Source organism: Actimicrobium antarcticum, assembly GCF_039536745.1.
In the GTDB taxonomy this organism is placed as follows: domain Bacteria; phylum Pseudomonadota; class Gammaproteobacteria; order Burkholderiales; family Burkholderiaceae_D; genus Actimicrobium; species Actimicrobium antarcticum.
The window spans coordinates 1-56,955 of sequence record NZ_BAAAZE010000007.1; the positions used below are offsets into that span (position 1 = coordinate 1).

At 57.7% G+C, this 56,955-nt stretch carries 56 protein-coding genes and 2 pseudogenes (1 of these 58 only partly in view); 32 read left to right on the forward strand and 26 right to left on the reverse strand.

All coding sequences use genetic code 11. The features are described 5' to 3' along the window. The 3 genes from ABD720_RS06250 to ABD720_RS06260 form a co-directional block, all read left to right on the forward strand. A partial coding sequence (locus tag ABD720_RS06250; protein ID WP_344762402.1) for an RHS repeat-associated core domain-containing protein occupies positions 1–2,849 on the forward strand: 2,849 nt, incomplete at its 5' end. Beyond that, entirely contained in the window at positions 2,850–3,371 is a 522-nt protein-coding gene (locus ABD720_RS06255; RefSeq protein WP_344762403.1) for a DUF2247 family protein, read from the forward strand. It begins immediately after the preceding gene. Positions 3,372–3,480: 109 nt separating this feature from the next. After that, positions 3,481–3,864 (forward strand): hypothetical protein, encoded by a 384-nt coding sequence (locus tag ABD720_RS06260; protein WP_344762404.1) that lies wholly within the window; start codon positions 3,481–3,483, stop codon positions 3,862–3,864. Positions 3,865–4,026: 162 nt separating this feature from the next. Here the strand turns inward: ABD720_RS06260 and ABD720_RS06265 are convergent. The 6 genes and pseudogenes from ABD720_RS06265 to ABD720_RS06295 form a co-directional block, all read right to left on the reverse strand. Continuing rightward, a pseudogene (locus ABD720_RS06265) lies at positions 4,027–4,994 on the reverse strand (IS5 family transposase). A 1,206-nt stretch (positions 4,995–6,200) separates the two neighbouring features. Beyond that, the gene (locus ABD720_RS06275) at positions 6,201–7,127 is read right to left on the reverse strand and encodes a CysB family HTH-type transcriptional regulator (RefSeq protein ID WP_344762406.1); all 927 of its coding nucleotides are present in this window, start codon (positions 7,125–7,127) and stop codon (positions 6,201–6,203) included. Continuing rightward, positions 7,124–8,191, reverse strand: a complete 1,068-nt coding sequence (locus ABD720_RS06280; protein WP_344762407.1) for a sulfate/molybdate ABC transporter ATP-binding protein — start codon at positions 8,189–8,191, stop codon at positions 7,124–7,126. Before ABD720_RS06280 ends, ABD720_RS06275 begins: the two co-directional genes overlap by 4 nt. A 2-nt stretch (positions 8,192–8,193) precedes the next feature. Next, the gene (gene cysW, locus ABD720_RS06285) at positions 8,194–9,093 is read right to left on the reverse strand and encodes a sulfate ABC transporter permease subunit CysW (RefSeq protein WP_344762408.1); all 900 of its coding nucleotides are present in this window, start codon (positions 9,091–9,093) and stop codon (positions 8,194–8,196) included. Position 9,094: 1 nt separating this feature from the next. Further along, positions 9,095–9,958 (reverse strand): sulfate ABC transporter permease subunit CysT, encoded by an 864-nt coding sequence (cysT, locus tag ABD720_RS06290; protein ID WP_344762409.1) that lies wholly within the window; start codon positions 9,956–9,958, stop codon positions 9,095–9,097. A 203-nt stretch (positions 9,959–10,161) separates the two neighbouring features. After that, on the reverse strand, positions 10,162–11,178 hold the full coding sequence (locus tag ABD720_RS06295) for a sulfate ABC transporter substrate-binding protein (protein ID WP_344762410.1): 1,017 nt from the start codon (positions 11,176–11,178) through the stop codon (positions 10,162–10,164). A 138-nt stretch (positions 11,179–11,316) separates the two neighbouring features. Between ABD720_RS06295 and ABD720_RS06300 the strand changes: the two genes are divergently transcribed. Then, entirely contained in the window at positions 11,317–12,081 is a 765-nt protein-coding gene (locus tag ABD720_RS06300; protein WP_344762411.1) for a sulfite exporter TauE/SafE family protein, read from the forward strand. A 424-nt stretch (positions 12,082–12,505) separates the two neighbouring features. Here the strand turns inward: ABD720_RS06300 and ABD720_RS06305 are convergent, their stop codons facing one another. Continuing rightward, positions 12,506–13,756, reverse strand: a complete 1,251-nt coding sequence (locus tag ABD720_RS06305) for an MFS transporter (RefSeq protein WP_344762413.1) — start codon at positions 13,754–13,756, stop codon at positions 12,506–12,508. A gap of 265 nt (positions 13,757–14,021) precedes the next feature. Between ABD720_RS06305 and ABD720_RS06310 the strand changes: the two genes are divergently transcribed. After that, positions 14,022–15,074, forward strand: a complete 1,053-nt coding sequence (locus ABD720_RS06310; RefSeq protein WP_344762415.1) for a sulfate ABC transporter substrate-binding protein — start codon at positions 14,022–14,024, stop codon at positions 15,072–15,074. Positions 15,075–15,098: 24 nt separating this feature from the next. Here ABD720_RS06310 and ABD720_RS06315 read toward each other — a convergent pair whose 3' ends face one another. Then, a complete protein-coding gene (locus ABD720_RS06315; RefSeq protein ID WP_344762417.1) occupies positions 15,099–15,503 on the reverse strand; it encodes a diacylglycerol kinase in 405 nt (134 codons plus the stop codon). A 252-nt stretch (positions 15,504–15,755) separates the two neighbouring features. Here ABD720_RS06315 and ABD720_RS06320 point away from each other — a divergent pair, with 252 nt between their 5' ends. Then, positions 15,756–16,544: an IclR family transcriptional regulator gene (locus tag ABD720_RS06320; protein ID WP_344762419.1), complete on the forward strand. Its 789-nt coding sequence runs from the start codon at positions 15,756–15,758 to the stop codon at positions 16,542–16,544. A gap of 67 nt (positions 16,545–16,611) precedes the next feature. Here ABD720_RS06320 and pbpG read toward each other — a convergent pair whose 3' ends face one another. The 5 genes from pbpG to ABD720_RS06345 all read right to left on the reverse strand — a co-directional run bounded on the left by pbpG (position 16,612) and on the right by ABD720_RS06345 (position 20,877). After that, positions 16,612–17,745 carry a D-alanyl-D-alanine endopeptidase gene (gene pbpG, locus ABD720_RS06325; protein WP_344762420.1) on the reverse strand — a complete coding sequence of 378 codons (1,134 nt, stop codon included), beginning with the start codon at positions 17,743–17,745 and terminating at the stop codon, positions 16,612–16,614. 193 nt (positions 17,746–17,938) lie between these two features. Next, positions 17,939–18,637: a nitroreductase gene (locus ABD720_RS06330; protein WP_344762421.1), complete on the reverse strand. Its 699-nt coding sequence runs from the start codon at positions 18,635–18,637 to the stop codon at positions 17,939–17,941. After that, a complete protein-coding gene (locus ABD720_RS06335; protein ID WP_344762422.1) occupies positions 18,634–19,092 on the reverse strand; it encodes an acyl-CoA thioesterase in 459 nt (152 codons plus the stop codon). The genes ABD720_RS06330 and ABD720_RS06335 overlap by 4 nt, the downstream gene beginning before the upstream one ends. After that, complete coding sequence (locus tag ABD720_RS06340) at positions 19,089–19,934, reverse strand: DMT family transporter (protein WP_425547935.1); 846 nt, start codon at positions 19,932–19,934, stop codon at positions 19,089–19,091. Before ABD720_RS06340 ends, ABD720_RS06335 begins: the two co-directional genes overlap by 4 nt. A gap of 67 nt (positions 19,935–20,001) precedes the next feature. Next, on the reverse strand, positions 20,002–20,877 hold the full coding sequence (locus ABD720_RS06345) for a histone deacetylase family protein (RefSeq protein WP_344762424.1): 876 nt from the start codon (positions 20,875–20,877) through the stop codon (positions 20,002–20,004). Positions 20,878–21,170: 293 nt separating this feature from the next. On the opposite strand from ABD720_RS06345, the gene phaP reads away from it, so the two are divergent. Then, positions 21,171–21,740, forward strand: coding sequence for a TIGR01841 family phasin (phaP, locus tag ABD720_RS06350; RefSeq protein WP_344762425.1), 570 nt, complete (start codon positions 21,171–21,173; stop codon positions 21,738–21,740). 227 nt (positions 21,741–21,967) lie between these two features. Here the strand turns inward: phaP and ABD720_RS06355 are convergent, their stop codons facing one another. Beyond that, positions 21,968–24,526 carry a DUF349 domain-containing protein gene (locus tag ABD720_RS06355; protein WP_344762426.1) on the reverse strand — a complete coding sequence of 853 codons (2,559 nt, stop codon included), beginning with the start codon at positions 24,524–24,526 and terminating at the stop codon, positions 21,968–21,970. A gap of 369 nt (positions 24,527–24,895) precedes the next feature. Here ABD720_RS06355 and ABD720_RS06360 point away from each other — a divergent pair, with 369 nt between their 5' ends. From ABD720_RS06360 to ABD720_RS06395, 8 genes are all read left to right on the forward strand, one after another. Further along, the gene (locus ABD720_RS06360) at positions 24,896–25,744 is read left to right on the forward strand and encodes an urease accessory protein UreD (protein WP_344762427.1); all 849 of its coding nucleotides are present in this window, start codon (positions 24,896–24,898) and stop codon (positions 25,742–25,744) included. Between the two features lie 20 nt (positions 25,745–25,764). Further along, positions 25,765–26,067 carry an urease subunit gamma gene (locus ABD720_RS06365; RefSeq protein WP_322124785.1) on the forward strand — a complete coding sequence of 101 codons (303 nt, stop codon included), beginning with the start codon at positions 25,765–25,767 and terminating at the stop codon, positions 26,065–26,067. A gap of 15 nt (positions 26,068–26,082) precedes the next feature. Next, complete coding sequence (locus ABD720_RS06370; RefSeq protein WP_344762428.1) at positions 26,083–26,391, forward strand: urease subunit beta; 309 nt, start codon at positions 26,083–26,085, stop codon at positions 26,389–26,391. A gap of 8 nt (positions 26,392–26,399) precedes the next feature. Continuing rightward, entirely contained in the window at positions 26,400–28,100 is a 1,701-nt protein-coding gene (gene ureC, locus ABD720_RS06375) for an urease subunit alpha (protein ID WP_344762699.1), read from the forward strand. Between the two features lie 13 nt (positions 28,101–28,113). Next, the gene (ureE, locus tag ABD720_RS06380) at positions 28,114–28,653 is read left to right on the forward strand and encodes an urease accessory protein UreE (protein WP_344762429.1); all 540 of its coding nucleotides are present in this window, start codon (positions 28,114–28,116) and stop codon (positions 28,651–28,653) included. Between the two features lies 1 nt (position 28,654). Beyond that, on the forward strand, positions 28,655–29,335 hold the full coding sequence (locus tag ABD720_RS06385) for an urease accessory protein UreF (protein WP_344762430.1): 681 nt from the start codon (positions 28,655–28,657) through the stop codon (positions 29,333–29,335). Positions 29,336–29,392: 57 nt separating this feature from the next. Next, on the forward strand, positions 29,393–30,013 hold the full coding sequence (ureG, locus tag ABD720_RS06390) for an urease accessory protein UreG (RefSeq protein WP_344762431.1): 621 nt from the start codon (positions 29,393–29,395) through the stop codon (positions 30,011–30,013). Between the two features lie 122 nt (positions 30,014–30,135). Beyond that, the gene (locus ABD720_RS06395; RefSeq protein ID WP_344762432.1) at positions 30,136–31,947 is read left to right on the forward strand and encodes an NEL-type E3 ubiquitin ligase domain-containing protein; all 1,812 of its coding nucleotides are present in this window, start codon (positions 30,136–30,138) and stop codon (positions 31,945–31,947) included. Between the two features lie 60 nt (positions 31,948–32,007). Here ABD720_RS06395 and ABD720_RS06400 read toward each other — a convergent pair whose 3' ends face one another. The 5 genes from ABD720_RS06400 to ABD720_RS06420 are packed head-to-tail and all read right to left on the reverse strand — an operon-like array spanning position 32,008 to position 36,419. After that, positions 32,008–32,820 carry a competence/damage-inducible protein A gene (locus tag ABD720_RS06400; protein WP_344762433.1) on the reverse strand — a complete coding sequence of 271 codons (813 nt, stop codon included), beginning with the start codon at positions 32,818–32,820 and terminating at the stop codon, positions 32,008–32,010. A 4-nt stretch (positions 32,821–32,824) separates the two neighbouring features. After that, positions 32,825–33,652 (reverse strand): EI24 domain-containing protein, encoded by an 828-nt coding sequence (locus tag ABD720_RS06405; RefSeq protein WP_344762434.1) that lies wholly within the window; start codon positions 33,650–33,652, stop codon positions 32,825–32,827. Beyond that, positions 33,652–34,635 (reverse strand): sterol desaturase family protein, encoded by a 984-nt coding sequence (locus ABD720_RS06410; RefSeq protein ID WP_344762435.1) that lies wholly within the window; start codon positions 34,633–34,635, stop codon positions 33,652–33,654. The genes ABD720_RS06405 and ABD720_RS06410 overlap by 1 nt, the downstream gene beginning before the upstream one ends. After that, entirely contained in the window at positions 34,632–35,399 is a 768-nt protein-coding gene (locus tag ABD720_RS06415; RefSeq protein WP_344762700.1) for a polysaccharide deacetylase family protein, read from the reverse strand. Before ABD720_RS06415 ends, ABD720_RS06410 begins: the two co-directional genes overlap by 4 nt. A gap of 54 nt (positions 35,400–35,453) precedes the next feature. Beyond that, entirely contained in the window at positions 35,454–36,419 is a 966-nt protein-coding gene (locus ABD720_RS06420; protein WP_344762436.1) for a YVTN family beta-propeller repeat protein, read from the reverse strand. 227 nt (positions 36,420–36,646) lie between these two features. On the opposite strand from ABD720_RS06420, the gene ABD720_RS06425 reads away from it, so the two are divergent. The 4 genes from ABD720_RS06425 to ABD720_RS06440 all read left to right on the forward strand — a co-directional run bounded on the left by ABD720_RS06425 (position 36,647) and on the right by ABD720_RS06440 (position 38,039). After that, a complete protein-coding gene (locus tag ABD720_RS06425) occupies positions 36,647–37,003 on the forward strand; it encodes an FKBP-type peptidyl-prolyl cis-trans isomerase (protein ID WP_344762438.1) in 357 nt (118 codons plus the stop codon). Between the two features lie 107 nt (positions 37,004–37,110). Further along, entirely contained in the window at positions 37,111–37,461 is a 351-nt protein-coding gene (locus tag ABD720_RS06430; RefSeq protein ID WP_344762701.1) for an FKBP-type peptidyl-prolyl cis-trans isomerase, read from the forward strand. 3 nt (positions 37,462–37,464) lie between these two features. Further along, positions 37,465–37,671, forward strand: a complete 207-nt coding sequence (locus tag ABD720_RS06435) for a hypothetical protein (RefSeq protein WP_344762439.1) — start codon at positions 37,465–37,467, stop codon at positions 37,669–37,671. A 113-nt stretch (positions 37,672–37,784) separates the two neighbouring features. Then, a complete protein-coding gene (locus tag ABD720_RS06440) occupies positions 37,785–38,039 on the forward strand; it encodes an acyl-CoA-binding protein (protein WP_344762440.1) in 255 nt (84 codons plus the stop codon). Between the two features lie 35 nt (positions 38,040–38,074). Here ABD720_RS06440 and ABD720_RS06445 read toward each other — a convergent pair whose 3' ends face one another. The 4 genes and pseudogenes from ABD720_RS06445 to ABD720_RS06460 form a co-directional block, all read right to left on the reverse strand. Continuing rightward, complete coding sequence (locus ABD720_RS06445) at positions 38,075–38,359, reverse strand: polyhydroxyalkanoic acid system family protein (protein ID WP_344762441.1); 285 nt, start codon at positions 38,357–38,359, stop codon at positions 38,075–38,077. Between the two features lie 4 nt (positions 38,360–38,363). Continuing rightward, positions 38,364–39,350: a 2-hydroxyacid dehydrogenase gene (locus ABD720_RS06450; RefSeq protein ID WP_344762442.1), complete on the reverse strand. Its 987-nt coding sequence runs from the start codon at positions 39,348–39,350 to the stop codon at positions 38,364–38,366. 201 nt (positions 39,351–39,551) lie between these two features. Continuing rightward, a pseudogene (locus ABD720_RS06455) lies at positions 39,552–40,064 on the reverse strand (FxDxF family PEP-CTERM protein); the annotation flags it as partial. 705 nt (positions 40,065–40,769) lie between these two features. After that, positions 40,770–41,336 (reverse strand): FxDxF family PEP-CTERM protein, encoded by a 567-nt coding sequence (locus ABD720_RS06460; protein ID WP_344762445.1) that lies wholly within the window; start codon positions 41,334–41,336, stop codon positions 40,770–40,772. Positions 41,337–41,740: 404 nt separating this feature from the next. On the opposite strand from ABD720_RS06460, the gene fdxA reads away from it, so the two are divergent. The 5 genes from fdxA to nth all read left to right on the forward strand — a co-directional run bounded on the left by fdxA (position 41,741) and on the right by nth (position 46,402). Further along, positions 41,741–42,064, forward strand: coding sequence for a ferredoxin FdxA (gene fdxA / locus ABD720_RS06465; RefSeq protein WP_344762702.1), 324 nt, complete (start codon positions 41,741–41,743; stop codon positions 42,062–42,064). Positions 42,065–42,223: 159 nt separating this feature from the next. Then, the gene (locus ABD720_RS06470) at positions 42,224–43,264 is read left to right on the forward strand and encodes an NAD(P)/FAD-dependent oxidoreductase (RefSeq protein ID WP_344762446.1); all 1,041 of its coding nucleotides are present in this window, start codon (positions 42,224–42,226) and stop codon (positions 43,262–43,264) included. Between the two features lie 456 nt (positions 43,265–43,720). Beyond that, positions 43,721–44,947, forward strand: coding sequence for a polyhydroxyalkanoate depolymerase (locus ABD720_RS06475; protein ID WP_344762447.1), 1,227 nt, complete (start codon positions 43,721–43,723; stop codon positions 44,945–44,947). Positions 44,948–45,065: 118 nt separating this feature from the next. Then, complete coding sequence (gene rsxB / locus ABD720_RS06480; protein WP_344762448.1) at positions 45,066–45,755, forward strand: electron transport complex subunit RsxB; 690 nt, start codon at positions 45,066–45,068, stop codon at positions 45,753–45,755. Then, a complete protein-coding gene (gene nth, locus ABD720_RS06485) occupies positions 45,752–46,402 on the forward strand; it encodes an endonuclease III (RefSeq protein WP_344762449.1) in 651 nt (216 codons plus the stop codon). Before rsxB ends, nth begins: the two co-directional genes overlap by 4 nt. A 50-nt stretch (positions 46,403–46,452) precedes the next feature. Here nth and ABD720_RS06490 read toward each other — a convergent pair whose 3' ends face one another. Continuing rightward, the gene (locus ABD720_RS06490; protein WP_344762450.1) at positions 46,453–47,034 is read right to left on the reverse strand and encodes a malonic semialdehyde reductase; all 582 of its coding nucleotides are present in this window, start codon (positions 47,032–47,034) and stop codon (positions 46,453–46,455) included. A 111-nt stretch (positions 47,035–47,145) separates the two neighbouring features. Here ABD720_RS06490 and ABD720_RS06495 point away from each other — a divergent pair, with 111 nt between their 5' ends. Beyond that, on the forward strand, positions 47,146–47,571 hold the full coding sequence (locus ABD720_RS06495; RefSeq protein ID WP_344762451.1) for a DUF1841 family protein: 426 nt from the start codon (positions 47,146–47,148) through the stop codon (positions 47,569–47,571). 82 nt (positions 47,572–47,653) lie between these two features. On the opposite strand, the gene ABD720_RS06500 is transcribed toward ABD720_RS06495, so the two are convergent. Next, entirely contained in the window at positions 47,654–48,007 is a 354-nt protein-coding gene (locus tag ABD720_RS06500; protein WP_344762452.1) for a c-type cytochrome, read from the reverse strand. A gap of 12 nt (positions 48,008–48,019) precedes the next feature. After that, positions 48,020–48,340 (reverse strand): c-type cytochrome, encoded by a 321-nt coding sequence (locus ABD720_RS06505; RefSeq protein WP_344762453.1) that lies wholly within the window; start codon positions 48,338–48,340, stop codon positions 48,020–48,022. Between the two features lie 261 nt (positions 48,341–48,601). Here ABD720_RS06505 and ABD720_RS06510 point away from each other — a divergent pair, with 261 nt between their 5' ends. From ABD720_RS06510 to ABD720_RS06540, 7 genes are all read left to right on the forward strand, one after another. Beyond that, entirely contained in the window at positions 48,602–49,456 is an 855-nt protein-coding gene (locus tag ABD720_RS06510; RefSeq protein WP_344762454.1) for an AAA family ATPase, read from the forward strand. A gap of 10 nt (positions 49,457–49,466) precedes the next feature. Then, positions 49,467–50,084, forward strand: a complete 618-nt coding sequence (locus tag ABD720_RS06515) for a GNAT family N-acetyltransferase (RefSeq protein WP_344762455.1) — start codon at positions 49,467–49,469, stop codon at positions 50,082–50,084. After that, complete coding sequence (locus ABD720_RS06520; protein ID WP_344762456.1) at positions 50,078–51,247, forward strand: vWA domain-containing protein; 1,170 nt, start codon at positions 50,078–50,080, stop codon at positions 51,245–51,247. Before ABD720_RS06515 ends, ABD720_RS06520 begins: the two co-directional genes overlap by 7 nt. A 261-nt stretch (positions 51,248–51,508) precedes the next feature. Continuing rightward, the gene (locus tag ABD720_RS06525) at positions 51,509–53,497 is read left to right on the forward strand and encodes a DNA topoisomerase IV subunit B (protein ID WP_344762457.1); all 1,989 of its coding nucleotides are present in this window, start codon (positions 51,509–51,511) and stop codon (positions 53,495–53,497) included. 13 nt (positions 53,498–53,510) lie between these two features. Continuing rightward, entirely contained in the window at positions 53,511–54,278 is a 768-nt protein-coding gene (locus ABD720_RS06530; protein ID WP_344762458.1) for a lytic transglycosylase domain-containing protein, read from the forward strand. Between the two features lie 15 nt (positions 54,279–54,293). Next, positions 54,294–56,603, forward strand: coding sequence for a DNA topoisomerase IV subunit A (gene parC, locus ABD720_RS06535; protein ID WP_344762459.1), 2,310 nt, complete (start codon positions 54,294–54,296; stop codon positions 56,601–56,603). Further along, positions 56,600–56,955 carry the 5' end (the start) of an MBL fold metallo-hydrolase gene (locus ABD720_RS06540; protein WP_344762460.1) on the forward strand. The gene runs 709 nt beyond the window's last position, so the window shows 356 of its 1,065 coding nt (coding positions 1–356); its start codon is at positions 56,600–56,602; the stop codon falls past the right edge of the window. The genes parC and ABD720_RS06540 overlap by 4 nt, the downstream gene beginning before the upstream one ends.

Sequence of the window (56,955 nt, forward strand, 5' to 3'; positions counted from 1 at the left end):
CCGGCCATTTCACCCGGGTCACCAGCGCCGGCATCAGTGAATTCTTCAGCTACAACGGACTCGGCCAGTTGTCGGGCGTCGTGCAATCGACGGGCCAGCGATTGACGCTGCGCTACGGTGCCGACGGCAGGATGCGTGAATTGTCGGATGTGCAGGGCAATCGGATTCGCCTGCAACGCGATACCGAAGGCACGCTGCTGGCGCGCACGTTGCTCAATCCCGATGGCAGCATCGCGCAGACCACGAATCTGTCGCTGCTCGATATCGAAGCAGACCGCAAGAGCGGCGCGCAACGGAGCGGCACCGTGCCCGATGTCCTGTTCGCTGCGGACAACACGGTCACCCGGTTTCAGTACGACCAGCAAAGCCGGCTAGCTCGGGTCACCGATGCGCGCAATCACCAGACGGGTCAGGTGTTCGATGACTTCGGGAGGCTGGTTCGAGTCGACAGCCCTGATGGCGGCGTGACCGTGTTGGCCTATGACGCCGCCGACCATCTGGTCAGCAAGACCACCGGCCAAGGCAGCGAACAAAGCAAAACCGTCAGCTTCCGCTATGACGTGGCCGGCCGCGTGACCGGACAACGTACCGAAGAAGGCGACACGCGCATCGTCTACGGTCAGCAGGGACGACCGGTACGGATCAGCTATCCCGCTGGCGAAGAACAGTTCAGCTACGACCACGCCGCCCGCCTGACCAGCCACGTGCGCCTGATCGACCAGCAGCGTGTCGAGACCCGGTATGCCTACGACGGACGCGGCCAGTTGCTGCGTAAAACTTTGCCCGATGGTCAAATTCTGCACTACCGGTACAACGGCGCCATCCATGCGAAAGCCGGTTTGCTGACTGCAATCACGCGCGAAGACTTGTTCGGTAATACCGTCTTGCTCGACGGGCTCAACGATGCCGATGACTTGTATGCCAACCAGCGGTATCAGCTGGCCAACGGCGCCAATTTCCAGCGCCAGCTCGACCAGACCGGGCACATCACCCGTATCGGCAGTGTCGGCAACTGGGAAGAAAATCATCAGCGCGACGCAATCGGCCAGCTCACCCAACGCAACGCGACGGAGTCGACTGGCAAGCAAAGTACCCGATACGGTTACGACGTAGCTGGACGCATGACGGGTGTTTCGCATCTCGGCAGTAATCGACCAAGCCAGCCGTTCGACCGCACCTACCAGTACGACCCGACCAGCAACCTGCTGGCCGACGTACGCGGCACCCTGTCCACCGGCTACACCATCGATCCGGCGAGTAACCGGATTACCGCTGCACAGGCCGATGGCCGTCGCATCCGGTACGACTACAACGCCGCCGGCAGCGTCACCCGGACTGGCGACACCGACTACGCATGGGATAGCCAGCAACGCCTGACGCGAGTCAGTCTGCACGGTCAGCCTGTCGCCGATTACGCCTACAACGCGTTCGGCGAGCGCATCAAAAAAGTCAGCTATGCCGGGAGCCAGAAGACCGTCACCTACTACTTTTACGATGGCAGCGAATTAGTCGCCGAAGCACAAACCAGCTCGAAAGATGGCGGCGGTAACCGCAGCAGCACCGACACTCAACCCGACAGCCCTATCTCCGTCACGCGCCAGTACGTCTGGCTCGACGACCAGAGCGGCAGTCGCCCCATCGCGATGCTGCAAGCGCGCGACAGCGGCATCACAGCCCTGGCCGGTCAGGCACTCGGCAGCATCCCGACCGACACCACCCGCGCCATCGGCCAGGCCACCCGCAACGACGTCTTCGCCATCATCGCCGACCACACCGGCGCGCCACGTGCGCTGGTGAACGACCGTAAGCAAGTCGTCTGGCGCGCAAGCGTCACCGGTTTCGGCGAACTGATCCCGGCCGCCAACGCCGTGATGCCACTCAACCTGCGCGGCTCGAACCAGTACTACGATGCCGAATCCGGCCTGCACTACAACCATCACCGGTATCTGGACGTGCGCAGCGGACGGTACCTGAGCGCGGACCCGAGCGGGCTGTCGGGTGGATTGAATCTGTATGCGTTTGCCGATAACAATCCGGTGGCCAATGTTGATCCGCTAGGGTTGCAGGCGAAACCGCTAGCGGACGTGTCAGGTTGGGACACACAACAGCGTGTCCAGTACGTGTTCCTGCGCGCCGGTGGCCAGATTCCCGGCGTGATCGGCGACATGCTGCGTGAGCTGGTCAAACCGGAATCGCTGGCAGCCACGGCAGCAGTGATTAGCCTCTGGGCCGGATTGCAACCCACGCTACTCGGTCCGCCTCTCGACATGGCAATCGCCATAACCGGTCTATACTTTTTCGGTGATTACGCACTGATAGCGGCGAAGGAATTTCTCAAGGCATTCGTATTAACATCCAACGCGAAATGTGAAGCGGACTTGCAAAAGGCGGGGGATGTACTGGCCAGCGGGATGGTGAATGCGCTGGAGGCGGGTACTGCGTTGGCGGGTACTGCGTTGGCGGGAAGCTCGTTGGCGTTGCGGACGGAGAAGGCGCAGGCGTTGTTACAGCGGGTTTTTAGTAGGACGGGACGTCAGGCGAAGGATACAGGCACAGCAGCAGAGAAAATTCTCAATGCCGAACGAATTGGCAGCGGGTTGAAAGCTGATATATCGCATCGAGCAGCAAGTTTTCTATCAAAAGAGCAACTGGGAGCAGGACAGACTTTTGCGCTACGGGGTGGAGATGGTGTTGAGCGCACCCTGCTACAAACGCCCGGTATGCTGAACGGCAAGAATGGAATCTACGAATATATTTATGATTCGGCTGGGAAAGTAACGCATCAACGCTTTATCGACGGCGGCACTATTACCGGCCTCCCTAATCAACGACTTCCGAAGGTGCCTTAAATGAGTTTGACACCTATTCCATTTTTTTTTATCAAGGAGCGCACCTCACTGTCATGGCGTGATGCTCTTTGGGGTTACGAGCGTCAAATGATTGGTTGGTCTGGCATAGTCGATTTAGCGAAAATTCGACTTTATTCTGAATCAGATGTGCGTGAAATTGAGCTGTCTTGTTTGGGGAAGTCAGAGACATATAAAGTTGGCGAATTGCTCCGAGAACTTGCGACGTCTGAACCGGAGAAGTTAGGAAATCTCTCGGTAAGAAAATGGCTCTTCTTGATGCTCGCGTGGGTATTCGAAAATAAAGCAAACACTGATGATCCATTGAGTGAGGTCGAAACGATTTACGCTGACTTTGATTATCCGAGTGAAATTGAAAATTTCGTAAGATATATGCCAGTTACAGATGATTATGATTCAAGTAAACATAGCATTGAAGAAAACGAAAATAGAATGTTTTCGAATTGGAAAAAATACCTCGATACTGCTCGATGTCGCATTCCGGACGATCATAAGGATACTTAGCAAACAATTACAGGTTTGATATAACAAAATCCATTAGCTTAAGCCGTAAAGTCCGCCATGTATTAACATCAGAAAATGCATTATTTCCAAGCATTAGTTCAACTTTTGAATGATAAAATTTCCTACGCAGGCGACGAGTATTTTTGAAATCATCTTCAAGCCAAATAATAAATTTATGAAACCTAAAACAAAAATGCGATTAAACGCGGCCGCGTGCCTAATCGGCAGCATCGGTGGAATCATCTACAACTGGCAATCGGTAATGATTAACGGAACTTACCGACCAATGGTAAGTTTTGTCTTGCCACTTTTTGCATGCACAAGTTTAGCGGCTTTTCTATATCCAACAACGAAAGCTGAATACTTTGTAAAACATGGCTCAGAACAAATACCCTGGAAGCACATTCCTCTAGTGCCAAAGGCACTCTTTGTATCGGGATGCATTCTTGGCGTACTACAGTGTGCTTTATTCAGCGGCGACTTACTGGATTAAATTTTCTTGTATTTTTCCACTAAGGAATCGCTGAATAAAGTCGAATCCAAGAATGAAAATGACTGATTCCCCCCTCCAGCAAATTTTATTCTCGAAAAAGTGGATGAAAAGCCGAAAAGATGGGCTAAAAAGCGAACAAACGATGCCCCTTTCGTCCTGTTTTCACGCAATAGACGGAGCTCGGGCCTGCCAGTTCAACAGCTTGTTTTTTGCGATGACAAGATTTCCCAGGCCGAACAACATGAAGACCTGTAGCGTGTTTTGCGATGACGCAAGAGATTTTTGACCACATGAAACGGATGCTCAACCGTTGCCCGGATGCTCGCCTTGGCATGTTCCAGTTCGTCGAGGATGGCGCGCAGCGGTCACTTTTCGTTGACCTTCTTGATCGTCCCCCGCTTGGCAGCAATCTGCCATTGCACCTTGGCGTCATTCATTTCTTCGCGCTTTGCCACGCCGGTGTAGCCCGCATCGGCAAACACCGTTTCTTCGTCGCCATGCAGCAGCGCTGCCGTTTCAACGATGTCGGCGACGTTGGCCGCCGTGGTGGTCAGGCTGTGCACCAGGCCGCTTTCGGCATCGACGCCGATATGCGCTTTCATGCCGAAGTACCACTGATTGCCTTTCTTCGTCTGGTGCATGTCGGCATCGCGCTTGTGCTCGGCATTCTTGGTCGACGGCGGCGCGTTGATGATCGTCGCATCGACGATGGTCCCAGAACCCATCAGCAAGCCCTTCTCGGTGAGCGTCGCGTTGATCGCGATAAACATGCGCTGGGTCAGTTCATTCGTCTCCAGCAAGCGCCGGAATTTCAGCAGGGTTATCGCGTCCGGCGCCGATTCGCGGGCCAGATCCACGCCGACAAACGCCCGCACGGCCTGGCTATCGTAGATGGCATCTTCCACCGCTTCGTCGGACAGGCTGTACCACTACTGGATAAAGTACACCCGCAGCATGCGCGGCAAACCAATCGATGGACGACAGCGCATGCCGGTCGGATAGACAGGGGCGATAACCGCCTCAAGTTCAGCACAGGGTACGACTTTCTCCATGTCTGCAAGAAACTGCTCGCGACGCGTGATGCGCTTCTTCGCAGCAAATTCAGCACTCGAAAAACTGGTTTGCTTCATGGCCACGGCGGTCTCGCTAAGAATGAATGTCAGCGGAATTTTACCGCCAAAAATCGGACGATTAAATCAGCGTTTCCTTAGTTGTGTATAAGCGCATTCTTTTAACGACTTTAAAATTTTAGATTCCAAGTGAGGAGATCATTAATAACATAAATTATTTCAATAATTATATAAAACCAAAAATTCCAACTGAATTTCAATTTAAGTACTCAAGCGATATAAATGGACAATTCGGCGATTTACAAAGAATTGAGTTCGATTCACCATTCAAAATTGGTGGAATAGATTTTTGGTCGACAGGATGGATTAATGTACATTTAGTCGATACTATTAAAGACGAAGAAATATTTAATATCCTTTTAGAACCAGATGAAATTCAAAAGATGAGAATAACACTCGACAAATTATTAAATAACTTACATGATCAATAATATAATTTTCTCTGAACAGGCCAATATTTATAGACAAAGAAAAACCAGTTATTTACGCTTACGAAATTGACCTTTAAATATTGGACTTGCAGCACGACTTGACACACCATTCTATCAAAAACAAATTGTTATAAAACAAGACATGCATCAACAAAACTTTACCGACACAATTTCATTGAGATTAAAGGAGATATTTATCAAACCACGAATGAAAATGCGATTGATCGGCACGCTGGTTCTTGTCGCCGCAGTCGGTGGAGACATCTATATTTGGCACTCCGTAATTTTTAATGGAATCTACTGGAAGAAGGCGAGTTTTCTCTTTCCCTTTTTTGCATGTTTTGGCATTTCAGTCTTACTATATCCAATTACCAAAGCTGAGTGTCTGACTAAACATGGATCGGAGCACTTGCCTTGGAAGCACATTCCGATTGGCCAAAAGACACTCTTGTTGTTGGGATTAGTGCTTGGTGTATTACAGTTGGCTTTTTTCAGGGGTCAATTAACATTTTAATTACACTTGAGGTCTATGGAAAATATAACGGCGCAAGTCTTGAAACGTTACTTATGCCACATCACCATTAGCAAACCGGTCGTTTCGATCTATGGAGTTGATTGACGAATGTTGTGCTTATCAGTGCGGACTACCTGATGCCAGACCGACATTGCCGTGTCCATCACTCTGATCCATCTCGACGTAACAAACCCGCCTCACCAAGCCCGCCAACAGAAAGCCAATGAAATCAGCTACAACTAGCGCTCATTGACCACCTACTCAAACCCCATGCCTCATCGCACTATCAATATCCCCACGCGTCAACTCCGGCGCAAACTGCAAAATAAAATCACAAGTATAAGACCGCAAATACGCCCCCCGCCGCACCGCCAGCCGCGTGACATTGGCCGCAAACAAATGCGTCGCCGCAATCGCCTGCAAGCCGTTATACCGGCTCGACTCGATCGCCATCGACGCCACAATCCCCACGCCCAACCCCAGCGCCACATACTGCTGAATCACATCCGAATCCATCGCAGTCAAGACAATATCGGTAGCAATCCCCGCCTCCCGAAACGCCGCATCAATATGCCCGCGCCCGGTAAATCCGACATCGTAGGTAATCAGCGGATAAGCAGCCAAATCCTGCAACGACAGGCTAGTCAACGCCAGCAACGGATGCCCTTGCGGCACCACAACCGCATGACTCCACGAATAGCACGGGAACGACACCAGTTCCTCGAACTGGCTCAGGCCCTCGGTAGCAATACCAACATCGGCCTTGCCCGACAACACCCACTCGGCAATGTGCTCCGGTGAACTCTGCTGCAAGGCGATGCGCACCTCCGGAAACGCAGCGCGAAATGCCTGTACCACTTTCGGCAGCACGTAGCGCGCCTGCGTGTGGGTGGTGGCGATGGTCAGCGTGCCGCTCTTTTTGCCGGCATATTCCTCGCTGGCCTGGCGCAGGTTTTCAGCTTCGATCAAAAGCCGGTCGATGATTTCCACGATGCCTTTGCCGGGATCGGTCAGGCCGGTCAGGCGCTTGCCGTTGCGCTCGAAAATTTCGACGCCAAGTTCATCTTCGAGTTCGCGAATCTGCCGGCTCACGCCCGGTTGCGATGTGAACAGCACATGCGCGACTTCGGTCAGGTTGAAGCCGCAACGCGTGGCTTCGCGGATCGAGCGCAATTGCTGGAAATTCATACCGATTCGTCGACAAAAACGCGCAGACGCTTGGGCCGTACCACCAGCGTTTCGCCTTCTTTCAGATTCAGTTGCGCGAAGCGTTCGTTCGGAATCACCGCTTCGATGATCTCGCGGTTGTCGTCGCGTTCCAGGTCCAGCTGCGCCAGCGGGCCAATCGCGTGCGCCCGGCGCAGTTTGACGATGATGCCTTCGGCGCCCGGCGTGTACCGATCGATCTCGATATCATGCGGCCGCACGAAACCGACACCAGTCGCATCCTGTGCCGAGGCATGGTCGGGCGCATCGAAGGTCACGCCGCCCGACTCCAGCACGCCTTCATGGACGCGGCCGTGGAACAAATTGACGTTGCCCAGGAATCCATACACGAACGGTGACGCAGGGTGGTTGTACACATCGCGTGGCGCACCGATCTGCTCGACCACGCCCTTGTTCATGACGACGATCTGGTCGGCCACTTCGAGCGCTTCTTCCTGGTCATGCGTGACAAAAATACTGGTCACATGCAAGTCGTCATGCAGGCGACGCAACCAACGCCGCAGTTCCTTGCGCACCTTCGCGTCGAGCGCGCCGAACGGTTCATCCAGCAGCAGCACGCGGGGCTCGACTGCCAGGGCGCGAGCCAGTGCAATACGCTGGCGCTGGCCACCCGAGAGTTGCGGCGGATAGCGGTCAGCCAGCCAGTCGAGCTGCACCAGTTCCAGCAACTGCTTCACCTTGTCGCGGATCTGCGCTTCGCTCGGTCGCAAGGCACGTGGTTTTACGCGCAAACCGAACGCGATGTTCTCGAACACGGTCATGTGCTTGAACAGTGCGTAATGCTGGAACACGAAACCGACCTGGCGCTCGCGCACATGGCGGTCCGACGCATCTTCGTTATCCAGCAGCACCTGGCCGCTGTCGGGACGTTCGAGTCCGGCGATGATGCGCAACAGCGTGGTCTTGCCACAGCCGGACGGCCCCAGGAGTGCAGTTAATTCTCCAGCCGGAAAATTGAGCGACACATCATCCAGGGCGATGAAATTGCCGAAGCGTTTGTGGATATTCTTGACTTCGATGCCCATGATCAGTGTCCTCCGTTAGGTTGTTCGCCGCTTTCCTGCAAGCGCCATTCGATGAATGACTTCAGCGCCAATGTCACCAGCGCCAGCAAGGCCAGCAGCGATGCGACGGCAAAGGCAGCCGCAAAGTTGTATTCGTTGTAGAGGATTTCGACTTGCAGCGGGATTGTGTTGGTCTCGCCCCGGATGTGGCCGGAGACCACCGAGACCGCGCCAAACTCGCCCATCGCACGGGCGTTACACAGGATCACGCCGTACAGCAAACCCCATTTGATATTCGGCAGCGTGACATGCCAGAAGGTCTTCCAGCCGGAGGCACCGAGCACCAGCGCGGCCTCTTCTTCTTCGCTGCCCTGCGATTGCATCAGCGGGATCAATTCGCGCGCCACGAATGGAAAAGTCACGAAGATCGTCGCCAGCACCATGCCCGGTACCGCGAACAGGATCTTGATGTCGTGCTCTTGCAGCCATGGGCCGAACCAGCCCTGCGCACCGAACAGCAGGACATAGATCAGGCCCGAAATCACCGGCGACACCGAGAACGGCAAGTCGATCAGCGTCAGCAAGATGTTCTTGCCACGGAAATCGAACTTGGCGATGGTCCATGCCGCCGCCACGCCGAACACCAGATTCAGCGGCACGGAAATCGCGGCGATGAGCAAGGTCAGGCGGATGGCCGCCAGGGCATCCGGCTCGATGACTGCCATCAGGTAGGTTTGCCAGCCTTTCTTGAGCGCCTCGACAAACACCGCCACCAGCGGCACGAACAAAAACAGCGTCAGGAAGGTCAGTGCAATACCGATCAGCAGCCAGCGTATCCATGTCGGTTCGAGGGTCGATGCAATTGTCGGTATCGGTTCGCCGCGCGGACGTGGCGCGCTGGCAGGAGGAGCAATCGCGGCCATCTCAGATCCTCTCTGCCTGACCGCGCTTGCGGGTCCAGGCTTGTAACAGGTTAATCGTCAGCAGCAGCGCAAAGGAGGCTGTCAGCATGACCACCGCAATCGCCGTCGCGCCGGCGTAGTCGTATTGTTCGAGCTTGGTAATAATCAGCAGCGGCGTGATTTCGGACACCATCGGCATGTTGCCGGCGATGAAAATGACTGAGCCGTATTCGCCAGTGGCGCGGGCAAACGCCAGTGCAAAGCCGGTCAGCAAGGCTGGCAAAATGGTCGGCATGATGATCCGTACGAAGGTTTGCCAGCGCGATGCGCCGAGGCTGGCGGCGGCTTCTTCCAGTTCACGTTCGGCGTCCTGCAATACCGGTTGCACGGTGCGCACCACGAACGGCAGGCCGATGAAAGTCAGTGCGACGATGATGCCCAGCGGCGTGAATGCAACCTTGATGCCGAGCGGTTCCAGATAGCGGCCGAGCCAGCCATTCGACGAATACAGCGCGGTGAGCGCGATACCGGCGACCGCAGTCGGCAACGCGAACGGCAGGTCGACCAGTGCGTCGATGATTTTTTTGCCGGCGAACTCGTAGCGCACCAGCACCCAGGCGACGATGCCGCCGAAGATCACATTGAGCACCGCACCGATAAACGCCGCGCCGAAGGTCAGTTTGTACGACGCCACCACCCGCTCGGAACTGACCGCGCTCCAGAACGCTTCCCAGGTCATGCCGAAGGTTTTGAGGAACACTGCAGAGAGCGGCAGCAAGACGATCAGGCTCAGGTAAAACACCGTGAACCCGAGAGACAAATTAAAACCGGGCATCACGCGAAACGCCGATGCCCGGCTGGAAGGGGGAGCTGCTGCAGTGGCCATGAATACCTCGTTATTACCGATTCAACTAACAAGGCGCGATGATTGCATTCGGACCGAATAACGAAAAGGATTTTTTATGCATGACGTTAGTTGGGTTCCGCATAAGCGATTGACCGTTTTACGATCGCTACGTACGTCACCTTGAACAGGTTTGCCACAGCGCTTCCGATCGTGCTGCCGGACAATATCCCGACAGCGCAGGCTTATTTGCCGGAAGGCAGATAGATCTGGTCGAACACACCGCCATCGGCGAAGTGGGTTTTTTGTGCTTTGGTCCAGCCATCGGCCACTTCATCGATCGTCAGCAATTGCATCTTCGGGAACTGGCCGGCGAATTTTCTGACGGCCTTCTCGCCGGTCGGGCGGTAATAATGTTTGGCCGCGATGTCCTGGCCGGCATCGGAATACAGGTACTGCAAATAAGCCTCGGCCACCTTGCGGGTGCCGCGCTTGTCGACCACCTTGTCGACGACGGCCACTGGCGGTTCGGCCAGGATGCTGATCGAGGGGGCGACGATGTCCACCTTGTCGGGACCGATTTCCCTGATAGCCAGCAGGGCTTCGTTTTCCCAGGCGATCAGCACATCGCCGATGCCGCGCTCGACAAACGTGGTGGTTGCACCGCGGGCGCCGGAATCCAGTACTGGCACGTTCTTGTAGAGCCTGGACAGGAATTCACGGGCAGTAGTGTCGTTGCCGCCCGGCTGTTTCAGTGCATAGCCCCAGGCCGCAAGATGGTTCCAGCGTGCGCCACCGGAGGTTTTCGGATTCGGCGTGATCACGGCGACGCCCGGTTTGATCAGGTCGTTCCAGTCCTTGATTCCTTTCGGATTGCCCTTACGAACCAAAAACACGATGGTCGAGGTGTAGGGCGCGCTGTTATGCGGCAGGCGTTTTTGCCAGTCGGGCGACAACAGGCCGCGTGCGGCAATCGCGTCGATGTCATAGGCCAGCGCCAGCGTGACGACGTCGGCACCGAGACCATCGATGACGGCGCGGGCCTGTTTGCCGGAGCCGCCATGCGACTGCCGGAAGGTGACCGTGTCACCACTTTTGGCTTTCCATTGTTTGGCGAAGTCCTGATTAAAATCCTGATATAGCTCGCGGGTTGGGTCGTACGAGACATTGAGCAGCGAGACCTCGGTGGCGCCGGCAAGATGGGCGGCGGAGGCGAGAATGGCGGCAACGATCAATGACTGGAGTAGTGTTTTGAATGACATCGGAGGTTCCTGGGTACGGATAGTTATCGAGGAACCCAGAGTAGTACCTGCCCTTCCAAACCCGAACGAATGCTTTCGCGGTTCGATATGCGCTTATCAGATATGCTCCGGCTTCCACTTTGTTTCTAAACCGTAATCATGCAGATCATCGACAACCCGCTTTTTTACGCCGCCGCAATTCCGGCTGTGCTGATCACCAGTATTTCCAAGGGCGGTTTTGCGGGCGGGCTGGGCATCGTTGCGGTGCCGTTGATGGCGCTGGTGATTTCGCCAACGCAGGCCGCCAGCATCATGTTGCCGATCCTGTGCGTGATGGACCTGACGGGCTTCGTGACCTGGCGCAAGCGCTGCGATCCGGCCTTGCTTAAACTGCTGTTGCCGGGCGCGCTGATCGGCATTCTGATTGGTGCGCTGATGTTCCGTCATCTCAATGATGCAATGGTGACGGCGATGGTCGGCGTGATGGCGCTGCTGTTCGCCCTGAATTACTGGCTCAAGGGCTTGATTCGTTCGCCGGTACATTTGCCGGACCCCGCCAGCGCCGGATTATGGTCGTTCCTGTCCGGCTTCACGAGCTTTGTCTCCCATGCGGGCGGGCCGCCGATGGCGATCTATCTGCTGCCAAAAAATCTCGACAAGGCCGTGTATGTCGGCACCGTGACAATCCTGTTTACCACCATCAATTACGCCAAGATCGTGCCGTATGCGCTGCTCGGCCAATTGACGCTGGACAACCTCGCAACCGCCGCCGTGCTGTCGCCGCTGGCACCGATCGGTGTCAGGCTGGGCGCCTGGCTGCATGACAGGATCGATGCGAAGGTGTTCTACCGGATTTCGTATGGATTCCTGTTGCTGACCGGGCTGAAACTGAGCTGGGATGGCCTGCGCCACTTGCTGGGCTAACCCAGCCCTTTCGCGTTAGGCCTGACGTGCAAATTTCACCATGCAAGTTCAGTTATCGACGACCGTACAACGACCTGACAGGAAACTTGACGCGTGTTGGGCTTTGCAGCCCAATCTACAATTCGGCAACATAAGCGACGCTTTTAGCGTGCAAATTTCACCATGCAAACCACCGACTGTTGGGCTGCAGAGCCCAACATGCGTCAAGCGCCCCATTCGGTCATCGCTACCGGAAGCAGTTTTCGCTGCGCCGTGCAGCATCTGACTTGGTACTTCGGAGTGATTACAACGTCAGCTATCGACGACCGCACAACGACCTGACGGGGAACTTGACGCATGTTGGGCTTTGCAGCCCAACCTACAATTCGGCAACATAAGCGACGCTTTTTCTGCCCCCTGAAGTCGATGTTGAATTGGCTGCTTGCTAGCTCCTGTTGTCCTGGTCTTTGCTGACATGCGGAAACCGATCCATCTTCGATAACACCGGAAACCCGAGCGCCCACGCAGCAGTCACTGCCAGTGTTGCCACGCCGCCGATCAGGATCGCCGGCACCAGCCCGAACCAGCCGGCAGTGATGCCGGACTCGAATTCACCGAGCTCGTTGGAGGCACCGATAAACACCGCATTGACGGCGCTGACCCGACCGCGGATGGCGTCCGGGGTTTCGTACTGCACCAGCAAATGCCGGATAAAAACGCTGACCATGTCGCCCACGCCCATCAACACCAGCGCAATCAATGCCACCGTCATGCTGCTGGTCAGCCCCAGTACCACGGTGCCGGCACCAAACAAAGCCACGCCACCGAACATCCACTGCCCGACCCGGCGCGAGATCGGCCAGAACGTCAGTGCGATCGACGTGATGGCAGCACCGACTGCTGGCGCGGTACGCAGCAAGCCCAGTCCGGTCGGGCCGACATGCAGGATATCGCTGGCAATCGCCGGCAAGAGCGCCGTGGCGCCGCCAAACAGCACCGCAAACAGATCCAGGGAAATCGCTCCGAGCACGACCGGGCGCGACCAGACGAAGCGCAAACCTTCCAGCAAACTGTGCAAGGTGGGCGGTTCGCGATGGGTCACTTGCGGCGTGGTGCAGGTCATCAGCATCAGGCCCGTGGCCAGCGTCAGCAGCGCGGCGACGATCAGATAAACCGTGGTTGGCCCCGCCAGATACAGCAGTCCGCCGAGTACCGGCCCGACAATCACGGCAACATGAAACGACGATGAACTGAGCGCCACCGCTTTGCTGAAACTGTCTTTCGGGACCATGTTGATCAGGATCGCCTGGCTGGCAGGCATCATGAAGGCGCGCGCACTACCGAACAGCACCAGCACCGCAAAAATCGGCCAGACCACTGTCAGGTTCAAAAAGGTAAATGCCAGCAACCCGAGCCCGCATACGAACTGGGCCACAAAGCAGCCGATGATGATCTTGCGGCGGTCGTAACGGTCGGCGGCATGGCCGGCAAACAGGATCAGCAACAGGAACGGCGCGAACTGCGCCAGGCCGATCAGCCCGAGATCAAACACATTCCCGGTCATCGCATACACCTGCCAGCCTATCGCGACGCTTTGCATCTGCACGGCCAGCGTGGCGAGCAGACGGGCCGATAAATAGAACCTGAAATTGCGGTGACGCAGAACGCCGAAGCGGTCACTGCCTGTTGATGCCATGACTGACCTTGAAGTGCGTGAAGGAAGGTCGCCATCTTACCGAATAGTAAGACTCGGTAACGGTGATGCAGTGGATTTCAGCGCCAGTGTTGTGCCGAAAAAAATCCACCCACTTCGGGTTCACGCACTGTCCAGTCGGTTCCCAGGCGTGCTTCATGTTGGGGCTGGATTCAAAAGCTTATCTTTAAGCTTATGACAAATGAGTTGTTGGCTTTGCGCTGCACTGTTCGGACAATCGTGGCTTCATTCATTCAGGGCACCAGTCATGTCAACATTGCTTCTCCAGCCAGCTGCATCTGGCAATCGTCCTTTCCTGCGTGGCCTTGGCCGCCTTCTGCTACTGGCTGGCGCAACCGCGTCGCTCTCGTTCGCCCTCCCCGCCGTCGCTGCAGACACCGTCCTGCTCAACGTGTCCTATGACGTCACGCGTGAACTGTTCAAGGACATCAATCCCGCCTTCATCGCCGACTGGAAAAAAACCACCGGTGAAACCCTCACCGTGAACCAGTCACATGGCGGTTCGAGCAAGCAGGCACGTTCGGTCGCTGATGGACTGGAAGCCTCGGTCGTGACGATGAACCAGGCCAACGACATCGACATGCTGGCTGACCGCGGCGTGGTGGCGGCCGACTGGTCCAAAAAATTCCCGAATGGTGCAGCGCCGTTCTATTCGACCATGGTGTATCTGGTCCGCAAGGGCAATCCGAAGCAGATCAAGGGCTGGGACGATCTGGTCAAGCCGGGTATCAAGGTCATCATTCCGAATCCAAAGACGGCCGGTAACGGTCGCTATACCTACCTGGCAGCCTGGGGCTACGTCATCAAAAAAGGCGGTACCGAAGCACAGGCACGCGAGATGGTGACGCGCCTGTTCAAGAATGTGCCTATCCTCGATGCCGGCGGTCGCGCCGCAACCACCACGTTCACCCAGCGAGCCATCGGCGATGTGCTGGTGACGTTCGAAAATGAAGTGCAACTGGTACGCAAGGAATTCGGTGACGATTTTGATGTGGTCTATCCGGACATGTCGATCCTCGCGGAGTCACCGGTGGCCGTGGTCGACAAGGTGGTCGACAAGCGTGGTATTCGCAAACAGGCAACCGGCTATCTGCAATTCCTGTACTCGCCACAAGGTCAGGAAATCGCCGCGCAGCATTTCCTGCGTCCGCGCCTCGACAGCGTGACCAAAAAATACCAGGCTAATTTCAAGCCGATCAAGCTGTTTACTGTCGACGAGGTGTTTGGCGGATGGCGTCAGGCGCAGAAACGCCATTTTGATGATGGCGGCGAATTCGACAAGATCTATTCGAGCAAGTAACAAGCAACCAGCAGGAAAGCAGCGCTACCAGTTCCACCCCAGCAGCGGCGCGACGATCACCACCCACGTCGTCGCCGCCAGCGTGAACGTCAGGAAGACCGCCGCACTACCGAAGTCCTTGGCGTTCTTCGACAGCGGATTGCGCTCCAGCGAGACCCGGTCGACGACGGCTTCGATGGCCGAATTGAGCAACTCGACCACCAGCACCAGCACGAACACCCCGATCAACATCAGCTTCTGCAAGGCCGGTAACGGCAGGCACAGCGCGACGATGGTTGCCACCACCATGACCAGCAGCTCCTGGCGGAATGCATGCTCGCCTTTCCATGCAGCCTTGAAACCTTCCATCGAATAAAAAAATGCACCGACGATGCGCTTGGCGCCGGACTTGCTCTTGAAACTGCTGATCGGTTGCGGTTTATCGCTCATGCGGCACCTGGTAATTGCGTTGAATGACACGTTGGACAATGCACGAACACGGCGACTGCATCGCGCTCGGACCGGCCACAGTGGCCGCAGTTTAACAGCACCCGCACCGAACTCCGGTACCGCGTTCCACCAAAAAAACCAGCCTGTCCACTGGTCGATTCATCAGCGATACATGATCCGCACTTGCTCGGGATTTTGGCTATTTTTCCGCATTGTGGTATAAACGACGCCACTTACCTTCCCCATCGCTCCATGACAATTCAATCCAGCCAAGACACCGACAAGACCTCCATACAGGTCATCGAACGCCTGAACTCCCTGCTTGATGCGCTGGCACGCTATCCCGACCCGGTCAGTCTGAAGCAGCTGTCGGCCGATACAGGCCTGCATCCATCCACGGCGCATCGCATCCTCAATGATCTGGTGCTCAAGCGACTCGTCGAACGCGCCGAACCGGGTGCCTATCGCCTCGGCATGCGCTTGCTGGAGTTGGGCAATGTCGTCAAGAGTCGCCTGAACGTGCGCGAAGCGGCGCTTGACTTCATGCGGGCACTGCATCGTAAAACCCAGCAGACCGTGAATCTGTCGGTGCGCCAGGGCGACGAAATCGTCTATATCGACCGGGCCTTTTCCGAGCGATCCGGCATGCAGGTGGTACGTGCAATTGGTGGCCGAGCGCCACTGCACCTGACTTCGACAGGCAAACTGTTCCTGTCAGTCGACGATCCGAAATCGGTGCGGTCGTATGCGACGCGCACCGGCCTGTCGGGTCACAACAAAAATTCGATTACGGAACTGACCACGCTGGAGCGTGAGCTCAGCCTGGTGCGGGCGCGCGGTTTTGCGCGTGACAACGAAGAACTGGAACTGGGCGTGCGCTGCATGGCCGCCGGCATTCGTGACGATTCGGGCCGACTGATTGCCGGCCTGTCGATTTCCGCGCCGGCCGACCGTCTGCAGGAGGATTGGCTGGAAGACCTGATGCTGACGGTAAACCAGATTTCGGCGGTACTCGGTTATACGGTGCAGGAACCATCCTGACGCGTGACCGGGCGCTGCAGAGTACTGGCAGCACAAGTAAAAAAGCGAACCTTCCGGTTCGCTTTTTTTAACTGTGGACCATCGGAACACTGCGTGACGCGGGCGCCGCGAGCGGATTGGTCAGGTTCTCCGGCTTGAGGGCCTCGATCCATTTACGAATCCTGCCCGCATCCGCCAGCCGTGACTGCTTGCCTTTTGAATCAAGGAATGCCATCACGATCGGCCGGCCTTCGATATTCGCCAGCATGACCAGGCAACGTCCTGCTTCATTGATATAACCGGTTTTTTGCAGGCCGATATCCCAGCTCGGATTGGCCACCAGATGATTGGAGTTGGAGTACTGCAGCGAGCGTCCACCCGGCTCGACCACATACTTGGTATCGGTCGAATACTGGCTGATGATGGCATGCTGATGGGCGGCGATGACAAGCTTGGCGAGGTCCTGTGCACTAGCCACGTTGTGGCTGGACAGGCCGGTAGAATCGACATAGCGCGTGTCATTCATTCCCAATGATTTTGCTTTGGCGTTCATCGCCGCCACGAAAGCGGGCAAGCCACCCGGATAATTGCGGCCCAGCGCAGAGGCGGCCCGGTTCTCCGAACTCATCAGCGCAATGTGCAGCATGTTTGCGCGGGACAACTGCGAGCCGACCCGCAGGCGTGACGATGAATTTTTTTCCTTGTCGATATCGTCGTTGGTCACTTCGATCATCTCATCCATGTTCTGGTGCGACTCAACAACGACCATGCTGGTCATCAGCTTGGTAATCGAGGCAATCGGCAAGGCGACATTGGCATTTTTTTCGAACAGTACTTTGGAGTTGGATTGGTCCATGACCAAGGCGACGCTGGATTTCAGGTCCAGCGGATCGCGCGTCAGATTCAAGCCGGCAAGGTCGCCGGCACTGACCACTGGCGGCACCGGCGGAATGACCGGGCCAGCGGCGACGCGCTGATAGGTCACCCGTTTTTTGCCCTTGACCACGCGCACATGACGCACCAGCTTTTCTTCTTTTGCCAGGGACGGCGCTGCAGCTGCAGAACGTTTTCGGCTGGCCTTGGATTTGCTAGCGGAAGATTTCTTTACCGCATGTTTTTTCGCAGATGCCGAGGCGCCTGACTGGCCAGCAGCGTTCGCCGACGTCCCCTGGGAAACAAACATGGAGAACATTAGCAGCAATACCAGCGCGGATTTGGACATCAGGAGCTCTCAGGAATAGGCGAAGATTTTCGTCTTTCAGTGTAGCAAAAAGGAGCACATGTGCAAACAAATTAGGAGGTTAGCGCAAACAATTAACCTGTTTTCGCATTCACAATCGCCTGTCAATTCCAGGCCGGCAGCACGGGTATTCCGGCACTACCGGCCAACATCTGCCAACCACCGCCTTTCGCGGCTATTCGTCGAGAAACTTCACGAAGCCATGTGCCGGCTCGCGTTCGGTGATCAGCGAGTTTTCAATCTTCTGCTGGTCGGCATAGCCGAGCGACATGGCGCAAACAACCATCTGGTTGTCGGGGATCTGCAAAACCTCGGCAATGATCCGGTGATATTGCGTGAACGCGGCTTGCGGGCAGGTATCGAGTCCGCGTCCTTTGGCCGCCACCATGATGTTTTGCAGGAACATGCCGTAGTCCAGCCACGAGCCTTGTTCCATGCTGCGATCGATCGTGAATACCAGGCCCACCGGCGCATCAAAAAACTGGTAATTGCGCCCATGCTGGGCATGCATGCCCGCCTTGTTATCGCGCGTCAATTGCAGCAACGCATACAAATCCCAGCCCACCTTGCGACGACGTTCGATGTACGGCGAGGCCCATTTGAGCGGGTAATAATTGTATTCCTCGACGTGCTTCGCCGCTTCTGCGGGATCGTCGTGGGCAGCCAGAATGGCGGCTGACAGGCGCTGTTTGATCGCGCCGGTCAACACGTAGACTTTCCATGGCTGGATGTTGGTACCGGACGGTGCCCGTGCGGCGACTTCCAGCAAGCGTTCGATGTCTTCCCGGGCGACCGGGTCTGGCAGGAAGGCGCGGATCGAACGGCGCGAGGTGATGGCATCGTCGACGATGTGCTGTTGCGGAGTCTGGATCATGCTGGGCCCATGGAAGTGGAAGGAAGTTGTATGGAAAGGAGTAACTGGCGCATCGACGCCGGAATGGCGACAGGACGACGGCTGATACGATCGACATAGACATGGACCAGGTGGCCCTGGGCTGCAGCCTGGTCATCGTCTTCACGGAAAATGCCGACTTCGTAGCGCACGCTGGATGTGCCCAGATGGGCAACCCGCAAGCCGGCGGTCACGCGCTCCGGAAAGGCGACCGATGAAAAATAATTGCAGTGTGTTTCGATGACCAGTCCGATCACCGGACTGTGTTCGAGATCCAGCACGCCACCATGAATCAGCAGCGTATTGACCACCGTGTCGAACCAGCTGTAATACATGACATTGTTGACGTGACCGTACGCGTCGTTGTCGCTCCAGCGGGTCGTGATCGGCTGGAAATGCAGATACGCGCTGCGCCGCCCTGCTTCGGCCCGGCTCATTTCTTCACCACGAAAAACACCCCGGCGACCGCCAGCAGCATTCCGGCCATGCCGATCCAGCTGAACTGTTCACCGAATGCGATCCATGCCATCAGGGCGGTGGTCGGCGGTGTCAGGTAGAGCAAACTGGTGACGCTGGTTGCCGCGCTGCGGCGTATCAACGCAAACAGCAGGAAGATCGCACCGATCGACAAGGCCAGCACCGACCACAGCAGCGCACCGATGAAGCTAGGGGTCCACTGCACCGTCGTCAGGGCAGGCGAAAAATCTTCGAACGCGATCGCGAACGGCATCACCACCAGTGCCGATGCCGCGAACTGGATGATGGTGCCGGTACGCAAGTCAAAATGCGCGCAATAGCGCTTCTGGTAGAGCGTACCTATCGTGATCGAGACCAGCGCCATCAGGCACAGCAGGATGCTGCCGGTGGACAGCCCGATCAGGCTGATCTTGTTGGCCACCACCAGTCCCACACCGCACAAGCCCAGCGCCAGGCCGAACCATTGTTTGCCGCGCACCGACTCGCCGATCAGCGGCGCGGCAAAGGCGGTCAGGATCGGTTGCATACCGACAATCAATGCCGACAATCCCGCCGGCATGCCGAGCTTGATGGCGCACCAGACGCCGGCAAGATAACCGGCCTGCACCAGCACCCCCGCCACCGCAACATGCCTGATCCGTCCCACCGGCCACGGCGCACGGAACAGCAAGACCAGCGGAATCAGTACCAGCAGCACGCCGGCAAATCGCAGTAACAGGAACGTCAGCGGCGGCGCGAACGGCAAACCGAACTTGGCGACGATGAAGCCGGTGCTCCAGAGCAGGACAAAAAACCATGGCATGGCGGCCAGGAGAGGTGAGGCGGCGAGCGCGGTGGCTGGCGGAGTCGAAGTGTGGGTCATGGAAGAGTCAGCACTGCGCCGGCAATGGCGCAAGCGGTTGTTCGGACCAGCGTGCCGCAAAACTGGCAGCAATGGCGACGGTTTGCAAATGAACTTCAACGGTGTCCGTGATCTGTTTTCCATAGCCACCAGCCATCGTGATGGCGACCGGAATGCGGCGCTGGTGCGCGCGCTCCAGCACCATCCGGTCGCGCTGCGCGAGGCCGTCCAGCGTCAGGCGCAGACGCCCCAGCCGATCGCCTTCATGCGGATCGGCGCCAGCAAGAAAAATGAACAGTTGCGGATCGAAGCGGGAAAACAGCGTGTCGAGTGCGTCCGACAGCGCGGCCAGGTAGACGGCATCGGTGGTGCCGTCTGGCAAAGGCACATCGAGGTCACTCATGGCTTTTGAAAATGGATAGTTGTTTTCGCCATGCAGCGACAAGGTAAACACCGAATCGTCACGCGCCAGAATGTCCGCCGTGCCATTGCCCTGATGAACATCCAGATCGATCACGGCGACCCGACTGGCACGTCGCTCGGCCTGCATCAGGCGGGCGGCAATGGCGGCGTCGTTGAAGACACAGAAACCTTCACCGTGTGCAGCGTGGGCGTGATGGGTGCCACCAGCCAGGTTGAGTGCAACGCCATCGGAAAACGCGGCCCGACAGGCGGCAATGGTGGCGCCGGCAGAGCGGCGCGAACGCTCCACCATGTCGTGCGACCACGGAAAACCGATGCGCTTTTGCTCCGCATCCGATAACGCGCCAGCACTGACGCGGCGGATGTAATCCGGATGATGTGCCAGCGCGAGCACGCCGTCGGTGGTGGTTGGCGCTTCCTGAAATGTCAGTCCGGGGGCAGCACCGGACGCACCTTCGCGCAACAACCGGTATTTTTGCATCGGAAACCGATGCCCGGCCGGAAGTGGCAGAACGAAGTGATCGCAGTAAAAAGCTTGCAAGACTGAAAAGCCCCGGAAATAAACAAGACCGCGAGTTTAGCATCGGCATGACTTCCGCCGCCGGGGGGATTGCGTTGACGCATTCCAGAAGGAAACATCCTTGAAAAACGCGCCTACGACCATCGAAATAGTCTTGACAGACCATCATCTGCCCTTAAAATGACTCCGCTGCAGCGCACAAGATTCGCGCTACTACCTTTAAGGCAGAACACATCTATCCACCAGGAGAAATCATGTTTTCTACACCAGAACAATTTTCGGCTGCGACAAAATCGGCGTTCGAATCCCAATTTTTAATGATGTCCACCTTGACGCAAAAAGCATTTGCAGGCGTTGAAAAGCTCGTTGAACTGAATCTCTCGGTAGCCCGCAGCGCCATGGATGAGTCGAGCCAGACGATAAAAACCCTGGCCTCGGCAAAGAGCCCGCAGGAATTCTTTTCGTTGAGCACGGCACAATCCAAGCCCGGCTCGGAAAAAGCCATGGCCTATGTCCGCGGCGTCGCCAGCATTGCCTCCGAAGTCCAGGCTGAAATCACCAAAATTACCGAATCGCAAGTCGCCGATGCGAAGCGCAACGCTGCAACGCTGATGGACGAGATGAGCCGTGCGGCACCAGCCGGTTCTGAAAACATGGTCGCCATGTTCAAAACGGCACTTGGCAATGCCAACGCCGGGTACGAGAAAGCGACTGCGTCCACCAAGCAGGTCGTGGCCAAGATCGAAAGCAATATGGATGAAGCGATGAAGACCGTCGCTGTGGTTGCTGAAAAAAGCACGACCCTGCCAGCGACCAAAAAGTAATTTCGACGAAGGGTAATTGCTGTCGATGCAATATTGCCCGGGACCGCGCAGTGCGTCTTGTTTTCAGAGACGCTGATGCGCGCGTAACGGCGCAATCCGTCGATCGGGCTCAGCCCTCAAGCCGGCACTCTGCCTCAGTAAGCATGCAATGCCCCGCGCGCAAGCCTCGGGGCATTGTCATTTGCAACCGGCATCTTACCGAAAAGCAAGACCTCGCGGCACGCCGACTAGCCGGCGACCAGCTTCTCAAGCACCCGCTGGAAACGCGCTGCCATTCCCGCATCGACAAGCGCCGGCAATCCGCACAGGAGCAGCACGCCAGCCTGCCCGGTTACCACTTTTTGCCCTGATTTCAGCGATGCCTGCAAGACGTCTACCTGCAACCGCAACCGCTCACGCGCCAGTCCGGCGGGGCTATCGAGCGACAACAGAATCTCGAAGCGCAGCAATTCCAGCGCGAGCACGTCACGGTTAGCGGACAAAGTGGCGGCATACGCATCATCAGCGTTGGCTGCGGCGATCCGGGCCTGTTCAAAGCGCTGACCAAGGACACGTTCGAGCGGCGCGGCCAGCGCCGGAAGCGCTTGCCATTGCCCAGCCATTTGCGCGATACCCGATGTATCTTCGCCGTTTGCCACTGCGGTTTCGAGTTGCTGGCAGAGTTCTAATTTAGCCTGGAGCGCCAATTGCGCGGCGTTGTCCCGGCGATGTCTGACGGCATCGATCTGACGCTGCACAACTGCGGAGGCAGCGCGATAACGTGCTTCCAGTGCCTCCTCGGCGGCACGTGGCACGGCACCGGCACGACCCCAGGCAGCTGCGGTCTCGCGCAGCAGACCGGCAGCGTCGGAAACAGGCTCTGCGCCGGCGCTTTCCAGCACGATACACAGAGCTTCACGCGTCTGCAGATTCTGCTGCCGCTCCGCATCGGCACCGGCCGCAGCTTCCTTGCGCTTGGCAAAGGCGGCATCGCAAGCCGCCCGAAAACGCACCCACAGCGCCTGCTCGTCGTTGCGTTCCAGCGGCAACCCGCGGGCGCATTCCTGCCAGCGTTCCTGCAATGCGCGCAATGTGTCGAGAGCGCCGCGATCGGTCGCCGACAGGCTGGCCGCATCGCCAATGAGCTGTTCGCGCAGCGCGATTTCAGCGGCGCGCACCACGCTGAGCGGCTCGCGCAAACGCTGCATCGCGTCATTGAAGGCGGTATCCAGTTTTTTCTTTTCCTTGCGCTCGGTCGGACCGAGCTTCTGCCAGGATTGCACGTGACGCTGGCAGGACAACGCCACGACTTTCCAGTCCGGCTCGGCGGACGCGGCGAGTGCATCGGCCTGAAGATGAATGCCGGCAACCAGCTCTGCGGCCAACGCCAGATTTTTCTGGCGCTCTTCGGCCAGCTTGCCGAAGTGCTCGGCGACCGGCGCGTAGGCGCTGGTGCAGGCGGTGTCAAAACCGTGCCAGAGTTCTTTGGGCGCCGGGCCAGCAGACAGGTCAAGCGACTTCCAGCGCTCGCGCAGGCTGCCGATTTTTTTGGCCAGCTCGCCGATGGCGAGTTCTTGCGCGGGCAATGCCTCGGCAGCTTTTTGCAATTCTTCCCGCGAGACGTTGCCGCCCCAGCGTGCCCAGCCCTGCAGTCGTCCCAATTCGGCCCGCAAGCGCGACAGCTGCGCACCTTGCGCATCGGTCAGGCGCAAGGTGGCGAGGTTGAGTGCACGAACTCGTTTGTCGGCTTCGGCGGCAACTTGCAGCGAACCCTCGTCGAGGGCCTGCTCCATCGCCTGCAGCGCGGCCAGAAAGATGCGTTTTTGTTCCGATTCGGGAATTGCGGAGGCGCTCGGAGTGGCGGATTTAACAGGTTGCGCGGCTGGCTCGATGACTGGCTGCGCGGCCACGACCTGCGCAAGTAGCGCAGCAAAACGTTGCTCGACCAGCTGCTCAGGATCGGTGAAGGCTGGCAAGCCGTTCCAGCTGCGTCGCAGTACCGCTTGTTGCAGCGACTCGGCTGGCGCGGCTTCCCATTCGTCGAGCAAGCTGCAGCGACTGGCGCGCGCAGCATGTTGTTGTTCGATGGCAGACAAGGAGGAGCGCAGTTCCCGTGCCGCCTGTTCGCACTGCGCGAGCAACTGCTTCGGTAGCGCGCTGACCTCGGGTGATTGCTGATAACCGGCGATGTCGGCATCGAGCGAGGTCAGCACAAGACGCAGTGCATCAGGTGTGAATTGGGCTGCCTGCGCGGGCAAGGCGCGCAAGCGCGCCAGTGCATCCATCGCGCTGCGCTGCAGGGTGGCTTGCGCGACCAGACGGTCAGCCAGCGCGGTACGGATCGCATCAAACTCCTGCTGCACCGATTCCGGCACGGCGGTCAGGGCCTGCCAACGACGATCGAGCTCACTGACCTGATTCGGTGTCAGGCGGGTGTCGGCCAGCACGTGCGACGCATCGGCGATGCAGGCGCTGGCCAGCACCTGCAACTTGCGCTGCGACTCCAGCACATCAAGTCGGGTCTGCATTAGCTTTGCAACGCGGCGATCGGTATTGCGCATGGCGGCCAGCACGGTGTGCAAGCCGGCGACCGACTGCACCGTTTGCGCAGCTGTTAGCCGGGCGTCGGCAAAGTCGCAGGTGAGCAAAAACGCGATGCTGGCCGCTTCATCCTGTTGCAAGGTCCGGGCAAGGGCAAGCGCTGCGTCGCGTGCGGCGGTTGGCGGTGGTGATGTCTGGGCTATCACCGGAGCAGGAACTGACGGAGCGGATTTTTTTGGCTTGCGCTTGAAGAGGAAATCGAACATGTGTGGCGAGCCCGGAGCAGAAAAAGGGCTCCATCATAACAATGGATTGACGGCAGCCGCTGTGGATTGTCACGCTATGGATCGGGCATTGCACTGCGGCAGTGCATACAAGCACAAGAATAAGGAAGTCGTGACCGGATGCACCAGCAAAACGCATCGCTGCACTGACATCAGGCATGGCGTCAGCGATGGACATTGCCGGGGTGGCATCGGTGTTGGCACCGCGGTTGGCACCGTAGTTGGCACATATACTGCTACCCGTTCTGCAACCATCGGTCACCCTCCCCCGCACTCTTCAACCAATGTATCTCCACAGGGCACCATGTTACGTTCGACCCAACTGAAATCACGCCACGTGGCTTGCACCTGATGACCGGACTCACTCCGATTGCACAGTCGCTGCTGCGCAACCACTGGCAGGCGCGGCTCTCGCTCGGCTTCGCCAACGATGCAGGCACCACCCGCCTGGTCGAGCGCAGCCATGTCGGGCCGTTGCGGGTGCAAAAAGCGCTGTATCCCGAGCATCCGTCGGTCTGCCATGCCATCGTCGTGCATCCGCCCGGCGGCGTGGTCGGTGGCGACCAGCTCTCAATCAATGTGCAGGTGGGCGTCGATGCCGCCGCGTTCATCTGCACCCCCGGCGCGGCCAAGTGGTATCGCGCCAATGGTCATGTCTCCGGCCAGACCGTGCGCCTGGAGGTGGCGGCAGGCGCATCAATGGAATGGCTGCCGCAAGAAACCATCTTTTTCAATGACGCTCATGTTGTGCTCGACAGCGCGATCGACCTGCAGGGTGACGCGACCTATATCGGTTGCGACATCCTGTGCTTTGGCCGCACTGCCTCGGGCGAACGATTCAACCGCGGCATCGTCCGCCAGCGCAACACGATCCGTCGAGACGGCAAGCTGATCTGGTTCGAGCAGGGTCGTATCGATGGCGCTGACGCTGTCATGCACAGCCCGCTGGGCCTGGCCGGAAAAACTGTCTGCGCCACGCTGCTGGCCGCCGGCACCACGCTGTCACCCACCGCACTGACTGCGCTGCGCGAGGCACTTGGCCCGCTGGCCGGCGTGACACAAACAAAAACCATCCTCGTCGTACGCCATCTGGGCGACTCCAGCGAAGTCGCCCGCAGTCTGATGATGCAGGCCTGGCAGGCCTTGCGCCCGCTGCTGCTGGCGCGCGACGGCGTCATCCCGCGCATCTGGAATACCTGAACTTTTAACTAGGCAAACCCATGGACCTGACTCCCCGAGAAAAAGACAAGCTGCTGATTTTTACTGCCGCCCTGCTGGCCGAACGGCGCATGGCGCGCGGCGTCAAACTGAATTATCCGGAAGCCATTGCGCTGATCAGCGCGGCCATCATGGAAGGTGCACGCGATGGCCGCACCGTGGCCGAACTGATGTCCGCCGGCACCCGCATCCTGACCCGCGCCGACGTGATGGACGGCATCGCCGAGATGATCCCCGACATCCAGGTCGAAGCCACTTTCCCGGACGGCACCAAGCTGGTCACCGTTCATCAACCCATCCCATAGACCACAGAGGCCGCCATGATTCCAGGTGAAATGCTGATCGAACCCGGCGAGATCGCCCTCAATGTCGGTCGCCGCACGGCCAGCATCGTGATTGCCAACAGCGGCGACCGGCCCATCCAGGTCGGCTCGCACTTCCATTTTTTCGAGACCAATCCGGCGCTGCAATTCGACCGCGACGCGGCCTACGGCATGCGCCTCAATATCGCGGCCGGCACCGCGATTCGCTTCGAGCCGGGCCAGCAACGCACGGTCGAACTGGTCGACCTGGCCGGGTCGCGCGAGGTGTATGGCTTCAATGCCAAAGTCATGGGAGCACTAAAATGAGCTCACCACTGAGTTCGATGAGCCGCAAGGCCTACGCCGAGATGTTCGGCCCCACCACCGGCGACCGTGTGCGCCTGGCCGATACCGAGTTGTTCATCGAGATCGAAAAGGACTTCGCCACCTATGGCGAAGAAGTCAAGTTCGGCGGCGGCAAGGTGATCCGCGACGGCATGGGCCAGTCGCAACGCAATCACGCCGACGTGATGGATACCGTCATCACCAACGCGGTCATCATCGACCACTGGGGCATCGTCAAGGCCGACATCGGCCTGAAGAACGGCCGCATCGCCGCCATCGGCAAGGCCGGCAATCCGGACATCCAGCCGAATGTGACGATGGCCATCGGCGGCGCCACCGAAATCATCGCCGGTGAAGGCATGATCGTCACTGCCGGCGGCGTGGATTCGCACATCCATTTCATTTGTCCGCAGCAGATCGACGACGCGCTGATGTCGGGCGTGACGACGATGCTGGGCGGCGGCACCGGGCCGGCTGCCGGCACCTCGGCCACGACCTGTACGCCGGGACCGTGGCATCTGCACGCGATGCTGTCGGCTGCCGATGCCTTCCCGATGAACCTGGGATTTCTGGGCAAGGGCAATGTCAGCCTGCCGGTGCCGCTCGAAGAACAGATCCGCGCCGGCGCGATCGGCCTGAAATTGCACGAGGACTGGGGCACTACGCCCGCCGCCATCGACAATTGCATGAGCGTCGCCGACCGCATGGATGTGCAGGTCGCGATCCATACCGACACCCTGAACGAAGCCGGCTTTCTGGAACACACGCTGGCGGCTTTCAAGGATCGCACCATCCACACCTTCCATACCGAAGGTGCCGGTGGCGGCCATGCGCCGGACATCATCGCCGCAGTGGGCCAGGCCAATGTACTGCCGTCGTCCACCAATCCGACCCGACCGTACACCGTCAACACGCTCGATGAACATCTCGACATGCTGATGGTCTGCCACCACCTCGACCCGGCGATCGCCGAAGACATCGCCTTTGCCGAATCACGCATCCGGCGCGAGACAATAGCGGCCGAAGACATCCTGCACGACCTCGGCGCGATCAGCATGATGTCATCGGATTCGCAGGCGATGGGCCGGGTTGGCGAAGTGATTTTGCGCACTTGGCAAAGCGCGCACAAAATGAAAATCCAGCGCGGCGCGCTGAAAGAAGACAGCAGCCGCAACGACAATTTCCGGGTCAGGCGCTACATCGCCAAGTACACGATCAACCCGGCGATCACGCATGGCATCAGTCATCTGGTCGGGTCGATCGAAGTCGGCAAACTGGCCGATCTGGTGCTGTGGAAACCGGCGTTTTTCGGCGTCAAGCCATCGATGATTTTAAAAGGCGGCATGATCGCCGCCGCGCTGATGGGCGACCCGAATGCGTCGATCCCGACACCGCAGCCGGTGCATTACCGCAAGATGTTTGGCGCGTATGGCGGTGGCCTGAAAACCTCCTTCACGTTCGTCTCGCAAGCGGCAATGGATGACGGCATCGGCGACACGCTGAAGTTGAACAAGACGCTCTTTGCCGTCAAGAACATGCGTCACCTGCGCAAGTCCGACATGATCCATAACGGCGCCACGCCGACCATGGAAGTCGACTCCGAAACCTATGAAGTGCGTGCCGATGGCGAACTGCTGGTGTGTGAACCGGCCAAGGTTCTGCCGATGGCGCAGCGCTACTTTTTATTCTGACCTGAAGCCACTCATGCTGACTCTTAACTCCCGCATTGACCATGCCGACCAGATCGATGGCGAGCTGATCCTGCCCTTCGAACTGCGCGAAAAAAGCCGCTTGCGCGCCACCCTCGCCAGCGGTGAAATCGTCGCCGTCTTCACGGTGCGCGGCACCGTGCTGCGCGATGGCGATTTGCTGCGCGGTGACGATGGCCGCGTCGTCAAAATTACCGCGTCTCCCGAAGCGACCTGCCGTGTCGATTGCCCGACAGCGCACGACTTGCTGCGTTGTGCTTTCCATCTCGGTAACCGGCACACGCAGGCGCAAGTTGGCGATGGCTTCCTGCGGATTCGTGCTGATCCGGTGTTGAAGGAAATGCTGCAGGGATTGGGCGCGAACGTGACCGAAGAACTGGCACCGTTCGAGCCGGAATCCGGCGCCTATGGTGGCGGGCATTCACACCGTGACGACGGCAATCCGCTGGCGCCGATTCCGCTGCGCCAGCGCATCCACCGGCCGGCGCAGGTGGTCGACAAAGCCATCGACAAAACCACCGACAAGGCCAGCTAGCATGCAGGCCACAGCCCTGCTCCACTTGCTGCAACTGGCAAGTCCCTCGTTGCCAATCGGCGCGTACAGCTATTCGCAAGGGCTGGAAGCAGCGATGGAAAGCGGCATCGTGACTGATGCCGCCAGCGCACGCGCGTGGATCGTCGACACCTTGCATCATGTGGTCGCGCGCTTCGAAGCACCGATCGTGTGGCGCTTGCTGCAGGCATTTTCTGCGCGTGACGATGCGGCTGTCGCGCGCTGGACCGAGCAATTCATCGCTGCGCGCGACACCGCCGAGTTTCGCGCCGAGACGATCCAGATGGGCTATTCGCTGGGCAAACTGATGGCCGATTTGCAGATCGATGACGGCGGCTTGCTGGCCATTTTGCAGGCGCAGCCGGAAATTCCGTTGCCGACGGCGTATGCGTATGCCGCGGTTGCGCTGGCAGTCCCGGCAGACGCTGCGTTACTCGGGATGCTGTTTTCGTGGGCCGAGAATCAGGTGCTGGTGTGCGTGAAGTCAGTGCCGCTCGGGCAGGTTGCGGGACAGCGTTTGCTGTTGTCGCTGCAACCGGAACTGGCGCTGGCGGCTGCAGCAGTCAGCACGCTGGCCGATGACGACCTGTCGAGCTGGTCGCCGGGATTGTCGTTGCTGTCGATGCTGCATGAAGTGCAGTACAGCCGGTTGTACCGGTCGTGAGCGTGACCATCGCGTACGTTGTGCGTTCTCTCCGTTCTCTCTTAACCCCCTACTGAATTGATCATGACTACTTCCAATCCTTTACGCGTCGGTATCGGCGGCCCCGTCGGCTCCGGCAAAACAGCCTTGTGCGAACTGCTCTGCAAGCGCATGCGCGACCAGTACGACATGGCCGTCATCACCAACGACATCTACACCAAGGAAGACATGGAGATCCTGCTGCGCGCCGATGCGCTGCCGGCAGAACGCCTGATGGGTGTCGAAACTGGCGGCTGTCCGCATACCGCCATTCGCGAAGATGCCTCGATCAATCTCGAAGCCATCGCCCGCATGAGCGCCGAATTTCCGGACCTCGATCTGATCCTGATCGAGTCCGGTGGCGACAACCTGGCCGCGACCTTCAGCCCGGAACTCTCCGATCTGACGATTTACGTGATCGACGTCGCCGGCGGTGAAAAAATCCCGCGCAAGGGCGGCCCCGGCATCACGCGTTCGGACCTGCTGATCATCAACAAGACCGACCTCGCCCCGTATGTCGGCGCCAACCTCGATGTCATGGCGACCGATGCCAAACGCATGCGTGGCGAACGGCCATTCGTGTTCACCAATTTGCGCAGCGGCGATGGCGTCGAGAAGGTGATCGAATTTATCCGGCGCGAAGGCTTGATGGAGTCCTGAGCAAGGCCGGCGCGGCGCAGTAATGGACGGCAGCACAAATGGAAAGGAACCATCTTCCTGGCACGACTACCCATGTTGGTATCGTTCCTTGCAACGAAAAATCCAACTGTTTTGCGCCCAACATGAAAATATCCATTCCATTTACGCAATTCGAGATCCGGGGTCATCGCCCTACCCCGACTGGCAACAATGTCACGGACACGGGTAGTTCTGGCAAGCGCACCTTCCTGCCGCTGAAATTGAAACGCCGGCCAGACTGGGCAGTGCTGCACGAGTGGGCGGAACAAGGTCCGCCGGGAGAGTCGGCAGAGCGTCGCGCTGTTGCCAAACGCATCACCAATTTCGTGAAGGACCCGACACAAACTTCCCTGAGTTTGTATAGCTATTCAACCATTACCCGACTTCCCCCCTTTCCAGCCAAACTGCAGCGGCTGGACCTGGTCAATTGTGAAGGCCTGACCCATCCGCCTGATTTGACAGCCTGCAAAAACCTGATCGGTCTGGATCTGCAGAATTGCAAAAATTTACGCTCGCCGCCGGGGTTAGCCAGCTGCACGAATCTCAAACTGCTTAACCTTACTAATTGTCGCAGTCTGGAGACCGCCCCCAATCTGGAACTGTGCAAGGATCTCGATACGCTTGAGATGGCTAAATGCCACGGCCTGCTTGTGGGACCTGACTTGTCAGCTTGCACCAAGCTGAGATTTTTCAATCTTTCGGACTGCGCCAGCATGGGAACATTGCCTGCGCTGGGCGCGAAACCGATGCTGCGCGAACTCAACCTGGCGAGCACTCCGCTACAGGCACTGCCGGCAGGATTACTGGAACTACCTCAAACCTGTAGGGTGGCCATCGACCTGAGGAGCATTCCGTTCTCACACGTAGAGGACTTGCGAGCCGCACTCGGGCAACCTGGCTATGCGGGTCCCGGGATAACAATGCCGAACAACTACAGCAGCACACGCCCTTTGGCAGAACAGGTCAATTTCTGGCGCAACGAAGCCAACGGCAGGGCGACTGCCGTGCAGGTGGACAACTGGCACCAGTTTCGTACTGAAACACACGCCTCCTGCTTCACTGAATTTCTTTCACGTGTGCGCGAAACCAGCGATTACAGCAAAGGGTCGACGGAATTGAAACAGGCCACACAACAGCGCGTCGTGACATTACTCGAGCGGATGCAGGACGATGCGCAATTGCGCGGCGCTTGCTTCAACCTGGCTTCCGATGCCATCGAAACCTGCGGGGACCGCGTCGCCTTGCGCTTCATGGATATGGAGACGATGTGCAACGACAGGAAACTGGAGGTCGACATCCGTAATGGCGTCTACGACCAGGACCCACAAAAAGCCATCGATCAATTCAAGGGGCAATATCGCTTGCAGGTACTGGAGGAGGAAGCCAACAGAAAAGCAGGCACTCCCGGATTTACCGACGAGGTTGAAGTCAAGCTGGCCTACCTCACGGCCTTTGGCAAAAAACATGCTCTTCCGGTACACATCAGGACCATGCTTTATCCCCGCTGCGCAGCCCTGACAGACGAGGACAAGGACATCGCCAGACGCAAAATCTCGAACGAGGGTCTGCCACCCGGAGAACAACAGGCTAACGATCGCGCATTCCGGAAATTCCTGGCAGGCTCGCCGCTGATGCGCACCCTGCTCAATCGCTGGGACAAAGACGGGATGACGGCAGCCCATGCGCAGGCAGCCGTCAAGCTGGACAGCGCCATCGAGAAAGCCGCAAATGATCTTGATGGATTGATGGAGGAGGCGGCTGCGTGCGGCCTGGATATGGCATCACCCGCATTCAAGGCGCGATGTGATGAGGTTGCACGACAGCGGGCGACAGCGCTGGTAGAAATTCCGGCCCGGGCAACGCAACCGGTGATGCAGCGATTTGTGATGGAGCACCAGCTTGACGTTAACTTGTAGGCGCGTTTGCAGTCATGCTTGCAGCGGCGTTTTTAGCGACACTGGCCACCACGTTTTTCATTACCTCGCCGAATCCGTCAGGACATACTCGACCGACATCTGGTCAAGCGCCGCTAACATCCGTGCGAATGCGCTGGTCGCCTGCTCCGGTTCGCCCTTGACGCCGAGTTCGATGTGCCGACGCGTGTTGGCATCACCAACGCTGGGCAAGCTGAACACTTTCACCAGCGGATAATCGTTTTCGATTTGCTCCATCAACGGCGTGAGTGTCGACTCCATCGAGCCATAGACCAACGCAGCTTTTTCCAGACGCGGCACCTGATGGAACAGGTGGCTGTAATGCGTGTCGAGCACCCATTCAATCATCGGCCATGCCATGACCGGAAAGCCCGGTACGAAATAATGCGCGCCGCCGTCACCGGTCAATAATGAAAAGCCGGGGATCTGGTTAAACGGATTCGGGATGATGGACGACCCTGCCGGGAATTCGCCCATGTGCAGGCGATGCAGGTTTTCCGGTGCCGACAGGTTCAGTTCGGTACCACTTTCGCGGGCCATGTCGATCATCCGTTGCTCGATCAGTGCCTTGGCTTCGGGATGCTGGACCAGTGGCGTACCGAATGCGGCCGAAGCGCACTGGCGGGTATGGTCATCCGGGGTCGCACCGATGCCGCCGCACGAAAAGACGATATCGCCGGTAGCCATCGTGCGTGCCAGCGTGGCGGAAATGCGGCTGCGTTCGTCGCCGACATATTCGGCCCAGCCGAGTTGCAGGCCACGCGCCGAAAGCAGCTCGACGACTTTGGGAAAATGTTTGTCAGCACGTTTTCCGGAAAGGATTTCGTCGCCGATGATAATGAGTCCGATGGCCATGGTGTCAGTCCGGTTGGATGGTCGAAGTGGAATGGGAAGTAGCCAGGCGCTGACGTGTCAGCGCAGCCAGGCAGTAATGCTGGAACCACAGGCCGGTGAAGACGAACACCAGCACGTACAGCCAGATCGACAGCGCCGCCAGCACCGGAAAAAACACCACCGAGAGCGCACCGCCCAGCCACAGCAAGGTCGGCATTGCACCCATCGCGCCGGTGATTGCCCCGATCAGCAGCAGCGGCCATTTGTGGTCGCGCAGGATGGCGTGTAATTCGATCGTGTCCGCATGCGCCGACAGCGCATCGTAGGCCAGCACGCGGTAGGTCAGCCAGCCCCACAAGACGGGCTGCACCAAAAATCCCAATGGCGGAATCGCCGATAACGGCAAGGTCACCAGCCACAACAACAGGAAGATACAGAATGACGAGAACGCAATCCACAGACTGCCGAGGATCGATCCGCTACCGCGCTGCTCCAGCGTCGGGAAGCGTCGGCTGGCCACGTGCTTGACGATGACCGGCATCGCCAGGGTGCCGATGAACACCAGCGCAGTCAGTATCATCAGCGGCAGCAACACCCACATCGCCAGCAACGGCACGATCACGGTTTTGATCGCGCCCAGACCGAACCAGCCAAGCACATTGCCGACGATGCGAAAGCCGTCGTTGTCCAGAAACCAGCTGTGCACCCAATCGATCAGCGGCTGAAAGCCCAGCCACAGCACGACACCCCAGATCACCACCGACAGCAGGAATGGCATCAGCGTCAGCAACAGCATTCGTGCATGCAATTGCGACCAGACCGCACGGAAAAAAGACGCCAGGACAGGATGCATCAGGTCGTCGGTCTGTCGAAGCCGGTCATGCGCTTCAGGCCGAGCCATTGCTGCGCCCAGAATCCGCGACCGTAGTCCCGGCCGATACCGGCAGGTGCCGGAAGCTGGTCACGAATACCGGTCGGGCCGAATGTTTTGCTGAAATTTGCGGTACGAAACAGGATGTCCCACACCGGAAACAACACGGCAAAGTTGTGTCCGCCGAGTGTGCCTTTGCCGGCACTTTCATGGCCGACGCCGATTTCGTGATGCAGCCGGTGATAGCGCGGCGAGACCAGCAGCCGCTCGCCCAGCCAGCCGAAATGCAGTTTGACATTCGCATGTTGCAGGCTTTGCAGGATGCGCGAGGCCGCCACCAGCAGCACGTACTGGCCGGGTGGCACGCCGATGGCCAGCGCGATCACCGCCATGTAGATATCACGCATGAAATCATCCAGCAGGTGATTCCGGTTATCGCTCCACAGATTCATGTTCTGCTGGCTGTGATGCAGGCCATGCAGGCCCCACCACCAGTTGACCTGATGTTCGCCACGGTGATACCAGTAATCGAAAAAATCCAGCACGATCAGGTAGAGCAAAAAGGTCACCAGCGGCAAATTGGTCACGCCGGGCCAGAGGCCATCGAGGTTGATCGGACGGACACCTTCCAGATGCAGCAGGCCGGTCAGGTGGTCCATCAGCGGATCGAGTATGAAGAACACGACTACCGTGAAGGCACCAAGGCGATGGATCGCGGTATACAAAAAATCGGTCCAGCGGGCGCGTTTGTCGGTCATCACCTGCGCCGGGATCAAGGCTTCGAGCGGACGCAACAGCACGAACAACAACAGCAATTCGAGCACGCCGATCAGCAACCACTCGGTGCCTTCGAACGCCTGCTCGGTGAACTCACCGAGCCCGGTCATGTAGATGACGGGTTCGATGACGCTCTGGAACAGCCAGCCCTGGGCTTGCCCGAACAGATCGACGAGGGTGGCAATCATGATGCTGACTCCGGGGTGCGCAGATGCTGGCGATACAGCGGATGGTCACGCAGCGTCGCAAAGCAAAACCCTTTTTGTTCGAGACCGCTGAGCAATGGCTCCAGCACTGCTGGTGCCCACGGGTCCTGACGCGACCAGATCCCCAGATGCGCCATCAGGATATCGCCATCCTTCAGGCCGGTCAGTGCCTGTTGCAACAACTTGGCATTCGGCCAGGTCTGGCTCGGCAATTCATCGCCCGAGAATCCTGCCGGTGCCCAGCCGACATGGGCATAGCCGCAGGCGGCGCCGGCAGCGCGCAAGTTGGGTGTGAGCTTGCCACCGGGAGCGCGCCACAAGGTGTCGAGCTTGCTGCCGGTGAGTTCATGGAAACGGCTGGCGACACGGTTGAGTTCGTCGCAGTATTGGCGGCTAGTCCAGCTGACTTTTTTGCCGGCTGACGCGCCGAATTGCGGCTTCATCTCGATACGTCCATCGGGCAAATCGCGCTGCACATAAACGTGATCAAAGGTATGCGTGCCGAATGCGTGGCCTTCGGCAACTCGGGCTTTCCAGTACGGTGCCCATGCAGGATCGAGCGAAAAGTCACCGTTGACGGTCTTTTCATTTGCCAGGAAAAAAGTCGCTTTTGCGTGATGTCGCTTGAGGGTTGCGGCAATGAAGTCCGCCTGCGACTGACTGCCGGTATCGAAGGTCAGAAAAATCGTGCCTTTGCAGGAGCCAGCCGCTGATACGTTTGCAGCAGCGGCCAGCATCAGCGCCATGCCTGTGGTTCGCATCGTCCCGATAACGCAATTCATGATCACGCTCTCTCCAGGTTATGGCGCCGACCGGTTTGCGAAAAACACGCCATGCGGCGAGCGCCCGACCGGAATCGTCTTGATGACCTTGCGACTGGCGACATCGATGACCGCGACTTTCTTGATCCAGCGCAGTGTCGCCCAGAGCGTCTTGCCATCGGCGGTCAACTCCATGCAATCCGGACCGCCCGGCACGTTGATCGTGCCGACATTTTCCAGTTTGATCATGTCGATGATATTGATCGTGTTCGAGACGCGGTTCGAGACGAAGGCATGACGGCCATCACTCATCGATCTGAAATTGTGGGCACCTTCGCCGGCCTTGATGCGCTTGATGATTTTTTGCGTGCGCCAGTCGATGACTTCCACCAGGTCGCTGCCCATGATTCCGACCATCAGGTATTTGTCATCCGGGGTCAGCATGATCCCGGCCGGCAGTTTGCCAACGGGCATGGTCCACTTGACGGTTTGCGTCGCGAGGTCGATCGCACTGATTTGATCGCTGCCCTGCTGGGTGATGAAGACCGTGCTGCTGTCGGCGGTGAACGCCATGTGGCTAGGCAATTTTGCCAGTGGCACGCGCTTGGCAAGTTTCAGGTTCTTGCCGTCAAAACGGTAAAAATCGACCCGGTCAAGCCGCAACGAGTTAGAGACGAACCATTTCTGGTCAGGAGAAAATCCAATCTGGTACGGATCGGCGATATCGTTGAGACGACGCTGGATTTGTCCGCTCAGCGGATCGAGGAAGATCAGCTCGTCGCCGGTAGCGCTGGCCACGATCAGGGATTTGCCATCGGGAGTCGCCATCAAATGATGCGGCTCTTTACCGACTGGAAATGTCTCAAGGACCTCGTAGGTCGCCTGGTCAATCAGGCTTACCGTCGCATCACGCGAATTCAGGACGACTACCGTGGAGGCCATGGCCGGCATGGCGCACACCATGGCAATGACAACCGCACAACTACTGCCAAAAAGACGAAACATGAGTCCCACTTGAGAAGGTTGAAAACGTTGCATATTCTACCGCGTCGGCCAGCACGCCAATTAGTTAAATCCGGTCCGGCGTAGTCGCGTTCAACGCAACAGAAAAAAGCGTGACCGGCCTGCTACAATCCCACGGCGTTTTACAGCACTGTTTTTAATGCTGCTGTAATTGGTCACTGTATCGATCATCGTTGATACCGCTTCAATCACTCATTCCAGGAAAAATCATGTCCCTCACCATGTTGGCCTCAGGCCTGCAATACGAAGATACCGTTGTCGGCACCGGCGACGAAGCCAAAGCAGGTAACCACGTCAGCGTGCATTACACCGGCTGGCTGCAAAAACCGGACGGCACCGCCGGCAGCAAATTTGATTCCAGCAAGGACCGTAACGATCCGTTCAATTTCCCGCTGGGCGCAGGCCACGTCATCAAGGGTTGGGACGAAGGCGTACAGGGCATGAAAGTCGGCGGCGCACGCACACTGGTGATCCCGTCAGCACTCGGCTATGGCGCACGCGGTGCCGGCGGCGCGATTCCGCCGAACGCCACGCTGATTTTCGAAGTCGAACTGCTCGGCGTATGACGATGAACCTCCAGCGGACCTGCGCAAGCGCCCTGCTGTCGATGGCGCTGATTGCCGGAGCCAGCCAGGCGGCTGACGTCGCGGCACCAGCCGCCGATGCCAAAGCGATGGTCACTACGCCATCCGGCCTGCAGTACAAGGACGTCAAGCTCGGTAGCGGCGCACCAGCCAAAGCCGGTGCCAATGTGACCGTGCACTACACCGGATGGCTGCAGAATCCGGACGGCAGTGTCGGCAAAAAGTTTGATTCGAGCCGGGACGCCAACCAGCCGTTCAAGTTTCCGCTGGGTGGCGGTCGCGTGATCCGTGGCTGGGATGAAGGCGTGCAGGGCATGCAGGTTGGCGGACAACGCCGACTGGTGATTCCGGCAGCGCTCGGATATGGACAGCGCGGTGCCGGTGGTGTGATTCCTCCTGGCGCAACGCTCATTTTCGATGTTGAACTGCTCGGCGTCTAAAAAATGACGACGCTCGCGACAGCGGTGCTGACTGCGTTCATGCTGTGCGGCGCCGTGAATGGCTGTGCGGTGGTCGCAGTCGGCTCGGCTGCCGTGTCGGTGGCGAGCACGGTGGTAGGTGTCGGCGTGACCGTCGGTTCCGCGGCAGTGAGCGTGGCCGGCAGCGCCGTCAAGGGCACCGTCAACCTTGCCAGCGCAGCGGTCAACTGACTGCTGCGCTGGCAACGCCGTTTCAGTCCTGGCGGATCCTGGCCAGTCGGCGGCAATCTGCGCCGACTTGTTCAACACCGCGATCCCTTTTTACTTTCCCCAAGGATTACACGATGACCTTGCAAGCCCAATTCGACCAGACCCTGGCAGACTCGAAAAATCTTGAAGAACGCCCCGACAACATGACATTGCTGAAAATGTATGCGTTATACAAGCAGGCCAGCAGCGGCGATGCCGAGGGCACACGCCCCGGTTTTACCGACATGGTTGGCCGTGCCAAATGGGATGCATGGGATGCACTGAAAGGCACTGCCAAGGATGCGGCGATGCAGCAATATATCGATCTGATCGCCGATTTGCGGGCGTAATATTGCTCTCAAATCAGCCTGCTGCGCAAAGTGGATCAGGCGTCGATTGCGAACACCTTGGCCATGTTGCGCGTAACTTTTTCCTGGATAATTGGAGCGAACGACTTCAGCATGAAGCCCAATGTGATGTCCAGTCGGGCTTCCGTGTCATCGATCGCCAGTGTCCCTGCGACGCCACTGCGATTGAAGGACAGCACATTGCCCTCCCAGGTGCTGGTGATGTCATAGTCGGAAGCCATCTTGTCGGCCACGCTTTGGGCAGCCGCCATTGCGCTGGCTTTAGACATTTGGTGCGACTGGATAATACTGATATCGGCCATCACGTCATCCTTTCTTGGCAGCGTCAGGATTCAGGCAATTCGGCGGCATTTGACCGGCGAGTGCTGCCATCAAATTCTCTACCGCACATTTAGCCATCGCACGCCGGGTTGGCGCCGAGGCACTGGCGATGTGCGGTGTCAGCACGACATTCGGCAAGCTCAGGAAATCGGGATTGAATGCGGGCTCGCCTTCGAAGACATCCAGGCCGGCACCCATGATCCGCCGTTCGCGCAATGCGGCGATCAGCGCGACATCGTCGACAATCCCGCCACGGGCAATATTAACCAGCGTCGCGGTCGGCTTCATCAGCGCCAGTTCGGCAGCAGCGATCGTATGGTGGGTCGCAGCGGAATACGGCAGTACCAGAATCACATGGTCGGCCTGGCGCAAGACATCTTCTTTGCTCAGGTAGGTGGCATCGTTGGCGCGGGCTTCCAGCTCAGGCGCCAGGCGCGACCGGTTGTGATACACCACCTTCATGTCGAAACCCATCGAGCGTCGGGCAATCGCCTGGCCGATACGGCCCATGCCGATGACGCCCAGCGTGCTGCCGTGCAGATCGGCACCCAGAAAACCATCGTAGCTCCATTGCTTCCAGTGACCGGCACGCAGCCAATGCTCGGATTCGGTGACGCGACGTGCGGTCGCCATCAACAGCGCCCAGCCGAAGTCAGCGGTGGTTTCATTGAGTACATCGGGTGTGTTCGTGACGAGGATACCGGCCTGGGTCGCGGCATCGACGGCGATGTTGTTGTAGCCCACGGCGATGTTGCAGATGGCTTTCAGTTTCGGGGATGCGGCGATGACCTGCGCACTAACGGCCTCGCTGGCCGTCACCATGATGGCATCTTTGTCGCGCATTTTTTCCAGCAGGACATCGGGGGAGAAAATGATATCGGCCTGGTTCGATTCCACATCGAATTGTTGCTCCAGACTTGCGAGGATATCGGGGAATATCGCGCGGGCGATCAGGATTTTTTTCTTGGTCATGAGGACGGGATTTGTTGGGGAGAGGTCGGCGCGAGAGGAACTTGCGACTTTGACTGAAGTCGTATTCTAGCTTAGGTAATATCGATGGAGTCATGTCTATGCTGGAACATGTGCAGCCCATAAAAAAACGCCTCGCTAGGCGAGGCGTTTTTTGCATCACAGAGCTTACCTTCAATATGAAGGAGCAACCTGTGGAGTTAATTAAGCCTGGTTTGCTTTGGCTTTACGACGTGCTGCGAAGCCGAGCAGGCCGAGACCGGCAAGCATCATTGCGTAGGTTTCTGGCTCTGGAACTGGGGAAGGGATGGGCGACGAAGGGGTCAACGTAATGCCGCCACCGTATGTAGACGTTGGGCTATAAGTCATACCAGTCACCACCAGTGACAACGGACCTGTGAAAGGCAAGCCATTTGTACCGAATTGCGTGGAAACAGCACCACCGCTTGAAAAGATGTTCGAGGAGACCGCAGTACCGTTAAGTTTCGCTGACAAGATATCGAGACCAATGAAGTTCATAAAAGAGAATGAGCTGATCGACATGTTATCAACATAACCACCTGCTGGGAAACCGAAGTTGAACGTGTCGGTGAACTCGCCTGCAGTAAAGTGGCTTGTGAAGAAGCCGCCTGTGAATGAACCAGGCTGCAGTGCCGATTCGGTCAGCACGACGTTTGTCGTGTTTGCGCTTGCAAGACCGACGACTGAGGAGAGTGCGAGTGCTACAAGGGCGAATTTAATTTTCATAGTTATCTCGAATCAAGGTTGGGGAGGATTGCAATTTATTTACTTCAACCAAGACAACTAATCTTGGCTCACTAAACTTGCGTTGATAATATCCCAACATTGATAAAAAACGTAGACGCTTTAACAACCAAATCACTAATTAACAAAAGTTGACTCTTTAATTATTGCTACGCAGCAAATTATGCCGTTCGTCCTACAAACTCGCACATTTTTTCTCCTTAACTCCCACAGAAATAGTGAATGCACGCAATGTTTATATAAAGAAATTAACGCTCCGGGGAACTTAAAGCTGTGTAAACATTCCCGGATTTATTTGGTCTTCGACCGTTCGTTAGAGATACTGATACGCAATGCCAATTAAAAAGGTTGCCTCGAATTTTTCCTGTGCATCCAGACTTTTTAGCAATTTAGCGTGGAAAAGTCGCTGTAACTCGCAGCGCACAACCCAAAACCGGAATCAATCCTCCCGACTCCGCGAAATTGTCCTGATCGTACAACGCTTGTATTTCCAACAAAAAATACGCCGCAACGCGGAATATCCAAAAACACGAGCAGATCGATTTGGGACGAAAAAAAAACCGCTCGGCGTGCCGTTGAGCGGTTTTGCTAAAAAATTGATCCATTTCTGCCATTCGTTGCGCCACTACAACAGCGGCACAGAAATTTCCGTACTAATCAAAAATGATCTGCGCTTTCTTTCCGCCGAGCAGCAAATCCAAGCAAACACAAACCGGCAAGCATCATCGCGTAAGTCTCTGGCTCGGGAACGGCCGGGATTGGAATGTATTCCCCCGAAGATCGTACGGTAATTTGACCACCGTAAGAATTATCTATCCCAACCGCTGTTCCGCTTAACGTCATCTGCAGCGGCCCGGAAAAATTCTCACTACCTGTATATGCAGAGGAAAAGACACCTGGCACAGTAAAAATACTCAGCGGAGTGGAATTCAGAGCCGCAGAAGTGAAAGTAATTCCATTGGAAGCGGTCGACGAAAAGCTAGCGCTGACGATGGAGTTAGCATTTCCACCAGGCAAAAACGACCCAAAATTAAACGTGTCGTTGAACATGGCGTTCAACCCACCATGGATTCCGCCGAAAAACCCGGTAAAGGTTGTTACCCCAGCGACCGTGCCAGATGACACGAGTGTGACGTTCTGCACAGGTGCCGTATCAATCGCAGCGAACGACAAAGTGGATACTGCAGAAAAAGCGACTGCGGCAAACACACGTTTAATTTTCATGATCATCTCGATAAAAGAGGTTGGGAGAAAGTTTCGTCTGAAGACAGCCACCGGGTTGATCGGGCCCGGAATTTCAAACTTAAGTCATGTTATCCAACCGTTTTTTAAATCCAAGAATCTTTGCGATAAATCGCCAATATTTAACAATTGTTCACAATTCATAGAAGATTCTTCTTGACAATAAAACTTTGTATAATTTCCATCCATTAACAAATAGTGAACGCCCCGCTCGAATTTGCATATACGCATTCTGTCTAAGCGCCGTTTGTGGGAATGTGCGAACTGCCTTAAAATACGCAGTCTTGCGACTGGTCGATCAGTGCTTCGCGCAGTACTTTCTTAAAGTTAAAGCCCGACCTGGTCGCTGCAACCCGCACTTCCCCTATTTTAGAATTAGGACTGTTATGACCCACGTTGTGACCGAATCCTGCATCCAGTGCCGCTATACCGATTGCGTGGATGTATGCCCGGTGGATTGTTTTCGCGAAGGCCCGAACTTTCTATCTATTGACCCGGATGAATGCATCGACTGCGCGGTATGCGTCGCAGAATGCCCGGTCAATGCTATTTACGCGGAAGAAGATGTCCCCGCCGACCAGCAACCGTTCATCAAACTGAACATCGAGCTGTCCAGAGGCTGGCCATCGATCACGAAAACCAAGTCAGCGTTACCGGAAGCCGATGAATTCAAAGATGTGCAGCAAAAAATGCATTTGCTGAAGCGCTGACAAAACTGGCGCATCCTGCAACGTCCCGTCAGATGACCGGACCTGCTGCACTACCGAAATAACCCATTGAAACAGGAAGCACACCGTCGTATGAACACCAGCGCAAGCCTTGAACCCGGAATCACCTCCACTACGCCTATCCAGTCCGTGCAATCCCACATGGCAATCGAAACCGATGCGATCATCATTGGCGCCGGTCCTGTCGGATTGTTTCAGGTGTTCGAGCTCGGACTTCTGGAAATCAAGGCGCATGTCATCGATTCGCTCGCCAGCGTTGGCGGACAGTGTGTCGAGCTGTATCCGGACAAACCGATCTATGACATTCCTGCGGTACCGGTCTGCACCGGCCAGGAACTGACCGACAATCTGTTGAAGCAGATCGAACCGTTCGGAGCCACTTTCCATTTGAATCAGGAAGTCACACTGGTCGAAAAGCGCGACGACGGACGATTTAATCTGGAAACGTCGGCAGGTACACGCTTCGTCACCAAAACCATTTTCATCGCTGCCGGCGTTGGTTCATTCCAGCCACGCACCCTGAAAGTGGATGGCATCGATCAATTTGACAATTCACAATTGTTTTATCGTGTCCGCGAACCAGCACGCTTCGCTGGCAAAAACATCGTTATTTGTGGCGGTGGCGACTCGGCACTTGATTGGGCGCTCAACTTTGTTGGCAAGGCCGAATCGGTAATCTTGCTGCATCGTCGTGATGAATTCCGTGCGGCACCGGCTTCCGTAGCAAAAATGCGCGAACTCTGTGACAACTACGAAATGCAACTAATCATCGGCCAGGTCACCGGCTACGAAGCCAATGACGAAGGATCGCTCAATGGCATCAAGGTAACGGGCCTAGACGGTGTCACCCGCCGCCTGCCACTGGACTATTTGATGGTGTTTTTTGGCCTGTCGCCAAAACTGGGACCGATCGCCGAGTGGGGTCTGGATATCGAACGCAAACAGATCAAAGTCGGCACCGAAAAATTCGAAACGAATGTGCCCGGCATCTTCGCGGTCGGTGATATCAACACCTATCCCGGCAAGAAAAAGCTGATCCTGTCCGGCTTTCATGAAGCGGCTTTGGCGGCATTCGGCGCCGCGCCTTACATTTTTCCGGATAAAAAAATCCATATGCAGTACACCACCACGTCACCAAAGCTGCACAAAATCCTTGGTGTCGAAAGTCCGGTGTTTGATTGACACTGCAGCGCAATATGTAACTACCAAAACACGAAACACTGCAAAGTGCGTCGTGTTTTTTTACAGGAAAAGTGCAGGAAATCCAGAATTATTGAATCAGCCAAAACCAAACTGAATGCGGCAATGCGACACCGGAAATTAATTATTTTCAAAAAAAAAGACTACTTCAGGTAGTAAATCACCAAAAAGTCTGCTCGACGCAGCAACTTGCTGATTTGAGATTGTTTTCCTGCGGGTTTAAACGCATATTGGTTGCACCAAAATCTAGCCAGCCTTGATGCAAAACAAAAAATAGCATTCACGGTGAAGTGGATGCAAAAACACGCGCTCACTTGTGGTTACAAAAGCGAAGCGTCAGTTTTTTTCGGCGTTTGTTTACGAAAAAACAGACTATTATGCAATGTTATCAAGCATGTCAGAAGCGATTGACACACTGCAACAACCGACGAGGTCTCCATGCTTTACCACTTTCATGAAATGAACCGCAGCTTCATCAATCCATTGATGCAGTGGGCGGAAGCATCGGCAAAACTGTTCACCAATCCGATCTCGCCTTTAGCACACTCGCCTTTCTCGCAGCGCATTGCCGCGGGATACGAATTGATGTTCCGGCTAGGCAAAGATTACGAGAAGCCACAATTTGGTTTGACGTCGACGGTAGTTGATGGCAAAACATTCGACATTACCGAAGAGCTGACGGTCACGAAACCATTCTGCACGCTGATTCATTTTGCCAAAGTCAGCGGCAAAACCGCATTGAAGCAGCCGACAGTGCTGTTGGTAGCACCGTTGTCCGGGCATCATTCAACGTTGTTGCGGGATACCGTAAAAGCGCTGTTGCCCGAGCATGACGTGTACATCACCGACTGGACCGATGCCCGGATGGTGCCATTGGCCGACGGTGAATTCCATTTGCATGATTACATTTACTACGTTCAGGACTTCATTCGCTTGCTGGGTCCGGACGTGCACGTGATTTCAGTGTGTCAGCCGACCGTACCCGTACTGGCCGCGATTGCGTTGATGGCAACGGCGAATGATCCGAAATTGCCAAAAACGATGACCATGATGGGTGGCCCGATCGACCCGCGCGAGTCGCCCACCGAAGTCAACAATCTGGCCACCAAAAAACCATTTTCGTGGTTCGAGAACACGGTCATTTACACAGTCCCGTCCAACTACCCGGGCTCCGGACGCAAGGTGTATCCGGGCTTTTTGCAACACGCCGGTTTTGTTGCAATGAACCCGGATCGCCACGCGCAAAGTCATTGGGACTTTTACATGCAGCTGCGCAAGGGCGATGACGAATCAGCCGAAGAGCATCGCAAGTTTTACGATGAATACAACGCGGTCCTCGACATGCCTGCCGATTACTACCTCGAAACCATCAAGACGGTCTTCCAGGACTTCAGTCTTGCCACGGGTACATGGGATGTCGAAGGCAAGCTGGTACGGCCGCAGGACATCAAGACAGTCGCGCTGTTTACTGTCGAAGGCGAACTCGATGACATCTCCGGTGCCGGCCAGACACAGGCAGCACACACACTGTGCAGCAGTATTCCGGCCAACATGAAAGAAGATTTCGTGGCACCGGGATGTGGCCATTACGGCATCTTCGCCGGCCGCCGCTGGCGCGACATTATTTGCCCGAAGATCGGCGCCTTCATCAAAGCGCATTCCTGATCCGACCCTGCTCCACGCGCAGCCGCTCCACCTTCGGGTCGAGCGGCTTTTTCATGGACCGGGCCGGGCGAACTGGTGATTTGCAGGATAATGCTGTTTTACCCATCTGAATGCTGCCGTGTCGCAATCCGCTCCAAACTCCCCCGCCGACCGCATCGAAAACGTGCTGCCGCAAACCCAATGCACCAAGTGCGGCTATCCGGCCTGCCGGCCCTACGCCGAAGCCATCGCCGCTGGCACTGCCGACATTAACCAGTGCCCTCCCGGCGGCCAGGAAGGTATCGAACGGCTCGCCACATTATTGGGCAGGCCGGTCATCCCGCTCAACCCCGAGCACGGCACAGAGCGGCCACGGCCAGTCGCGGTGATCGACGAATTACTGTGCATCGGTTGCACGCTGTGCATCCAGGCCTGTCCGGTGGATGCCATCCTTGGCGCTGCCAAACAGATGCATACGGTACTGCCGGATCTGTGCACCGGCTGTGATCTTTGCGTCGCGCCCTGCCCGGTCGATTGCATCGCGATGGTCGCCGTCACCGATACCACGGGCTGGCAGGCGTGGTCGCAACAACAGGCGGACGCCGCACGTAGCCGCCACGATTTCCGCACCGGGCGATTGCAGCGCGAACGCCAGGAAAACGATGCGCGACTGCTCGCCAAGGCAGCCGCCAAACTGAAGGAAGTCGAGGCCGCGCCGACGCTGTCTGCCGCAGAGGCGACCGAACGGGATCGCAAAAAAGCCATCATTCAGGCGGCCATCGAACGCGCACGCATCAAGCGTGAGGCCGAGCTGAAAGACGCCCAATGAACGCCGAAAAACGCCGCGCCATGTTCGAGCGCCTGCGCGCTGCCAATCCCCACCCGGCGACCGAACTTGAATACACCACGCCCTTTGAATTGCTGATCGCTGTCCTGTTGTCAGCACAGGCGACCGATGTCTCTGTCAACAAGGCAACCCGCAAGCTGTACGCGGTAGCGAACACACCGGCGGCGATCTATGCGCTGGGCGTGGAAGGGCTGACCCCGTTCATCCAGACTATCGGGCTGTTTCGCAACAAGGCGAAAAACGCGATTGAAACCTGCCGCCTGATCCTGACCGAACATGCCGGACAGGTACCGCGCACGCGCGAAGGACTGGAAGCCTTGCCCGGCGTCGGCCGCAAGACCGCGAATGTCGTACTCAATACGGCCTTCGGCGAACCGACGATTGCAGTCGACACGCACATTTTCCGGGTCGCGAATCGCACCGGTCTGGCGCCCGGCAAGGACGTCGATCAGGTTGAACACAAATTGATGAAGGTACTGCCAGCGGAGTTCCGGCAGGATGCCCACCACTGGCTCATCCTGCATGGTCGCTACACCTGCACCGCCCGCAGCCCGCAATGCTGGAATTGCATGCTGGTGGACTTGTGTGACTACCGGACCAAGACGCCGCTGCCAGGCAAGGCTGTCTGAGCTTCGGCTGCCAAGACGGGACAAAATAGTCCGTCGTGGCCGCCGGCAAATCAAAGTACCTTGCACGCCTCGTCAAAACCCAAACGTGGCGAACGCGGGAACAGCTTAGCGACATCGCCATGCCCGATGCTGCACACAAAATTCACCTTCACCGTAGTCCCGGCAAAGAACGCCACCTCCAATTTGTCGGCATCGAACCCCGACATCGGCCCACAGTCCAGCCCGAGTGCACGCGCAGCCAGAATGAAATAGCCACCTTGCAACGACGAATTGCGAAATGCCGTCGCCTCGATCAGCGGCTGGTTGCCCGCAAACCAGGAACGCGCATCGGCATGCGGAAACAGGTGTGGCAGCGTGTCCGGGAACGCCATGTCCATCCCGATAATCGCGGTCACCGGTGCCGCCTTGACCTTGTCGGCATTGGTTGCGGCCATGCAGTCGACCAGCCTGGCTTTTGCCTCAGCCGACTGGATGAACAGGATGCGGGCCGGCTCGCAATTGGCAGAAGTAGGACCCCATTTCACCAGATCGTAAAGCTGCTGCAGCTGCGTCGGTGTCACTGGCTGATCGAGCCAGCCATTGTGGGTGCGTGCATTGATGAACAGAGTATCGAGAGCGGCTTGGTCGAGCATGGAGAACTCCGGGAGGAAATAAGTGGAAGCCCATGGTAGTCGAATCCGGTTTGCCACGTCGGTGCGCCCGACCACGTACAATCGTGGCTTGAAAACTGCACGTCATAGCCCATGTTTACTCCCTCGCAGGACGACGTCCGGCGCTTCTTTTGCGCCACCTTCGACAAGCACCGCAACAACACCATATTGACTCCGCTCGAAGCGATTGCACGCGACTGGATCGCCCAGCATCCGGAGTATGCCGACACCCTCGCCGATACCGATGCGGCACTGGCTGCCGACTATTCGGTAGAACGCGGCCAGAGCAATCCGTTCCTGCACCTGTCGATGCATCTGTCGATCGCCGAACAGGTATCGATCGACCAGCCGCCCGGCATACGCGCTGCATTTCTGGCGCTGGCGCGCAAGCGCGATTCCGAACACGACGCGCATCATCAGATCATGGAATGTCTGGGCGAGATGATGTGGACCTCGCAGCGTAGTGGCTTGCCACCGGATGGCGCGGCGTATATCGATTGCGTGCGGCGGCGCTGCTGAGTCGAACCGACTGGCCAAAAAAAAGCCACGCTTTAACGTGGCTCTCTCTGCGACCGGATTACATCCCGATCCGATCGGTGTATCACTTTGCCTTTTGCAGCGAACCCGGCAATGTCGTCAGATAGGCAGCGATGTCCGACATGTCCTGATGCGACAGCGGCTTGGCCATGCCGCCCATAATGGCGTTTGCACGGCCGTTCATGCCTTCGCCGCCGCGCTTGTACGCCACCAGTGCATGCGTCAGGTAGTCGGCATGCTGGCCAGCCAGCTTCGGATACGTCGGATCGATCGGGCTGTTGTAGTCGGCGCCATGGCAGGCAGCGCAGTTGTACTTGGCGGTGAGTGCCTTGCCATTGTCGACGTTACCCGAGGCGTTCGCAGTGAACGCGGCAGCCGAGCAAAGCGCGAAGAGTGCGCTGGCGAGAATCTTGTTCATGTCTGGGTTCCCTTATTTTTTTTGCGAGTAGTAGGCGGCAAGATCGGCGATATCCTGATCGCTCAGGCTCATCGCGATACCGCGCATCGATGGATGGGTGCGGTCGCCTTTCTTGTAGGCGTTCAACGCACTCTCGATGTATTTGGCAGACTGTCCACCGATCATCGGCACCGAATACACCTCGGGGAAAACCGATTTGTAACCAGCGATGCCGTGGCAGCCCACGCATTGTGCAATCTTGTTGTCGGCGGCAGCCTTGGCGTTGCCGACAACCTCTGCGGCAGCGTAGTTGGCCGTTCCGGCCAGCACGAGAAGTGCAAGTAGTTTTTTCATGTTAGCTAGGGTAATTATTGCGAAAAAAAACTCGGAACACAGACTGCCTCAATTGCATCGACAGGCTTTTCAACCCCCGATGAACCGTGCCGCCCGGCACCAAAACTCCCGAATTCTACCGTAAGAAGCCGCCATCGTCCACGCGCCAGAAGGCGTCTCTACTGCTTTGCCGGTGCCCACCGCAAAACGTGCCGTGAAGCTAGCGAAAGTCCGATCTCGTTTATACTGGTTTTCATTTTTCTGACCGGATAAACCACCGCCATGCAGCCGACCACACGCTTCGAAGGTTCTGACAGTTACGTTGCCACCGGCGACCTGAAACTCGCGGTCAACGCCGCCCTCACCCTGCAACGACCACTGCTCATCAAGGGCGAACCGGGTACTGGCAAAACCATGCTGGCCGAAGAAGTCGCCGCCGCACTGGGCATGCCGCTGATGCAATGGCATATCAAGTCGACCACCAAGGCCCAACAGGGCCTGTACGAATACGATGCCGTGTCGCGCCTGCGCGATTCGCAGCTCGGCGACGAACGCATCAAGGATATCCAGAACTACATCGTCAAGGGCGTGTTGTGGCAAGCCTTTACGGCCGACGAACAGGTCGTGCTGCTGATCGATGAAATCGACAAGGCCGATATCGAGTTCCCGAACGATCTGCTGCGCGAACTCGACCGGATGGAATTTTATGTCTACGAAACCCGCGAGATGGTCAAAGCCAAACATCGTCCGCTGGTCATCATCACATCCAACAATGAAAAGGAATTGCCGGACGCCTTCCTGCGCCGCTGCTTTTTCCACTACATCAAATTTCCGGACAAGGACACGATGCAGCAGATCGTCGATGTGCATTACCCGACACTGAAAAAAGACTTGCTGGCGCAAGCGCTGCAAACTTTCTATGAAGTCCGTGACGTGCCCGGCCTGAAGAAAAAACCCTCGACCTCCGAACTGCTCGACTGGCTCAAACTGCTGCTGGCCGAAGACATTCCACCGGAAGCACTGCGCAGCAAGGATGCCAAATCGATCGTGCCGCCGCTGCACGGTGCGCTGCTGAAAAACGAACAGGACGTGCATCTGTTCGAGCGCCTGGTGTTCATGTCGCGCGCCAACCGCTGAGCCGATACTGATGAAACCGATCGCCCCCGTCACGCTGGAACTGCACGGCATCCGCCTGGAACCGATGACCGTCAAGCACGCCGCCGAACTCGCCATCGCCGCAGAAGATGGCGAACTATGGAAGCTGCGCGTGACTTCGGTACCGGCACCGGGCGACGAGGCGGCCTACATCGACGCCGCCCTGCGCGGGCAACAGGAAGGCAGTCGCCTGCCCTTTGTCGTGCGTGACCTGTCCTGCAACGACATCATCGGCAGCACCAGTTATCACGACATCCTGCCCGCGGTCGAGCGGGTTGAAATTGGCTACACCTGGTACGCCAGATCCGCGCAGCGCACCCATGTCAACGCTGCCTGCAAACTCATGCTGCTGCGCCACGCATTTGACGAGCTCGGTTGCGCGGTGGTGGGATTCCGCACCGACAATTTCAACTTCGCCTCGCAGCAAGCCCTCGCGCGGTTAGGCGCACAGCGCGACGGCGTCATCCGGCATCACGCATTGCGCCGCGATGGCACGGTGCGCGATACCGTCATGTTCAGCATCCTCGCCGGCGAATGGCCGGAAGTCTGCGCGCAACTTGAATACCGGCTCTCGCCACACCGGCCACCAGTCAAGGGCCTGCTATGCTGATCGACTTTTTTTTCACGCTGAAAGACGCGAAGATTCCGGTCTCGATCAAGGAATTCCTGATCCTGCTCGAAGCGATGCAAAAGAACGTCATCAGCAATTCGCTCGACGAGTTCTACTACCTGTCGCGCATCACGCTGGTCAAGGATGAAGCCCATTTCGACAAGTTCGACCGCGCCTTCGGCCTGTACTTCAAGGGCATCGATGCGATCTTCGAAAAGAACCCGGAAATCCCGCTCGACTGGCTGGTCAAGCGCATGCAGCGCGAACTCACCGACGAACAAAAAGCCGCCCTGGAAAAATTCGGCTACGACAAACTGATGGACCGCCTGAAAGACCTGCTGGCGGAACAAAAAGAACGTCATGAAGGCGGGAACAAGTGGATCGGCACCGGTGGCACCTCCCCGTTCGGCCACGGCGGCCAGAATCCGGAAGGCATCCGCATCGGCGGCGAAGGCGGCAACCGCACCGCCGTCAAAGTCTGGGAAGCCCGCAGCTACCGCGACTACGACGCCGAACGCGAGCTGGGCACACGCAACATCAAGGTTGCGTTACGCCGCCTGCGCAAATTCGCCCGCGAAGGCGCAGAAGAAGAACTCGCCCTCGACGCCACCATCCGCGCCACTGCCAACAATGCCGGCTACCTCGACATCAAGATGCAGCCCGAGCGCAAGAACAAGATCAAGGTGCTGATGCTGCTGGATGTCGGCGGCACGATGGATGACCATATTGCGCGCACCGAAGAACTGTTTTCGGCCGCGAAGACCGAATTCAAGAACATGGAGTTCTTCTACTTCCACAACTGTGTCTACGACTACCTGTGGAAGAACAACCGCCGCCGCCACGCCGAACGCTTCCCGACCTGGGACATCCTGCGCAAGTACCCGGCCGACACCAAACTGATCTTCGTCGGTGACGCCACGATGAGCCCGTACGAAGTGCTGGCAGCGGGTGGCTCGGTCGAGTACAACAACGAAGAAGCCGGTGCCGAATGGCTGCAGCGCTTCACGCATGCCTTCCCGAAATTCATCTGGCTCAATCCGGAACCGGAAGGCTTGTGGCAGTACCGCCAATCGGTCAGCATCATCAAGCAGCTGATGAATAACCGGATGTTTCCGGTGACGATAGAGGGGCTGGAACGCGGGATGCGCTTGTTGAGCAAGTGAGCAAGTGAGGCGGAACGGAACTCGCGCATTGCGGAACAGCGACACAGCGTGCGGCGCAATGCGCTGCCTGCTCTACCCGTACGGAAGCGTTGCATGTCACCTGCAAATCAAATCCTGCCATAAAACAGTCCGTCGGTTCGAGTCCGTTTTCATCCGACACATTTTTCCTGCCAGCCCCCCCGCCCCCGCAAAACTCATTAGAATGCACTGCACAATCAGTCCCGCCCACCAGTAACCAAGTAACCAGAGCACCGATCCTGAATGGCCACAAAGAAAACTGCCCCCTCCGATTACAGCGAATCTTCCATCCGTGTCCTGAAAGGACTGGAGCCGGTGAAGCAGCGTCCCGGCATGTACACGCGTACCGAAAACCCGTTGCACATCATCCAGGAGGTCATCGACAACGCTTCCGATGAAGCACTGGGCGGCTATTGCAAGCACATCACGGTCACGCAAAATGCCGATGGCAGCGTGACGGTCGATGATGACGGGCGCGGGATTCCGGTCGGCATTCATCCGGAAGAAGGCGTGCCGACCGTCGAGATCGTGTTCACGCGATTGCATGCCGGCGGGAAGTTCGACAAGGGTTCCGGTGGCGCGTATGCGTTTTCCGGTGGCTTGCATGGCGTCGGCGTATCGGTCACGAATGCGCTGTCGACACGACTGGAAATCACGGTCTGGCGCGAAGGCGGCGTGCACAACCTGGCCTTTGCCAACGGCGACCTGATAGAAAAAATCAGCACCCGTCCGATCGGCCGCGACGACAAGAAATCCGGCACCCGCGTCACCGCCTGGCCCGATCCGACATACTTCGACTCCCCCGCCATTTCCCAGCCCGAACTGCAACGCCTGCTGCGCTCGAAAGCCGTGCTGCTGCCGGGTGTCAAGGTCACGCTGGTCAATGGCAAAACCGGCGAATCGCAAACCTGGCAATACGAGCAGGGCTTGCGCGGTTATCTGGTCGAATGCCTGGCGCAGGCGACCAGTACCGAGCCGCTGATTCCGCTGTTCGAGGGCGAGCAATACGCCGGCAAGGATGCCGACGGGTTTGCCGAGGGCGAAGGCGCGGCATGGGTCGTGGCGTGGACCGAAGATGGCGGCGTGGTGCGCGAATCGTATGTCAACCTGATCCCGACCTCGGCCGGCGGCACGCATGAATCCGGTTTGCGCGAAGGCTTGTTTGGTGCGGTGAAGAGCTTCGCCGAAATGCATTCGCTGCTGCCCAAGGGCGTCAAATTGCTGTCCGAGGATGTCTTTGCGCGGGTCTCGTTCGTGCTGTCTGCCAAAGTGCTGGACCCGCAATTTCAGGGCCAGATCAAGGAGCGCCTGAATTCGCGCGATGCCGTCAAACTGGTCTCGACCTTTGTGCGCCCATCGCTGGAACTCTGGCTCAATGAACACGTCGAGTACGGTAAAAAGCTGGCCGACCTGGTCATCAAGCAAGCCCAGTCGCGCCTGCGCTCGGCCCAGAAAGTCGAAAAGAAAAAATCCTCCGGCGTGGCCGTGTTGCCGGGCAAACTGACCGATTGCGAATCGAACGATGTCTCGCGCAACGAGATTTTTCTGGTCGAGGGTGACTCCGCCGGCGGCTCTGCCAAGATGGGACGCGACAAGGAATTCCAGGCCATCCTGCCGTTGCGCGGCAAGGTCCTGAATGCCTGGGAAACAGAACGCGACCGACTGTTTGCCAACAATGAAATCCACGACATCGCCGTCGCCATCGGCGTCGATCCGCATGGCAAACATGACGCGCCTGACCTGAGCAACCTGCGCTACGGCCGCATCTGCATTCTGTCCGATGCGGACGTGGATGGATCGCACATTCAGGTCTTGCTGCTGACCCTGTTCTTCAAGCACTTTCCGAAGCTGATCGATCACGGCCATATCTGTATCGCACGTCCACCGCTGTTCCGGGTCGATGCACCGGCACGCGGTAAAAAGCCGGCGCAAAAAATCTACGCGCTCGATAGTGGCGAACTGGTGGCGATCGAAGACAAGCTGCGCAAAGAGGGCATCAAGGATGGTGCCTGGAGCATTTCGCGCTTCAAGGGTCTGGGTGAAATGAATGCGGAGCAGCTGTGGGAAACCACGATGAATCCGGATACCCGCCGCCTGCTGCCGGTGGCGCTGGGCGACTTTGACCTGGCGGCGTCCGAAGCACGTTTTAATATGTTGATGGGCAAAGGCGAAGCTGCAGCGCGCCGCGCCTGGATCGAAGAACACGGGAATGAAGCTGAAGCCGATATCTGATTGCGCCCGCTACATGGCGCCCCTGAAAGCAAGCTTGCTGCTGGCCCTGTGCCTGGCTGCACCGCTGGCGCACGCGGATATTTTCGGCTACGTCGATGCGCAGGGCGACACGCATTTTTCGACCGAAAAACTGGATGCGCGTTACCAGATTTTCCTGAAAGGCGATGGTGCGTTCGATGCCGCCGAACTCAAACCGCTGACGCCGCAACCGGCACGCACGGCCTTGTTCAAGGTCCTGACCGAACATCCGAACCTGAAAAAATTCGAGGCGGTGCTGGCCGCTGCCGCGACAGAATTCAAGGTCGATCTGGCGCTGATGAAAGCGATGATGGCGGCCGAATCCGGCTTCAATCCGGCAGCCGTCTCGCCCAAAGGCGCGATTGGCCTGATGCAGATCATGCCTGCCACGGCCGAACGTTACGGCGTGGTCGGCGATGCACGCACCACCATCCAGCAAAAACTGACCGACCCGAAAACCAATATCCGGCTGGCCGCCCGTTACCTGCGCGAACTGAACGCGCTGTTCCCGAACCAGCAGGCACTGGTGATCGCGTCCTACAACGCCGGCGAAGGCGCGGTGCAGAAGTACCGCAATACCGTGCCACCCTACGCCGAGACGCGCAATTACGTGCAACTGGTGACGCAGTTCTACCAGTTTTATGCGCCGCCGGAACCGCCGCTGCGCATTGCCAGCGATACGCCGAATGGATCGAAACGCGTCCACCTCACTATTCCGGGCCGCAGCAGCATGCCGGCACCGCTCACCTCTTCCGCCAATTGATTCCTGAACACCCCAATGACTGAACAAGCCACCCTGTTTGACGGCACCACACCGGACGCTGCCGAAACCCTGACCCTCGCCACCTTCGCCGAGCGCGCCTATCTCGACTACGCGATTTCGGTCGTCAAGGGGCGCGCCCTGCCCGATGTCAGCGATGGCCAGAAACCGGTGCAGCGCCGCATTCTGTTTGCGATGAACCAGCTCGGCCTGACCGCCGCCGCCAAACCGCGCAAGTCGGCGGCGGTGGTCGGCGATGTGCTCGGCAAACTGCATCCGCATGGCGACCAGTCGGTCTACGACGCGCTGGTGCGGATGGCGCAGGGATTTTCATTGCGCTATCCATTGATCGATGGCCAGGGCAATTTCGGTTCACGCGATGGCGATGGCGCGGCCGCGATGCGCTACACCGAAGCGCGACTGACGCCGATTTCCAGCCTGCTGCTCGACGAGATCGATCAGGGCACGGTCAACTTCCAGCCGAACTACGATGGCTCGACCGAAGAACCGACGCTGCTGCCAGGTCGCCTGCCGTTCGTGCTGCTCAACGGCGCATCCGGTATCGCGGTCGGCATGGCAACCGAAATCCCGTCGCATAATTTGCGCGAGGTGGCGCAAGCCGCGGTCGCATTGATCCGTAACCCGGCGCTGACGCATGCGGAGTTGATGGGGCTGATTCCCGGTCCGGATTTCCCGAGTGGCGGGCAGATCATCACCTCGGCGGCGGCGCTGTCGGAGATGTACCAGAGCGGACGTGGCTCGCTGAAGGTGCGGGCACTCTGGAAGATCGAAGAGCTGGCGCGCGGCCAGTGGCAAGCCGTGGTGACCGAACTGCCGCACGGCACCTCGGCCCAGAAAGTTCTCGAAGAAATCGAAGAACTGACCAACCCGAAAATCAAGCTCGGCAAGAAAGCCCTGTCGCCCGACCAGATGGCGCAGAAGCAGCTGATGCTGTCGCTGCTGGACGCGGTGCGCGACGAATCGGGCCGCGAGGCGCCGGTACGGCTGGTGTTCGAACCGAAATCCAAGAATCAGGATCAGACCGAGTTCACCAACATGCTGCTGGCGCAGACCTCGCTGGAAACCAGCGCCTCGATCAATCTGGTAATGATCGGCGGCGATGGCCGACCACGTCAAAAGGGGCTGGGCGAGATCCTGCGCGAGTGGATCGACTTCCGTTTTGCGACCGTCACCCGGCGCAGCCATTTCCGCCTGAAAAAAGTCGAGGACCGCATCCACATCCTCGAAGGCCGCGAAACCATCCTGCTCAACATCGACGAAGTCATTCGCATCATCCGCGAATCGGATGAGCCGAAACCGGCGCTGATGGCGGCCTTCAATTTATCGGACCGGCAGGCCGAAGACATCCTCGAAATCCGCCTGCGCCAATTGGCCCGACTCGAAGCCATCAAGATCCAGCAGGAGCTGGCAGGCTTGCGCACAGAAAAAAGTACGCTGGAAGAGTTGCTCAACAATCCGGGCGCGATGAAGAAGTTGATCATCAAGGAAATCGACGCCGATGAAAAGCGCTTCGGCGATGCCCGCCGCACCCTGATCGAGGCGGCCGAACGCGCCACGGTGGAGCAGAAAGTGGTCGATGAAGCCGTGACGGTGGTGATTTCACAAAAAGGCTGGCTGCGCGCGCGCACCGGCCATGGCCACGATCCGGCCCAGTTTGCGTTCAAGGCCGGCGACGGCCTGCAAGCAACCTTCGAGTGCCGCACGCTCGACACGTTGCTGGCATTCGGCTCGAACGGTCGCATCTATTCGGTCCCGGTATCCGGCCTGCCCGGCGCGCGCGGCGACGGCGCACCGATCAGTTCGATGGTCGAACTGGCCAGCGGCAGCAGCGTGCTGCATTACTTTGCCGGACCTGCCGACACCACGATGCTGATCGCCTCGAACGCCGGGTACGGCTTCATTGCGCGGACCAGCGACATGGTCAGCCGGCTCAAGGCCGGCAAGGCCTTCATCACGCTCGACGCCGGTGACGTGCCGCTGCCGCCACGCGTGCTGACACCGACCGCCAGTGCGCTGGCTTGCCTGTCCGAAAAAGGTCGGCTGCTGGTATTCGGGCTGGAAGAACTGAAGACCATGAGTGGTGGTCGCGGCATGATCCTGATGGACCTGGAGGACGGTGAAAAACTGCTGGCGGCGCAACCGATCAGCCAGCGCGGCGTAGTCGTGTCCGGCATCGGGCGTGGTGCCAAGGCACAGGATGTCAGCCTGTCGGCGAGCGGACTGGCGCTGCACATCAACAAGCGGGCGCGCAAGGGCAAGCCACTGGAATCGAGACTAAAACCGCAGACACTGGTCGCCATTGCATGAAGCGGCACCGACCGCGGGCTGCACTGATTGCGGCATTGTTTTGTGCCGGATGCACCGCCACGCCGCCAGTACCGGAGGTGCCATCACCACATGGCACCAAGGATGGCTTCCAGAATAATTACCTGCCCGGCCCGCTGATCGGTGGCTCGTTCCTGAAATGGCAATGGGAGCGCATCACGCAGGGCCTGCCAAAACCGCCTGCCAACAATTACCAGTTCCCGGTCGATACACCGGACCTGGCCTGGCTGGTACAAAACCGCAGCACCACCAGCGCCACCTGGATCGGCCATGCCACCGTGCTGATGCAGGTCAATGGCGTCAATGTGCTGACCGATCCGATCTTTTCGGAACG

Excerpts from the sequence above, each read along its gene's own strand:
- ABD720_RS06470 (WP_344762446.1), top strand. The coding sequence starts at position 42,224 with ATGGCAATCGAAACCGATGCGATCATCATTGGCGCCGGTCCTGTCGGA.
- ABD720_RS06450 (WP_344762442.1), bottom strand. The coding sequence starts at position 39,350 with ATGACCAAGAAAAAAATCCTGATCGCCCGCGCGATATTCCCCGATATC.
- ABD720_RS06370 (WP_344762428.1), top strand. The coding sequence starts at position 26,083 with ATGATTCCAGGTGAAATGCTGATCGAACCCGGCGAGATCGCCCTCAAT.
- ABD720_RS06430 (WP_344762701.1), top strand. The coding sequence starts at position 37,111 with ATGGTCACTACGCCATCCGGCCTGCAGTACAAGGACGTCAAGCTCGGT.
- ABD720_RS06420 (WP_344762436.1), bottom strand. The coding sequence starts at position 36,419 with ATGTTTCGTCTTTTTGGCAGTAGTTGTGCGGTTGTCATTGCCATGGTG.
- ABD720_RS06335 (WP_344762422.1), bottom strand. The coding sequence starts at position 19,092 with ATGAGCCGGGCCGAAGCAGGGCGGCGCAGCGCGTATCTGCATTTCCAG.
- ABD720_RS06515 (WP_344762455.1), top strand. The coding sequence starts at position 49,467 with ATGAAACCGATCGCCCCCGTCACGCTGGAACTGCACGGCATCCGCCTG.
- ABD720_RS06365 (WP_322124785.1), top strand. The coding sequence starts at position 25,765 with ATGGACCTGACTCCCCGAGAAAAAGACAAGCTGCTGATTTTTACTGCC.
- ABD720_RS06490 (WP_344762450.1), bottom strand. The coding sequence starts at position 47,034 with ATGCTCGACCAAGCCGCTCTCGATACTCTGTTCATCAATGCACGCACC.
- ABD720_RS06275 (WP_344762406.1), bottom strand. The coding sequence starts at position 7,127 with ATGAATTTCCAGCAATTGCGCTCGATCCGCGAAGCCACGCGTTGCGGC.
- ABD720_RS06315 (WP_344762417.1), bottom strand. The coding sequence starts at position 15,503 with ATGAGCGATAAACCGCAACCGATCAGCAGTTTCAAGAGCAAGTCCGGC.
- ABD720_RS06395 (WP_344762432.1), top strand. The coding sequence starts at position 30,136 with ATGAAAATATCCATTCCATTTACGCAATTCGAGATCCGGGGTCATCGC.
- ABD720_RS06530 (WP_344762458.1), top strand. The coding sequence starts at position 53,511 with ATGGCGCCCCTGAAAGCAAGCTTGCTGCTGGCCCTGTGCCTGGCTGCA.
- ABD720_RS06295 (WP_344762410.1), bottom strand. The coding sequence starts at position 11,178 with ATGTCATTCAAAACACTACTCCAGTCATTGATCGTTGCCGCCATTCTC.
- fdxA (WP_344762702.1), top strand. The coding sequence starts at position 41,741 with ATGACCCACGTTGTGACCGAATCCTGCATCCAGTGCCGCTATACCGAT.
- ABD720_RS06500 (WP_344762452.1), bottom strand. The coding sequence starts at position 48,007 with ATGAACAAGATTCTCGCCAGCGCACTCTTCGCGCTTTGCTCGGCTGCC.
- ABD720_RS06400 (WP_344762433.1), bottom strand. The coding sequence starts at position 32,820 with ATGGCCATCGGACTCATTATCATCGGCGACGAAATCCTTTCCGGAAAA.
- ABD720_RS06345 (WP_344762424.1), bottom strand. The coding sequence starts at position 20,877 with ATGCAAAAATACCGGTTGTTGCGCGAAGGTGCGTCCGGTGCTGCCCCC.
- ABD720_RS06340 (WP_425547935.1), bottom strand. The coding sequence starts at position 19,934 with ATGCCATGGTTTTTTGTCCTGCTCTGGAGCACCGGCTTCATCGTCGCC.
- parC (WP_344762459.1), top strand. The coding sequence starts at position 54,294 with ATGACTGAACAAGCCACCCTGTTTGACGGCACCACACCGGACGCTGCC.
- ABD720_RS06495 (WP_344762451.1), top strand. The coding sequence starts at position 47,146 with ATGTTTACTCCCTCGCAGGACGACGTCCGGCGCTTCTTTTGCGCCACC.
- ABD720_RS06385 (WP_344762430.1), top strand. The coding sequence starts at position 28,655 with ATGCAGGCCACAGCCCTGCTCCACTTGCTGCAACTGGCAAGTCCCTCG.
- phaP (WP_344762425.1), top strand. The coding sequence starts at position 21,171 with ATGTTTTCTACACCAGAACAATTTTCGGCTGCGACAAAATCGGCGTTC.
- cysW (WP_344762408.1), bottom strand. The coding sequence starts at position 9,093 with ATGGCCGCGATTGCTCCTCCTGCCAGCGCGCCACGTCCGCGCGGCGAA.
- ABD720_RS06525 (WP_344762457.1), top strand. The coding sequence starts at position 51,509 with ATGGCCACAAAGAAAACTGCCCCCTCCGATTACAGCGAATCTTCCATC.
- ABD720_RS06445 (WP_344762441.1), bottom strand. The coding sequence starts at position 38,359 with ATGGCCGATATCAGTATTATCCAGTCGCACCAAATGTCTAAAGCCAGC.
- ABD720_RS06360 (WP_344762427.1), top strand. The coding sequence starts at position 24,896 with ATGACCGGACTCACTCCGATTGCACAGTCGCTGCTGCGCAACCACTGG.
- ABD720_RS06460 (WP_344762445.1), bottom strand. The coding sequence starts at position 41,336 with ATGAAAATTAAACGTGTGTTTGCCGCAGTCGCTTTTTCTGCAGTATCC.
- ABD720_RS06510 (WP_344762454.1), top strand. The coding sequence starts at position 48,602 with ATGCAGCCGACCACACGCTTCGAAGGTTCTGACAGTTACGTTGCCACC.
- nth (WP_344762449.1), top strand. The coding sequence starts at position 45,752 with ATGAACGCCGAAAAACGCCGCGCCATGTTCGAGCGCCTGCGCGCTGCC.
- ABD720_RS06505 (WP_344762453.1), bottom strand. The coding sequence starts at position 48,340 with ATGAAAAAACTACTTGCACTTCTCGTGCTGGCCGGAACGGCCAACTAC.
- ABD720_RS06260 (WP_344762404.1), top strand. The coding sequence starts at position 3,481 with ATGATAAAATTTCCTACGCAGGCGACGAGTATTTTTGAAATCATCTTC.
- cysT (WP_344762409.1), bottom strand. The coding sequence starts at position 9,958 with ATGGCCACTGCAGCAGCTCCCCCTTCCAGCCGGGCATCGGCGTTTCGC.
- ABD720_RS06415 (WP_344762700.1), bottom strand. The coding sequence starts at position 35,399 with ATGGCGCTGATGCTGGCCGCTGCTGCAAACGTATCAGCGGCTGGCTCC.
- ABD720_RS06300 (WP_344762411.1), top strand. The coding sequence starts at position 11,317 with ATGCAGATCATCGACAACCCGCTTTTTTACGCCGCCGCAATTCCGGCT.
- ABD720_RS06305 (WP_344762413.1), bottom strand. The coding sequence starts at position 13,756 with ATGGCATCAACAGGCAGTGACCGCTTCGGCGTTCTGCGTCACCGCAAT.
- ABD720_RS06410 (WP_344762435.1), bottom strand. The coding sequence starts at position 34,635 with ATGATTGCCACCCTCGTCGATCTGTTCGGGCAAGCCCAGGGCTGGCTG.
- ABD720_RS06280 (WP_344762407.1), bottom strand. The coding sequence starts at position 8,191 with ATGGGCATCGAAGTCAAGAATATCCACAAACGCTTCGGCAATTTCATC.
- ABD720_RS06330 (WP_344762421.1), bottom strand. The coding sequence starts at position 18,637 with ATGATCCAGACTCCGCAACAGCACATCGTCGACGATGCCATCACCTCG.
- ABD720_RS06475 (WP_344762447.1), top strand. The coding sequence starts at position 43,721 with ATGCTTTACCACTTTCATGAAATGAACCGCAGCTTCATCAATCCATTG.
- ABD720_RS06355 (WP_344762426.1), bottom strand. The coding sequence starts at position 24,526 with ATGTTCGATTTCCTCTTCAAGCGCAAGCCAAAAAAATCCGCTCCGTCA.
- ureE (WP_344762429.1), top strand. The coding sequence starts at position 28,114 with ATGCTGACTCTTAACTCCCGCATTGACCATGCCGACCAGATCGATGGC.
- ABD720_RS06520 (WP_344762456.1), top strand. The coding sequence starts at position 50,078 with ATGCTGATCGACTTTTTTTTCACGCTGAAAGACGCGAAGATTCCGGTC.
- pbpG (WP_344762420.1), bottom strand. The coding sequence starts at position 17,745 with ATGTCCAAATCCGCGCTGGTATTGCTGCTAATGTTCTCCATGTTTGTT.
- ABD720_RS06435 (WP_344762439.1), top strand. The coding sequence starts at position 37,465 with ATGACGACGCTCGCGACAGCGGTGCTGACTGCGTTCATGCTGTGCGGC.
- ABD720_RS06405 (WP_344762434.1), bottom strand. The coding sequence starts at position 33,652 with ATGCATCCTGTCCTGGCGTCTTTTTTCCGTGCGGTCTGGTCGCAATTG.
- ABD720_RS06440 (WP_344762440.1), top strand. The coding sequence starts at position 37,785 with ATGACCTTGCAAGCCCAATTCGACCAGACCCTGGCAGACTCGAAAAAT.
- ABD720_RS06320 (WP_344762419.1), top strand. The coding sequence starts at position 15,756 with ATGACAATTCAATCCAGCCAAGACACCGACAAGACCTCCATACAGGTC.
- ABD720_RS06425 (WP_344762438.1), top strand. The coding sequence starts at position 36,647 with ATGTCCCTCACCATGTTGGCCTCAGGCCTGCAATACGAAGATACCGTT.
- ABD720_RS06255 (WP_344762403.1), top strand. The coding sequence starts at position 2,850 with ATGAGTTTGACACCTATTCCATTTTTTTTTATCAAGGAGCGCACCTCA.
- ABD720_RS06310 (WP_344762415.1), top strand. The coding sequence starts at position 14,022 with ATGTCAACATTGCTTCTCCAGCCAGCTGCATCTGGCAATCGTCCTTTC.